Here is a 47,540-nt window from a genome sequence, read left to right on the forward strand (position 1 = left end):
GCTGTCAAGTGGTTATTTTCAGAAGTTTTCGAAGATTTCTTCAACAACTTCAACCACTTGCGCTTGCGATCTCTCGTAAGCGGGAGGCGAATTCTACAGGGATCGCCATGAACGTCAACCCCCTTATCTTGAAAAAAGCGAAACACTTACTTACCCCATAAAAACCAAAGTGCCTCACCGCCTCTTCTATATAGAAGGAGCGCACAGCCTAGGGGCGTGAATTATCCCCTACCCACACAAATGCACCTGGGTCGCAACCGAAATAAGCGCGGCTGAGACCTGCACAAGCGAGGAACGAGAATGACTGCTTGTTGAGACAGGCGAATACCAAGAGGGGAAAGCTTTACAGAGATGGTGTCCCAGGGCCGGTTCGAACGGCCAACCTTCCCCTTAGGAGGGTCAAAATAGAGCCAGCAAACAAAGGGCCGCACCTGTAAATAAAGGGCTTTTAGTTCCATTGAGTACAGCGGAACACAACGGTATAGTGTTTTTTGCTGTCACCCTGCTGTCACGGTCGAGCCCTTGAAAACCAAAATCACTCAAAAGCTGATCGGCAGCCTGGCCGCCGAGCCGAAAGCATACCGCGTGCATGACACCGTGCAACCGGGTTTCTTCATCCGCGTGCTGCCCAGCGGACACAAGTCGTACATGGTCACCTGGGGGCGCAATAAGAACGCAACCCTGGGGCGCGTTGGCGTCCTAACGCTTGATCAAGCCCGAACCGAGGCCGCCCAATATCTTGCCGACGCGCACGCCCACGGCGAGCCCCTGGCAGTCGCCCAGGGCCGAAAGGGCATCGCCCTACCGTCTCTGCGTGAATTCATCGACGACACCTATATGCCGTGGTTCAAGGCCCACCACAAAGGCCATGAAAAGACCTTGCACACGCTCGACAACAATTTCGAAGCGATCATGTCTCGGCGCCTGGGCGACATCACCGGTCGAGATCTGGAGCAGATCCGTACCGGATGGATGCAGGCCGGCAACAAGGCTTCAACGGTGAACCGCAAAATGGGCTCCATTAGCGGGGTATTCAGTCGCGCAGTAGAGTGGGATTACATCGCGGATCACCCCCTGGCCAAGCTGAAACAGCTCAAGGTCGACTCCAACGGGATTATCCGGTACCTAAGCACAGAAGAGGCTAAGCGCCTGCGGAAGGCGCTGGACGCCCGCCAGGATGAGGCGCGCACCGAGCGCGAGACGGCGAACAAGTGGCGCGCAGATCGAGGGAAAAAGCAGTTGGCAAGCCTGCTGCAGATTCCGTACACGGATCATTTGAAGCCAATGGTGCTGGTGTCCCTGAATACGGGCATGAGGCGCGGCGAGTTGTTTGATCTGAAATGGCCGGCCGTGAACTTCGAAACCAGGACGGTGACCGTCGCCGGCGACACCACCAAAACAGCCGACACGCGGCACATCCCGATGAACAAAGAGACGTTCGGAGTGCTGAACGACTGGAAAAAACAGAGTGGAGATTCCCAGTATGTGTTCCCCGGGCAGGACGGCGGCCGCTTTGAAGATGTGAAAAGCGCCTGGCTCAAGCTTCTGGCGCGGGCGAATATCGAGGCTTTCCGCTGGCAGGATATGCGGCACGACTTTGGTCACGCCTGGTAATGGCTGGAGTGCCCCTGAACACGGTGCGGGACCTGTTGGGACACGCCGATATCAAAATGACGCTGCGTTACGCGCACTTGGCGCCGGGCACCAAGGCCGCAGCAGTCGACCTTCTCTAGGCCTCAGGCCTGATCATGCGAAGCCAAACTTCGTAATCGACCATAATCGGCTTGTTCGCCTCGATGGACTTCGCATAAGCGACCAGGTCATCCCACTCCTCACGAACTCTCTCAAGATTGAGTGATGCCTTGTGGTAGACGTCCTGATAAGGGGCACGCCTGCGGACATCCTCGAAAATATCCACGTCCCCTTTGAATCTGTTGCTGGTTGTCTCGACATACACGAGGTAGGTCTCTTTATCTACCAGTTCAGGGCTCACATTCGCGAGCCTCAGCTTGAAAATTATTGGGTCTGGATCCCACAGCCAGCTAATGATTGTCGAAACAGGGACTTTGCTTCGATCACCAGAGAGGCTTCGAAGCGGAGACGGGATATTCACCTCCTCGAGCGCCCGCTCAATCAGCTCCTCTACCGCCTCGACAATTTTTATATTTTTGACCCGTGCATACAGTTCCAGGCCATCTTTTAGGTGAGGCGCAACCCTGGCAGACAGCACAACTTTTTTTGACCGATTTGACATTGACGGGCCTCGACTCGTCTACAAACTTTTTGCTTGCAGATCGTGTTACTTACAAATAGGATGCTTACGTTCCATTCAGTATCATACAGACCAACGGAACGATCAAGGGGAAACAAAATGAATGCAGCGCTACAGGTTGACCCGTCTCAAATCTCCCTCGGGGTTGATGAGGCGGCACGGATTACGGATTGCACTCGGACCGGCATCTATAAGGCTATCGCCGCCGGCGACCTGAAGGCTTTCAAGATCGGTCGTCGTCGTCTGATTCTGGTGTCGGAGCTGAAGGCTTTTGTTGAGCGCGCCGCGAAGGCTGGTGCTCGGTGAAGGCTCGGCCTGGGATGGCCTTAGAGGGGGTTGTCGAACCGGTGCTACCAACACCGGCCCGACGTATCACATCGGAATGCTTTGGGAAGCCACAGATGAGACTGATCAATTCTACTGCCAGCGCCGCCAATAGCGCCAGCGAGGCACACAACCTGGTCAGCGGCCGTCGCGCGCTGATCCTGACCCCGGAGCGCGCCAACCTGATTGGGCGGTCCGGTCTCCTACTACACGCCGACGGCGACCACTGGCTGATGGTGGTCGAGGGCAAGCGGTACCGTGTCCTCGCGCGCAGCCTCATGCAATTGCCTGATGACTTCACGCCGCCGCCCAAGGCCGCTGCGTTGTGGAGGGTCGCCAAATGCGCGTAGAACCAATCGAGCCCGCCCAGCCAGACCCGGACAGCCACTCAACAGAGGCGCAAGCCCTCAGGATGATTCAGGCCCTAAAGGCCGGGCCGGTGTCCTCCATCGACGCCGCACGTTCCCTGGATATCGTTCACCCGCCCTCCACGATCCGACACCTGAGGCGCAAAGGGTGGGCGATCATGACGGAGTGGTGCTACCAGACCGCCGCACCAGGCAGGCGACCGCACCGGGTCGGTCTGTACGTCCTTACCAAGGAAAGCCAGTAAACGAGCCGCGTAGACGCCCTCATTCCCGAGGGCGTCGGTGTGTGCCTGCCTGCGAGTTGCCGAATGGCCAGAAAGACTAAATACAAGGTCGACTTCGGCGGTGGTCGAGTACTGGCCTTGCCCTATCGACTGCTGATCAGTGACGCCTTCGACAATCTGTCGACAAAAGCCGTGACCGTGCTGATCAAGCTGGCCAGGAACTACAACGGCCGCAACAACGGCGACCTGTCGTGCACAGCCTCAATGATGGCCAAGGGTAAGCCCATGGACGCAAAGACGCTTTCCTCTGCCCTGGCCGAGCTGATGGACGCCGGGCTGATCATTCGCACCAGGGAGAACCGCAAAGGAGGCAGGGAGCAGGGAATGGCTCGTTGCGCGCTGTACGCGATCACCTGGGCAGCGATAGACGACTGCCCTGGAAAGGATCTGGAAATAGGGCCTGGCCCGCCACGCTTCAAGTTCGTGTAATTCGAGTTTTTCGGTGGGAATTTTTCCGTCGAGTAGTGGGAATTTTTCCCAGTCATCGACCTTTAGCTGTCCCGTTGCGTCCCGTTAGTTTTCTTGAGTGCCGGGGTACTGGGATTTTTTCCTACTACCTTTCAATAAAACCGGGGCCTCCAGCGGTGTAGCTGGAAGGAAAATATCCCACCCTTATTAAATTACCACCACCAGGGGTTAATAAGATGGGACCACAGACGTACCAACAGGCCCGATGCACCCATGGGTATGCAGGGAAATGTAAGCGTATCGGAGGCTTCACTTTCCTTGTTATCGACTGGTTGCCTTGGACAAAGATCGGAATGTGCAGACCGTGTGCCGAGGAAGTGAGGAAGGACCTTATCTACCTCGCTGAGAAGGCACCCACCGCCAACAAATGAAAAAGGGCACCACCCTGTGACGGGGTAGTGCCCTTGATACCACGAAAGTTTCGTTGTTTCAGGCTTGGTCCAGTGGAATTGCCCTGTAGGGTTGATCGCCGCCCAGGTCATCCGAACCGAAAATGGACCGATTGACAGCCTTCCGGCTCTCCAGCATCAGATCGTGTTCATCATGCGTGCCGATGCCCGCCGCTACCCACTCTGGCAGCTCCTTGCGGCGCCGCATCTCGTTCAAGTGCGTCCACCACCGGGTAGCGTGTGTGCGTTCGGCAGAAATCGCCTCGACCACTTCGTTACTGCGCTGATCCAGCAGGTAGTGGGACAACGGCGGCGCCTTTTGCGCCTCCGCGTTCGCATCATCCAGTTCGTTTTCCATGCACTCGCACCACTGATAAACCTTGGAATACCAGTCCTTTAGGGCGAGGGTGCCCAGTTGCGCGAGCGCGTGAGGCGTACTGTCTTCGGGGAAGGTCTCAAGCATCAGCGTGAATATTGCGCTCACGTTATCGAAGGCGCTGGTCACTTCGTACAGATCCTGGACGGCAGTCTCGGCGATTGCCTTGTGGGAGCGGCTCATTGATCACCCCCGGCGCCCAGCGCAGCACACCCGGACAGCGCGGCGGCGATTTGCTCGCGGTTACAGTCGGCGGTGTTGGCGCCGTCAGCAGCCAAGTTCCATGCGACGTCTACCAAGTTGCGGACGTGCTGACTGGTGCCCTTGTCTGCCAACGCAGCGTAGAGAACCGCCTCAACTTTGCGTAGGGCTATCTGGGCGCTTTCAAGGTCCTCAAGCGCGTCATGGGCGACCTCTTGAATGCTGCGCTGGACCCCGGCGGCGTGATTGTCTTGGCGTTTCAGTGGGCTACTGGTATTTTGGTATAGTTGCATGACGTGTACCTTCAAGTTTCGTCGTGTGATCGCCAGGCCGCTGTTAGCGCAGCGGCTTGGCACCTCTTCTGAGATGGCCCAAACCTGGACCATCGATTCGATCGGCTAAGGTTTCAGCCGATTAGCGCTTACCCTTCTCGCTGATCCAGCCTGCCGCCCAGCTCAAGGGGTCTTTCGACTCCATCGGCTTGAGTGGCTTCCCATCGCGTGCCGCCTGCTTACCTTCCTGCTCCGTCTCTGTGTGAATCCACACCGTGGTGTTCTTGTAGCCCCCTGCTTTCTGACGCTCCTTGAATGCTCGCTGGCGCAACGTGTTCGGGCTTTCGGGTTTGTCTGCCATCTGAATTCCTCATTACCGGTAACGTGAAATCATACTGTCACGGCATTACCGGTAACGCAATAGGGTGTGCAAAATAATTGCATCCCCCAAATCTGGGTTATCTGCACGGCCGAGATAACACGGGTTCGCGTGGCCTCTACTGAAATCCCGGTAGTTTTGCGAGGGAGTCGTAAAAGGGTTCCGCTCCCACAATCAACACCAGCTAGGAAATTCAGCGCTGTTGCTAATACACAGGAAGGCAAGCGAGTATCGATGCAGAAAAATCGCCAAGACGGAAAGGGAATTGAACATGACGAGGCTTTTGGAAAAACGGTTCGGCGAACTTGAGGTGCAACTCGAAGCTATCGAGGCGACCAAGAGGATGGAGCAAGGCGCTCTGAGCGGATCCCCATACCCGCACATTAACGCCGACCTAATTCTCAACTGGACTGTCAAAGCGAAGTCGCTTTTATCAAATGCGTGTGGCGAAAAATCGTATCATTTGTCCGCTTTCGTCGAAGCAGAGAAGCCGCGCCCCTACTCAAACAATTTCGAAACGCTTCAGCGCGTTAAGGCCGTCTTTCTGGCAGCCAAAGAAGATTATGAAGGTGGCTACCTCAACAGCGTTCGCAACCTGGTGCAGGCAGAAGTGTTCACCAGCGAACTGGAGCAAGCCGAGGAGCTGCTCAAATCTGGGTATGCAACAGCTGCAGCGGTCATTGCAGGAGTTGTGCTTGAGACGACCCTGCGCGATCTATGTACAGCGCACGGGATAGAGCACGGCAGCCTCAACAAAATGAATGACGATCTGGCTAGAGCGAACGCTTATAACGCCACTCAGAAAAAACGAATCACGGCCTTGGCAGGAACTCGCAACAGCGCGGCTCATGGCAAGCCGGAAGAATTTACGGCTGCAGAGGTGAAGGGGATGATTGACGACGTTGAGAGATTCTTGGCTATGGCCCTGCAATGAGCTCTCGGACGGCATGGGCGTTATAATCTCAGCTGCCTGATCACCTGGCGCGGATCGGCGCCGGCGGATATTGCCGAGATAGCGTCCTTGGTCAGTTGGTCCAGAGCCTGCTGTTCGAACGCCTCGGCCATAGATGCAGCCTTGCGCACGATCAGCAGCGCCAGTTCGGGCGGGAACGTGGTCTTGGATGGGTCGGGCAGATAATCGCAATCGATGACTGACATAGGGGCTCCGGAGATGTCCTGACTTCTCAGGGTATCTCGACGCCGTGCCAGGTGAAAACCCTACATACACGCGAAAAGGCAGTGAATTGTCGCGCTCTATGTAGTTCTGGTATAGCGACAGATTCAAGTAGAATCAAAAAAATTCAAACCAATTGGAAAATGGATTTCATGAAAAACTACATTGCCGGCTTCTTTATTAGGCCAGTTTACATAGGGGCTTTTTTTCTATGTCTTATGCCGATATTTGCGACACTATACTTTTTCATTGGAGGTAGTGAATTCAACAACAACCCTTCGGACTTCTGGACATTCTTGTACTTTAGCATTGTAACTATAACCACTTTAGGATTTGGCGACATCTACCCAGTAACACTACTTACAAAGCTTCTAGTAGCCTTTGAAGTGATAATGGGAGCGCTGTGTGCCGGACTATTCCTTAACGCCTGTTCCTACACTATTTCTGAACGATCAGCTCAAGCCGAACGAACAAAACAGAACTTTGAAGAAAAACTTAAACATTTCAAGACCAGCCAAGCACTTATGCTCAATCAGGATTCAATAGTCAGCTATCACCTGAAGCTTTACGTATTAAGAGTTTGGACGGTCTGCACTCCAATAACTGGTAGAGTCGACTACTCTTTTGATTCCATGCTGGGCCTTAACGGAGCTGAAAAATTTAAATTTTCGTTTAACGACATTCGCGACTTACACAAACCATCGCTCCTAAGGAAAGACTCATTCCAAACAAGCGCTGTCGTAGCATATTTTAAAGAGCTTCATCTTTTAATATCCGCAATTAAGGACATGATGAACTTTGCACCAATGAGAGAGTGGCCCTCACTACAGACAGCGTGCCTGGAGTTTATTTACACAAGCAACAGTCTTGACTGCTCAGAAATCATAATAAAGGGCGAATCCACCACTGCAGGAGATGTGACACTAGGGGCCTTTGCCGCAGAAATAATCTCTGAAAGTACTGAAGATCCAAAACTCGAAAACACAGGAAACATCGTCGATCCTTATATTAATCTCTATTTTTTACTAAAATACAGTCTCGACTTCTGCGCGCACTATCGTACAGAAATCGATAAAATCGTAAATGATACTGGACCGACTGAATAGACACATGATGGAGGTAAATATTTAATTGGAAAGACCTCAATAACTTGATTCACTCCAGACAGAGCGAATGGTCTTACTCGCATTAACTAATCTGCTTACGGCCTCCTAACCCTAACAGCAGACCAATTCAAGCATATAACCATGCAGCAACAGAACTGATATCAATTGTCGACAGGTGTGATAGCCCCGGCGAGTGAGCTGAACCTGTCTCATTGAGACGATTTGGTCTCACTGAGCGTGGCGGAAAAGCTACAGAGTGTGGAAAGCAACACGCAGTGTAGGAATCCACACATTGGAGAATCCCTCAGATCTGAGGGAATTCCCTGATGCCAGGCCGAACTATTCGCCAGGTAATTTCAATTATTGCGAGACAGACCATATGAGCCGAATCGGACCGTATGGCCTGACTGCGTGCGAGACGATCCTAAAATGGCGACTCCGCAAAAGTGTGGAGCCAGAAGTGTCGGATATCCCGGCAGATCCCCGGTAACGCTTCTAACGTTAGTTCGCCGTTACCTAACGTTAAACGAGGCTTGGTGCGCCTGCTGGGCATTGCCATTGCGCGCCGCCTGGGCAACCATGAGGATTCTTGACAGACCCTAGACAGATTCCAGCCCATGGCCGCGCTCAACAACGAAATCAAAGCCTTTATCGTCCAGTCCCTGGCGTGCTTCGACTCCCCCTCACAGGTCGCGACCGCCGTTAAGGATGGCTTCGGCGTGGTCGTGTCGCGCCAGCAGGTCGAGACCCACGACCCGACACGCAAGAGCAGCAAGGGCCTGGCCAAGCGCTGGGTGACGCTGTTCGAAGACACCAGGGACGGTTTCCGGTCTGAGGTGGTCAAGGAGCCGATCGCCAACCGATCCATGAGGCTGCGCGCGCTTGGGCGGATGCTTGAAGAGGCCGAGGCGAGCGGGCACATGGTGATGGCAATGAAGCTGATGGAGCAGGCGGCCAAGGAGTGCGGGGACATCTACATTAGCCGCAGGGCCAAGACTGACGCCGGCCAAGCCGAGCCCGCAGACCGCGTGGCGGTTGAATTCGTACTGGCGCCGCACAAGGACGCCTGACAGCAGGTCGGAGCAGGTATTCCCCCATTGGGGAAACACCCCATGAAAGCCCCCCATTGGGGGTTGGACATATCGACGAACATTCGACGACTGCTCGACGACCGCTCAGCGAATACCGAGATGCGTCCAAATCTGGACACATCAAATCCGCGCCACGTTTTCATATCTCGCAAAACGTGGCGCGGAAACCTGACATACCGAAATGGGATGTCAGCTCTCCCCGCTCCGGCCTCAATCTGAGGTCGGACTGAGCCGAAATTCCGGCCATGTATCACTTTGACTGCCATCGACTTAATGCAACAAAAACGCCCTCTCCAGTCGCGCCAAAACCAACTATTTCAGTCCCATTCAATCCCGTTCTGTGTAGCACCTGAGGTGCACCCTAAAAGCACTGGATATGCGGCCAGATACTGCCTAATGTGAGCAATGCAAGGCTTTCAACAGCTCACAGAGGATTGATCATGTCAGTCAGCGCCAGCTCTACCAAACCCCGCGGCCCACAAGCCAAACCGACCCGTGCCGAAATCAATGCCGCGTGGAGTCGTCTGCGTTCGGCAGCCGAACAAGGCAGCGTTCAGGCAAGCGCTCTGCTGATCGCGCTTGTTGAGAACCGCCCGCTTCACGTCGACGCCGCTTAACCGGCCCACACATCAAAGGTAACTCAATGAAAATCGGCAAACGCTCCGTCCTCAAGGTTGGCTTGGCCAACCTCCATTACTCCGAATACGAGCACTCCCAGGTAGAGGCCCGAACATTCAATATTCAGCGACCCGACGGCACGAAAGGCACCTGGCAGGCCGGCGGCTTACTGAAGTCAGTTCGCCATTTACAGGGCTTGGCGCTGGAGACTTTCAAGGACCTTGGAGAGGAAATTCTCTCGATTCGCGGAAACAAAGACCTCAACGCCGCGGCTATCGAGCGCAAGGGCAAGGAGCAGATTGACGGGATCGTTCCTGCCTTGATGCCGGCTATGGAAAAGGCGGCAAAGGATATGCTGACGCTGGCCCAAACAGTGGTCAACGGCTTTGCTCCGGTCACGCCTCGCGCTAGCTCGGACGTTGTTGGTTTCCTGGCTGATCAGGAGCTGCGAGCTATCGTGCGCGGCCTCAAGCCGGAGGAACGTCAACGGCTAGTAGCTGAAGCGCGCGCAGGTAGTCACCCCGACGTTGTAGAGGCGGTGCTCAGGGCAAACCCAATGCTCTCCGGATTATCGCCAGAGGCGGCTGACAGCCTTTCGCGCGCAGGCATTGCCGCGTCGCGCGCCGAAGACATTGAAGGGCTCAAGCAGATGCTAGCGATCTACGATGACGTGCTAGCCACAGCCTCCAATGCCGGTGTCGCACTGAGCGGCATGGTTGCTAATTCGAATGGGTACACCGGCCGATTTGAGAAGTGGCGATCGGGCTGTGAGGGCTCCGAAGCGCTTCGCGAATGGCTGGCAAAAATGCCCTCTCGCACCTCCGCAAAAGCGTCTCCTGATCAATCCGAAGCGGCCTAACTGTCGCACCCGTGCGCTACGCAAGTATTGGTGGCGCCGATCAACGGCAGACTCTGTGAGTGTGAAGACATGACCTTTCAAGAACGCTTTACTGAAGCGTGCAGCACGCAGAAGTTCAAACCCTACGAGCTGATACAAGGACCTGACGCCGGCTATCTGGTGTGGGAGGTTCAACAAGTCCGCAATGGTCAGCAAGTAACCATCGACGGCCCCTACTTCACTGAGGAAGAGGCCAGGGTGTCAGCCGACCTGATGCGCGGAACATTCCGCGGCGCCCGGGCCAGTGAGGCGATCTACAACCGGGTGTGGAACTACGACCCACGCCAAGAGCAACTGGCCATCGACCAGGCGCATATGTCGCGTGCAGTACTCGCCATTCGTCTTGGGCTGCCCGCCCCATCCACCAATCCATAGGAGGCCCCCATGGCCGCTACAGCAATCGAATACGCCCCACTCACCACAATTAAGCTATATGGCCAGCTCCGGCAGTTCGGAAAGGTATACCACCTGGCCGTTCGCTCGCCTGCCGAAGCCATCAAGGCACTGTGTGTACAGATTCCGGGCCTTGAGCGCTTTATCTCTAATGCTAAGTCGCGCGGTTTGGAGTTTGCCGTGTTTCGCGGCAAAAAAAATATTGGCGCAAAGGAGCTGGGATACCAGGGCACCGGCGACATCATCATCTCGCCTGTTATCGTCGGGAGTAAACGAGGTGGCGTTCTACAAACTATCGTCGGCGTTGTACTGCTCGCGGTCGGTGCAGTGCTTACTTACGCTTCTGGCGGCACGGCTACGCCGTTTACGTCAGGGATGATGATGATGGGCGCGTCTCTCGCTCTGGGGGGCGTAATCCAAATGCTCAGCCCTCAGGCCGGAGGACTCAAGACTAGCGCGGCGCCGGAGAACGTGGCCGGATATGCGTTCGGATCGGCGAAGAACACCACGGCTTCCGGCAACCCGGTCCCGCTGTGTTGCGGTCATCGACGGTGGGGTGGCGCGATCATCAGCGCAGCCATCTACGCCGAAGACCAGATGTAGGCCCCCTGTGGCGGTGCTAAAGTGGCCGCCTCATGGAAAGGAGCTCTCATGCTGAAAATTACCGTTGTTGCAGCTCTAGTTGCACTGTTGAGCGGATGTTCTACAACCCCCGTACCGTTCGACCAGGCCAGGCCAGTCCCTGGTGACAGGATTACGGCTTTCGGGAAGAAACCTGCAGATCCGTACTCGACCATTCAGATCGCGCGCGATACCGGCTTCGTCGGTGGCGGATGCTTCGTTGCTGTTCACATCGACGGACGTGCCGTCGCCAGGATCGATACAGGTGAAGTGGTCAGCCTTTACGTGACGCCAGGCGAACACCTGGTAGGCCTGGGAGCCGATGAGCGTGGATCGGGTACGTGTAGTTGGTCAGGAACGCTCAAGGAGCAAGCCACCATTTTAAAAGCCGGACAAACAAAGCGCTTCCGGATCGGTGGCGACACGAATGTCGGCCTGGATATCCGCCCCACCTCTCTTTGACCTGCAACCGTGTCGAAAACAACACAGTGTGTTGAAACCTACACACGTCGTTGTTTTCGATATTTGCGCAACTCAAGACTCGATGATTTTCTCTCGCTCGAGCACTTGGCGGATTTCTTCAAACCTAGATTTGATATCGCCTTTCGGAAAGCGGATTTGGCCAAGTCCCTGGATATTCGAAAACTCTTCGCAACCTTCCTCCAATAACACGATTGCCCTGGTAAACCCTAGGCGCCCCTGGAAAAGCCCTACCTCGTGTATCACGTTGGTCCGGGCCTCCATCTTACCGTCAACCTGCTCGTCTTCAGCTGTCATCACTATGAAGGCGACCGCAGCGGAATCTAGCATTTCTGATAATCGCGCTATGTTAGTAATGCCAGCTACGGGGACGCGATTGAATTCATCAAACGGCAATTTAAGCCTTTCCGTAACGAAATCTTTAAGGTCACGCCACACGTGCGACCGACCGTGCCCAATAAAAACGTTCGTTCCAACAAGGCTTGAACGTGAATCTTTTTTTGCGGACCGGATCATATAAGAATAAGCCTTTTTCAAAAAAGGGATGAGCCTTTCCATTGCTGCTGCGGGCTCAAGTAGCACGACCGCATCTATGAAAACTTTCACGTGGGGAGGCTTCTGCGTCCCTTGAGACATTGCCAAGCCATCTCCGACCAGGCGCGCCCCTTTCGGTCTCAGTGAGTCGACAAATGCGCGCTCACCGAACGGGGAGAGCTTTTCTAGCTCATCGAGCAAAGTTTGCCCGTAAGGATCTCCATTTTTGGAAAAAATCCTAATAACCAATTCGGCTTCCCGTTTGACCTCATCGAAAAGCTCATGCCCTTTTTTACTGAAGCTTTCGGCGGCACTCATGTCGGGATTTCCGGCAAGGCTTTTCAAAGTCTCTACAACGCCATCAAACGCGTACTCCCTCCACTCGCCAGAAGTCTTGTTGCTATAAGCATCTTGAAATCCCCACTGCGCATCAAAATGCTCCCCTGGTGGTGGAGTTTGAAAATCGAGGTAATAAATTCGAGAGTGATAGCCCATCCATGAGCCGCAGAACGACTTTGATGCATACTCTGCGGCTTCTTTAAGCTTCCGCGCTGCCTCCAGCTTTTTAATAGACTTTTCCCGATACTCCTCCAACCTATCGATACCGTCCAATATGTCTTGTATGCCGTCGGTCAAGTGCATTCCCCTTAGTAATTCAACAGTAGGGCAAATCCTCAAACTCACCCTTACGACGCCTAAGCTATATGGCAATGTACTGGCACCTTGAGCGAATCGCTAGGGTATGCCTATCCAGATACAGGCTTATTTTGCCTTTCTCGGGCTTTTCGCTTGATAAGTAACACCCAAAGTGCAACAGTATTAGTAGAACGCCCTAACTGATACAGGCACCCATCATGTTCATCCGCGCATACCTCCGAGCATCCACCGAAGAGCAAGACGCCGGCCGCGCCCGCGCGTCGCTCGAGCAGTTCGCCAGCGACCATAACAAGGGCATTGCGAGCGTGTACCTGGAGAACGCCAGCGGCGCCACCGCCGACCGGCCGGAGCTGCTGCGCCTGCTGAAAGACGCACGCAAGGGTGACGTGCTGCTGGTGGAGTCGATAGATCGGCTATCCCGTCTCCCGGTGGAGGACTGGCAAAAGCTCAAGGCAGCTATCGACTCCAAGGGCCTGCGCATCGTCGCGCTCGACCTGCCGACCAGCCACCAGGGAATGCAGGACACGAAGGGCGACGAGTTCACCGGGCGGATGCTGGGTGCCATCAACTCAATGCTGGTGGAAATGATGGCCGCGATCGCGCGCAAGGATTACGAGCAACGCCGCGACCGGCAGGCCCAGGGCATCGAGAAGGCCAAGGCCGCCGGCAAGTACCAGGGGCGCCCGGTGGACGCCGATCTGCACAAGCGCGTGGCCGAGCTGCTCGGCGCCGGCCTGGGGATTCGCGCGACGGCACGGCACGCCAACTGCTCGACCACCACCGTGCTGAGGATTAGGGACCTGGCATCAACCTGAGATTCTTTGCAACACTTCCTCGATGTGCACTGATCTGAGTCTATTGAAGGCTGAGCCATCAAAGTGCTAGCGTCAGATCGACTGCGTCGGAGTGATGACGCGGTAGGCGATGTCTAGGGCGGTTGATTGACTTCCGGCCTACACCTCAAGAGGGCAAGGTCTTGCCTGCGATGGATAACGAAGGAAAGTAATCATGGGTCTTGAGTACAGGGACATGGATGTGGATGTCCGCGCAAATATGGTCCAAGAAGTAGCATTCGATCTGGATAAAGGGACTATCTACACGAGCCCACGGCTGAACGAAGAAGGTAGCCGGCTATGGCCAGACACCCTCAAAGAAGCAGCGGGAAACCACTCCGATGTGTGGTTAGCAGGTCAAATCCGAGAGCAAAGATTGCTCAAAAGCCATGAAAATCGAGCTAAGCCGAGCGGCGGATTTACCCAAGCACAAATCCCAGTTACAGCTCCAGATACCCTTGCAGAAGGTGAGTTCAACCGATTCTATATTCGGGGGCTGTGCCTGAAGGCGCTGGCCGAAGACATCCCTTACCTCATTGCTTACCGAGCGCGCCCCTCTGCAAACCCCCGCGCAGAGTCTGAGGCGATAATCGGCAAAAAATTTGATCCGCAACAGTTACTGGACGATCTGCGTGCAACGACCGGTATCGACACCGTTTTGGGCCTGCCTCCCGGGCCGAACTCTGGACTATCAGTAACCATCCCTTAGTTACCGGTCACAAAAAAAGCCCCGATCAGGAACAACCGATCGGGGCTTTCTTTTGCCTGATGCTGCCACCCTGCTGTCACCAAAGTTCTGGTGGAACGCAATAAATGGCTACAGGCCTTGAATTATATGGTGTCCCAGGGCCGGTTCGAACGGCCAACCTTCCCCTTAGGAGGGGGATGCTCTATCCAATTGAGCTACTGGGACAAATGCCAAACGCTTATCCAGAAAGGCCAGCGACAGACGGCGTGCATCTTAACGGCCGAGGCCGGTTTTGTCATGTCGTCCGTTGGCATTTTGAATGTAGGCCGATCCTTGCGCACGCATTCAAAGCCTCCTTCAGCCACCAAGGCTTCTATGGCCATCGTGCAAATTGCACTGCCCCCATATGCCATCATTGCAAACTGCAACCCTACAACCCCAAAAAACAAAGCTAACTCTTTGTTTTTATTGATCAAATAGATTGGCACGACACCTGCAAAGTCATAAACACAAAACCAACCATTCCAGGCACCGTGGAGACCATGACTATGAACAGCGCCCTTCTATTAGCACTGAACGCTGTGGCACTGGCCGCGGTGGTGACGTTTCATTTTCAGCCGACCAATACTGAAGACGGCGCGCAAATCAGCCAAGCCATTCCCCACCATCTGCAACAGCGCCCTCAACTGGCACTGATGACTGCCAACCCCCAGCCCCCCATCCGCCTGACCCAAGATACTCAATCTGCCCCAGCGGCCGAGCATTGGGTTTTCTGAGAACATTATTCATGTCCAAATCTGCCTGGTTATTTCTGTGCCTGACCCTCATGTCCGTCGCACTAGGCCTGGGAGCCACCTCACAACAAGCCCAAACCCTAGCCTTCGTCGCAAGCGCCGTGCTGGGCAGCCTACTGATAATGGCACTCATCAAGGGTCGCCGAATCAAATTCGATCCACTCCTTCGCTAGCCCTCCTCCCTTCTTCCCTACCTTATGTCGCCTGACACTCCTAAATAGGCGAACAACTACTAACCTTAAGCTTGAAGGCAAAGGGCCATATCGCTATAGGACGGGCGCCCTCCAACCCAGATGCCGCGCAGGCTTTGGGCGGGGATTGACGAGCTTCGCCACAGTCCTGGGAAATTTTTCCAACCAGTCCGCAAAAACGCAAATCAGTACTGGCATAAAGCCTGTAGGCGGTTCAATATTTGTCACAGAATTGACGCCAATGAAATGTCAAATCTGAGGCATGATGCGGCCTCTTTGCAATTCGGGTTGAACTTTGGTCGTGAGCCTTGTCTTAACACTCATCTTGCGGCCAATTCCAGAAACCGCTCCCCTGAACTAACCGGTTAAATATATGCGCCCATTGAAACAGGCAATTTATTCCAGCCGTACGGCTGACAAATTCGTCGTACGTCTGCCAGACGGAATGCGGGAACGCATTGCCGAGGTGGCTCGCAATCATCACCGCAGCATGAACTCCGAAATCATCGCACGCCTGGAACAAAGCCTTATTCAGGAAGGTGCCTTGGGTGAAGAGTTGAGCATGCGCCTGGACAGCCCCGAGCTGTCACTGCACGAACGCGAACTGCTGCAGCGTTTTCGTCAGCTCTCCCACCGCCAGCAAAATGCTCTCGTCTCGCTTATCGCGCACGACGTGGAGGCGGCCGCAGAAGCCAATTGATTGACACCTGAAAGCCGAAGCCAGCCCTGTGCTGGCTTTTTTTTGCGTGGAGTTTGGGGAATAAGAAGCAAAGCGAGGGCAGGTTTGCCCCCGCTGGAAAGGTCAGAGCAGGAAGATCGTTGCCAGGCCCAGGAAGATAAAGAAACCACCACTGTCAGTCATGGCCGTGATCATCACACTGGCACCCATGGCAGGATCACGTCCCAGACGCGCCAAGGTCATGGGAATCAAGACCCCCATCAAGGCCGCCAGCAACAGGTTTAGGGTCATGGCTGCAGTCATTACCACGCCCAGGGACCAACTGCCGTAAAGCAAGTAGGCCACCACGCCAATCACGCCGCCCCACACCAATCCGTTTATGAGGCCAACAGCCAGCTCCTTGCGCAACAGCCGCGAGGAATTGGCGGTACTGACCTGGTCCAGCGCCATGGCGCGCACGATCATGGTGATGGTCTGGTTCCCGGAGTTCCCGCCAATGCCCGCCACAATCGGCATCAACGCCGCCAAGGCCACCAGCTTCTCGATGGAGCCTTCAAACAACCCGATCACGCGAGAAGCGATAAACGCGGTAATCAGATTAATAGCCAGCCAGGCCCAGCGGTTATGCAGTGAACGCCAGACCGACGCGAAAATATCTTCCTCTTCACGCAAACCCGCCATGTTGAGGACTTCGGTTTCACTTTCCTCACGGATCAAGTCGACGATTTCATCGATGGTCAGACGACCGATCAACTTGCCGTTCTTATCCACCACCGGAGCCGAGATTAAGTCGTAACGCTCGAATGCCTGGGCCGCGTCGTAGGCATCTTCGTCCGGATGGAAGCTCACGGTATCGCTGGCCATCAGGTCAGCAACTTTTTTCTCCGGATCATTGACCAGCAGGCGCTTGATCGGCAAAACGCCCTTGAGAATCCCCTCATAGTCGACCACAAACAATTTGTCGGTGTGGCCGGGCAATTCTTTGAGACGGCGTAGGTAACGCAACACCACTTCCAGGCTGACGTCTTCGCGGATGGTGACCATCTCGAAGTCCATCAGGGCGCCGACCTGATCCTCGTCGTACGACAGCGCGGAACGCACACGCTCACGCTGCTGCGTGTCGAGCGCCTCCATCAACTCATGGACAACATCACGGGGCAGCTCAGGGGCCAGGTCAGCAAGCTCGTCCGCATCCATCTCCTTGGCGGCAGCCAGGAGCTCGTGGTCATCCATGTCGGCGATGAGCGTTTCACGCACCGAGTCCGATACTTCCAGAAGGATGTCACCGTCACGATCAGCCTTGACCAGCTGCCACAGGGTCAGTCGGTCATCCAACGGCAAGGCTTCAAGAATATAGGCGACGTCGGCGGAGTGCAGGTCATCGAGCTTGCGTTGCAACTCGACGAGGTTTTGCCGGTGAACCAGGTTTTCGACGCGGTCGTGGTTCGGACCTTCCTGGCGGTGCGTGAGGTCTTCGACCACGCGCTGGCGCTGCAGCAGCTCGATAACTTGAGCCAGACGATCCTGCAGGCTTTCTTGTGTCTTCTTTACTTCTACTTCGGTCATAGGCGAACTCCACTCCCAGCAGCGGGGCACGCCGGAAGGATCAATCAGTCAATTCATGATTGGTAAAACGGGGTACTGAGTAACTACTGGGTAAGTCCATGGAGGTATTCCACAAGCCCCGGCGGGGCTGACGGGCGCATGATACACCGCCCGGACGTTTTAAACGTTAAAAAACTGGAAAGAACAAGCGCTTGCACGCCAAAGCTCAGTATTGGCTGCATCTATAAACTGCGACGACGCAGGCGCAGGGGAAAACACATGAGGAGGGAGAAAAAGGAGGACGCCGGATAAAACCTACACAAACCCCAGACGGCAAAAAGCCCGCACTAGGCGGGCTTTTTGTTTGTATGGTGCACTCGACAGGATTCGAACCTGTGACCGCTCGGTTCGTAGCCGAGTACTCTATCCAGCTGAGCTACGAGTGCAGATTGTGTTTTTAGACCAGATCACAACTGGTTGAAGCCAAGCTACCTGCATCGCTGCAACTAACTCTTAAATGGTGCACTCGACAGGATTCGAACCTGTGACCGCTCGGTTCGTAGCCGAGTACTCTATCCAGCTGAGCTACGAGTGCATTTGTTGCCGCGCATTATAGGCCGTTCAATCTCTATGTAAAGCTATTTTTTCGAGTATTTTCAACAACTTACCGAAAAAACCAGATTGCAACGTACTAAGCAAATAATGGCGGAGAACGGGGGATTCGAACCCCCGACACCCTTTTGAGGTGTACTCCCTTAGCAGGGGAGCGCCTTCGGCCACTCGGCCAGCTCTCCGCAACACGGGGCGTATATTAACCACGTTCCTCCCCGTTTGCAAACATAAAAAACGATAAAAATTAAAGGCTTGGTTCTTCGTCCTTCTCTTTCTTGATCCGCAGGTAGATTTCCTCGCGGTGGACCGCCACCTCTTTCGGAGCATTAACCCCAATACGTACTTGATTGCCTTTGACGCCGAGCACGGTCACGGTGATTTCGCCATCACCGATAATCAGGCTTTCTGCGCAACGACGAGTCAGAATCAGCATACCTTTCACCTCACGCATTTCAGTTCAGGAACAACAGTCTGCAAAAAAAAAGCATTCGACCTACAACCAAAAGGTCGTAGCCCTACTCGCTAAGTATTGTCGAGCCCATGCAAAAGACCATGTACCCCACAAAAAAATGAAAGGCGCGGTAAACCGCGCCTTCCTGGCAACGCATCACTCGCCCTGTCGGGCCGGAGCATCCAACTCAAAAGCGGTATGCAGCGCGCGTACAGCCAGTTCCAGGTACTTCTCTTCGAGCACTACCGAGACTTTGATTTCCGAGGTGGAAATCATCTGGATGTTGATACCCTCTTTGGCCAGGGCCCCGAACATACGGCTGGCAACGCCAGCATGGGAACGCATGCCCACCCCTACAATCGACACTTTGGCAATCTTGGTATCGCCAACCACTTCACGGGCGCCAATCTCGCTCGCAGTGTTCTGCAGGATTTTTAATGCCGCTTCGTATTCGTTGCGGTGCACGGTGAAGGTGAAATCGGTGGTGTTATCGTGCGAAACGTTCTGCACGATCATGTCGACTTCAACATTCGCATCGCTGACAGGACCCAGAATCTTGAAAGCCACGCCGGGGGTGTCTGGCACGCCACGGATCGTCAGCTTGGCTTCATCGCGATTGAAAGCGATGCCGGAAATGATCGGCTGTTCCATGGATTCCTCTTCATCAATAGTAATGAGGGTGCCCGGACCCTCCTTGAAGCTGTGCAATACGCGCAGCGGAACGTTGTACTTGCCGGCGAACTCCACCGCACGAATCTGCAACACCTTGGAACCAAGGCTGGCCATTTCCAGCATTTCTTCAAAGGTGATCTTGTCCAGCCGCTGGGCCACTGGCACGACGCGTGGGTCAGTGGTGTAGACGCCATCCACATCGGTATAGATCTGGCATTCGTCAGCCTTGAGCGCTGCCGCCAGGGCCACACCGGTGGTGTCCGAACCGCCACGACCCAGCGTGGTGATGTTGCCGTGCTCATCCACGCCTTGGAAACCCGCTACAACTACCACGCGCCCTGCTTTCAGATCAGTACGAATTTTCTGATCATCAATTTGCAGGATCCGCGCCTTGGTATGTGCGCTGTCTGTAAGAATGCGCACCTGGCTACCAGTGTAGGACACCGCTGGCACGCCACGCTTGTTCAGCGCCATGGCCAACAGCGCAATGGTCACCTGCTCGCCCGTGGAGACGATCACATCCAGCTCACGCGGCAGCGGCTGTTGATCACCGCTGATGGCCTTGGCCAGATCGATCAGGCGATTAGTCTCGCCACTCATGGCCGACAGCACCACTACCAGGTCATCACCGGCATCGCGGAACTTCTTAACCTTGTCGGCGACCTGCTCGATTCTTTCGACAGAACCGACCGAGGTGCCTCCAAATTTCTGTACGATCAAAGCCATTTCCAAGCCGCCTCAGCCCGTAAAGGGGCGCCTAATATCCAATCCACCTGCACTGAACAAGCCCGTGACTAGACCACGGGCCGATTAACAGTGCCTTAAATACCTGCCTCGACAAATGGCACGGTCAAGGCCAGCGCCGCGTCCAGCGCTGCGGCATCAACACCACCGCCTTGCGCCATGTCTGGACGACCACCGCCCTTGCCGCCCACTGTCGCAGCGGCTTGCTTCATCAAATCACCGGCTTTGAGTTGGCCAGTCAGGTCCTTGGTTACACCAGCCACCAGAACGACCTTATCCTCATGGACACTGCCGAGCAGGATCACTGCGCGGCCGAGCTTGTTCTTCAACTGATCGACCAAGGCCAACAGCGCCTTGCCATCCTGGCCGTCCAGGCGCGCCGCCAGGACTTTTACGTCCTTGACGTCCACCGCCGCGGCCGACAGGTCATCGCCCGCAGCGCTGGCCGCCTTGGCCTGCAACTGCTCAAGCTGTTTTTCCAGCGCACGGTTGCGCTCCAGCACGGCGGACAGCTTGTCGATCAGGTTGTCGCGGCTGCCCTTGACCAGGCCGGCCGCTTCCTTGAGTTGTTCTTCGGCTGCATTGAGGTAAGCCAGGGCCGCAGCACCGGTCACCGCCTCAATACGACGCACGCCTGAGGCCACACCGCCTTCGCTGATGATCTTCAGCAGGCCGATATCGCCGGTGCGGTTGGCGTGGATGCCACCACAGAGTTCTACCGAGAAGCTGCCGCCCATGCTCAGTACGCGGACTTCGTCGCCGTACTTCTCGCCAAACAGCGCCATGGCGCCTTTGTTCCTGGCGGTCTCGATATCGGTTTCTTCGGTTTCAACCGGGGTGTTCTTGCGAATCTCGGCGTTGACGATGTCTTCCAGGGCCTTGATCTGCTCAGGCTTGATCGCTTCAAAGTGGCTGAAGTCAAAACGCAGGCGCTGGCTGTCCACCAACGAACCTTTTTGCTGCACGTGCTCGCCCAGTACCTGGCGCAGCGCGGCGTGCAGCAAGTGAGTGGCCGAGTGGTTCAACGCCGTGGCATGCCGTACGTCAGCATCGACCTGGGTGTCTACCGGTGCGCCCACGGTCAAGTTGCCCAGCACCAGCACCCCGTGATGCAGGAAAGCCCCGCCGGTCTTGGTGGTGTCGCGCACATCAAAACGACCGGATGTCGAGCTCAGGAAGCCGCAATCGCCAATCTGGCCACCCGACTCGGCATAAAACGGCGTCTGGTCCAGCCCCACAACCGCCTCTTCACCTTCGCTCAACACGTCGACCGACTTGCCGTCTTTATAGATGGCGACGATCTTGGCCGAGCCCGCAGTCGCCTTGTAGCCGGTGAACTCGGTCGGTACGTCAACCTTGACCAGGGTGTTGTAGTCCAGGCCAAAGGAGCTGGCCGAACGTGCACGCACGCGCTGGGCTTCCATCTCACGCTCGAAACCGGCTTCGTCGACGGTCAACTCACGCTCGCGGGCGATGTCGGCAGTCAGGTCCATCGGGAAACCATAGGTGTCGTACAACTTGAACACCACATCACCCGGCACCACGGTGCCTTTGAGCTCAGCCAGGTCCTGCTCCAGGATTTTCAGGCCGTGCTCCAGGGTCTTGGAGAACTGCTCCTCTTCAGCCTTGAGCACACGCTCGATGTTGCCTTGCTGTTGCTTGAGTTCCGGGAAGGCATCGCCCATCTCGGCAACCAGCGCGGCCACGATCTTGTAGAAGAAGCTGCCGGTAGCGCCCAGCTTGTTACCGTGGCGGCACGCGCGACGGATGATGCGACGCAGCACGTAGCCACGGCCCTCGTTGGACGGCAGCACGCCGTCGGCGATCAGGAAGCCGCAGGAACGGATGTGGTCCGACACGACCTTGAGCGAAGACTGGCCTTCATTGGCGCAGCCAATGGCCGCCGCCGAGGCGCTCAGCAGGTTGGTGAACAGGTCGATCTCGTAGTTGGAGTGAACGTGCTGCATCACCGCACTGATCCGCTCCAGGCCCATGCCGGTATCCACCGACGGTGCCGGCAGCGGATGCAACACGCCATCGGCGGTGCGGTTGAACTGCATGAACACGTTGTTCCAGATCTCGATGTAACGGTCGCCGTCTTCTTCCGGCGAGCCTGGAGGGCCACCCCAGATATCGTCGCCGTGATCATAGAAAATTTCGGTGCACGGGCCGCACGGGCCGGTATCGCCCATGGTCCAGAAGTTATCGGACGCGTAGGGCGCGCCTTTGTTGTCACCGATACGGATCATGCGCTCGGCAGGTACACCGATTTCCTGGGTCCAGATGTCATACGCTTCATCGTCCGTCGCGTACACGGTGACCCAGAGTTTTTCCTTGGGCAGCTTCAACACGCCGGTGAGGAAGGTCCAGGCGAACGTGATCGCGTCTTTCTTGAAATAGTCGCCGAAGCTGAAGTTACCCAGCATCTCGAAAAAGGTGTGGTGACGGGCGGTGTAGCCGACGTTTTCCAGGTCGCTGTTCTTGCCGCCGGCGCGTACGCACTTCTGGCTGCTGGTGGCGCGGGTGTAGGCGCGCTTTTCCTGGCCCAGGAAGCAGTCCTTGAACTGGTTCATCCCCGCGTTAGTGAACAGCAGGGTTGGGTCATTGCCTGGGATCAAGGAGCTGGAGGCTACACGGGTGTGACCTTGCTCTTCGAAGAAGCGAAGGAAGGCTTCACGGATTTCTGCGCTTTTCATTAGGTTCTTCCACGGAGGCTGCGGCCAAAGGCCAGTGCGCAACATCATCAGACGGAGCGACGGCAAAGGGCCGCATTATATCGGCCCTTTGCCGGTGGTACAGCGTGTTTATGTGATAGAAACAGTCAATTAGACGGCCTGCACTGTCATTTCTGCGAAAACGCGACGAATGTCTGCAGCACTTGCTCGATCTGCGCCCGACTGACGTCCAGATGAGTGACCATGCGCAAGCGCGGCGCGGCGCTCAACTTGACCCCACGCTCGGCAGCAAAGGCCTTCAGCGCCTGTGCCTGATCGCCTACCTGCACATACACCATATTGGTCTGCACCGGTTCGACGCTGTAGCCAGCCTTGCGTAACTCATCACCCAGCCATTGCGCGTTGGCATGGTCGTCAGCCAGGCGCTGTACCTGGTGGTCCAGGGCATACAACCCCGCCGCCGCCAGGGAGCCGGCCTGGCGCATGCCGCCGCCGACCATCTTGCGCAAGCGCCGAGCCTTGGCGATCAGCGCCGCCGAACCACACAGCACCGAACCGACCGGCGCGCCGAGGCCCTTGGACAGGCACACCGACACCGAATCGAAGTGCTGGGCGATTTCTCGCGCATCCACCCCCAGCTTGACTGCCGCGTTGTAAAGGCGGGCGCCATCCAGGTGCAGGGCCAAGCCGTGTTCTTGGGTAAATGCCCGGGCCTTGGCCAGGTAATCCAGCGGCAGCACTTTGCCCTGCATGGTGTTTTCCAGCGCCAGCAGGCGTGTGCGGGCGAAGTGGAAGTCGTCGGGTTTGATGGCTGCAAGCACCTGATTCAGATCAAGGGAGCCATCAGCTTGAACTTCCAGGGGCTGCGGCTGGATCGACCCCAGCACCGCCGCCCCGCCGCCTTCGTATTTGTAGGTGTGGGCCTGCTGGCCGACGATATATTCCTCGCCGCGCTCACAGTGAGCCATCAACGCCAGCAGGTTGCTCATGGTGCCGGTGGGTACGAACAGCGCCGCGGCAAAGCCCAGGCGCTTGGCCAGCTCGGCCTCCAGGCGGTTGACGCTGGGGGCTTCGCCGGAAACATCATCGCCGCTGACGGCGCTGGCCATTGCGTCGAGCATGCCGGGGGTAGGTTGGGTCACGGTGTCGCTGCGCAGGTCGATCACGGTCATCAGGGGGCCTCTAACGGAGTGGATAAGTCCTTTTGTGTGTGATTACTGCGGGCAAAGCCACGGAATATCAAGCCCCTATTGCATTCATTCGAATACCAACCAATCAAACCGATATAAGTTATCGAGACGGCAGCCGTGCAGTTTTCGAAAAACCATGTTAAAAACTCTCCGCCGCCAGGGTTCTGGCGGTAACGTTCTCAGGGCGGGGTGCAATTCCCCACCGGCGGTAATTGCACGCAATGTGCATAGCCCGCGAGCGCTTGGCGCCTCGAACTGCTCAGGCAGGACGGCGACAAGGTCAGCAGACCCGGTGTGATCCCGGGGCCGACGGTCATAGTCCGGATGAAGAGAGAACGGGATTGGCACCTAAGGGCCGCGCGCCTGTTTGTTGCGCACGCGTACCCTTAAATCCCATTCGATTCATAACGCCCTGTTTTTTCTTAAACAGGAGTCAGAACATGCAACCCACCGCAATCGACAGCAAAAGCAAAAACCATCACGGCGAGCGCGTCGCGTTTATCCAGGCCTGCTGGCACAAGGATATTGTCGACCAATCGCGCAAAGGCTTCCTCGCCGAAATGATCGCCCAGGGTTATCAGGAATCGGACATCGACTTCTTCGAAGTCGGCGGCGCCTTTGAAATGCCCCTGCACGCCAAGCTGCTGGCCAAGACCGGCCGTTACGCCGGCATCGTCGCTGCCGCGCTGGTGGTGGACGGTGGCATCTACCGCCACGAATTCGTCGCGCAATCGGTGGTCAGCGGCCTGATGCAGGTGCAGTTGGAAACTGAAGTGCCTGTGTTCTCTGTATCCCTGACGCCGCACCACTTCCATGCCGGCAGCGAGCACACCACGTTCTTCTACGAGCACTTCGTGCACAAGGGCCAGGAAGCCGCGCGCACCTGCGCCGATACGCTGCACAAGGTACGCGCGATCCGTCGTAGCGAGCCGCGGGCTGTAGCGGTCTAAATCCAAGCATCACCGCAAACCAGTGTGGGAGCTGGCTTGCCTGCGATACAGACACCTGGGTGTCTCAGTGATACCCAGGTGATGCTATCGCAGGCAAGCCAGCTCCCAGATTTGATCGAGCCAGCCTCGGCTCTTAGGCCAGGCCTGCATCCGTGGTTGGCACGATCAATATCCCGGCGCGCAAGCCGTTCTTCACCTTAGGGTTGGGGAAGATGATGCGGGCGCCCTCTTCCTCGATCACCCAGCGGGTCTTGGCTACGTCTTCGGCCAGCAGGTAGCCTTTTTCCAACTCCGAAAAGTTTTCCACATCTGCGGGCAGGTGCATCAGGAAGGCGTCGCTGTGCTTGATCACTTCCCGCGCAACGGCGAAGAGTTGCAGGCCGTCGAGGTTGCCGGTCTCAGGCTCGTTACCCTCGATGATCTGCTTCAGACGCGCTTCCAGGCGCGACACGTTTACACCGTCGTTCTGCCCGAACGGGCGCGCCTTGCCCAACTCCAGGGTGAACGCCTCGGCGCCGAGTTGCTCGTAGGTAAACGCGGTGAAGGTAATCGAGGTTTTGTTCTGCAACAGCACCGCCTGCATGCCGGCCGCGTTCAAGCGCTCCAGCTCACGGCGCGAATGCTGTCGGTCTTGCTTCCACGGGTACAACGCGAACTGCTCGATTTTCGAACCACGAATCGCGGTATGCAGGTCGTAATGCAGGCGCGAGCGCCCAGGCTGGCTGAAAAAGCTGCGGGCCAATTGCTCAAGCTCAGCGGCGCGCATCGCTTCGGGGCCGATGTTTTGTTCATGACGGCCGTTGAACAGCCGGTTGACGTCCAGTTCGAGGTAACGCTCACCGCGGCGCATGGCCTCGGTATTACCGAACAGGAACAGAATACGGGTGCGGGGCTTGATCTCCCCGCGGGCGATGCCATGCAACAGGCGGTCGAGCAGTTCGATCGGCGCGGTTTCGTTGCCATGGATGCCGGACGACAGCAGCAAGTCGCTGCCGTTGTCCAAAGCTTCAGGAGGACGCACTTCAAGCGCGCCTTCGCTGAGCCAGCGCATCTGCACGCCGTCGACAGTCAGTTGAATTTTTTGCGCCGGTTCACGACCGGCGAGGGTCAGTTCAAGCAGTTTGCCGAGGGCGAGCATAAGCAGCTTCCTTAGTGGTTGCAGCCTGGGCCGTGGACGTGATCGTCGTCGTCACCTTCAACGTCGGCCGGTTCCATTTCCAGTTGCAGGCTCATCAGGTTGGTGGCCAATGGGCGCATCAGCAGGTTGGCGTACTCGGCGTCGCCTTCTTCTACGTCCACGCCAATCAGCAGTTGGCCGCGGCCATCGTGCTGGATCCAGATCTCCTTGCCCTGCCAGACCACGGCGACGCGGGTGCAGGAGGTTTCCAGCTGGGTGCCGTCGGTGTCTTCAAGGATGAGTTTCAGGGTGTCGGTCATAAATAAAATATCTCAGCCGTGTGGCATTAATTGATCTGGAAAGGATAAACCGAGCCCAGTTTAAGGATTTGCGTCAGTTCATCCAGTGCCGTCCGGCACTCAAGCAGTAACTGCGGGTCAGCTAGGTCGGTTTCGCGCAGGCTGTCGCGGTAGTGCTTGCTCACCCACTGGGTCAGGGTTTCGTACAACGGCGCGGTCATGATAACCCCTGGGTTCACGGCCGCCAGCTCGGTTTCGTTCAACGCCACACGCAGGCGCAGGCACGCCGGCCCGCCGCCGTTCTGCATGCTTTGCTTGAGGTCGAAGACCTTGACTTCGCGGATCAACCCGCCGGCAGCGGTCAAACCTTGCAGGTACTGCCACACACGCTCATTGGCGCGGCACTCTTCCGGCACGATCAGCAGCATCGAACCGTCAGGACGAGTCAGTAACTGGCTGTTGAACAGGTAGGAACGCACCGCGTCCTCGACACTGACCAACGCGCGGGGCACACACACCGATTGGAAGTTGCCGCCCAACTTGCCCAGCTTGCCGTGCAGTTCGGCGAGCATCTGTTCGGTGTTGAGGAACGCATCCTCGTGATAGAACAGCACTTCACCGTTGCCCACCGCGATCACATCGTTGTGGAACACACCCGCATCGATCACCGCCGGGTTCTGCTGGGCGTAGACCACACCGTCATCCTTCAAGCCATGCAGGCGCGCAACGGCCTGGGAGGCTTCGAGGGTCTGGCGCGCCGGGTACTTCTGCGGGGCCGGGTAACGAGGGTCGAAAGCACTACGGCCGAACACGAAAAACTCGACGCCCGCCTCGCCGTATTCACGGCAGAAACGCGTGTGGTTGGCCGCGCCTTCATCGCCAAACTGCGCCACGGCCGGCAAGGCGGCGTGGTGGGCGAAATGTTTGCCATCGGCGAACATCGCCCCCAGCACGCGGCTGGTGGTGGGGTGTTCGATGCTGCGGTGGTATTTGCAATTGAGGTTGGCGGCAGTGAAATGCACGCGACCGTCTGCGGTGTCGGCGCTTGGGCTGACGGTGGCGGCGTTGGCTACCCACATGCTGGAAGCCGAGCAGCTCGCTACCAGCAACGGCATGGCCTGCTTGGCCGCCTGCTCGATCACCTGGGCGTCGGTGCCGCTGAAACCCAAGCTGCGCAAGGCGGCCACATCCGGGCGTTCCTGGGGCGCCAATACACCTTGCACAAAACCCATGTCCATCAGGGCTTTCATTTTCTGCAGGCCCTGCAACGCCGCTTCCTTCGGGTTGGAAGACTGCTGGCTGTTGCTTTGGGACGCGACGTTGCCGAAGGACAAACCGCCGTAGTTATGGGTCGGCCCCACTAGACCGTCAAAATTGACTTCACAGGATTTCATCGGCGAGGCTCCACGAACATCTGTTTTTATAGGCATCAAATCACTTGAATACACCACAGATCCATTGTGGGGGCGGGCTTGCTCGCGAAACCGGTGGTTCAGTCACTTCAAATGTTGAATGAAACACCGCATTCGCGAGCAAGCCCGCTCCCACATTTAGATCAGCGTTATACCTGGCGTGAGCGTTGCCGGGACTATCAGGCTTGGCGTCTCCAGCGACGCCACCGGGTACGCGCAATAATCCGCCGCGTAATAGGCACTGGCGCGATGATTGCCCGACGCCCCCACACCACCGAATGGCGCGGTACTGGCAGCGCCGGTCAACTGCTTGTTCCAGTTGACGATACCGGCGCGGCTTTCCAGCCAGAATTGCTGGTAACGCGCTTCGGAGTCCGACAACAGGCCAGCAGCCAGGCCGTACTGGGTGTTGTTGGCCTCAGCGATGGCACCGGCAAAATCCGCGTAGCGGATCACCTGCAGCAGCGGGCCGAACAGCTCTTCGTCTTCACGTTCCGTCACGCCGGTTACGTCGATGATGCCAGGGGTCAGCAATGCGGCCTGCGTCTGAGGCTGGGTCATCTCCAGCAGCGCCACGGCGCCATTGGCCAACATCAGTTCCTGGGCTTGCATCAACGCTTTGGCCGCAGCAAGGGAGATCACCGAGCCCATGAACGGCGCCGGTTGCTGGTCGAAAGCGCCCACTTCAATGCTCGCACTCACCGCCACCAGGCGCGCCAGCAAGGCATCGCCCCAGGCACCCTGCGGCACCAGCAAGCGGCGGGCACAGGTGCAACGCTGACCTGCCGAGATAAACGCGGACTGGATGATGGTGTACACCGCCGCATCCACGTCGGCGACTTCGTCCACGACCAATGGGTTATTACCGCCCATTTCCAAGGCCAGGATCTTGTCCGGGCGCCCGGAGAACTGCTGGTGCAGGTGGTTGCCGGTGCGGCTGGAGCCGGTAAAGAACAGGCCGTCGATGCCTGGGTTGGCCGCCAGGGCGATGCCGGTTTCCCGCGCGCCTTGCAGCAGGTTCAGCACGCCCGCCGGCAAACCGGCTTCGATCCAGCACTGTACGGTCAGCTCGGCGACCTTGGGGGTCAGCTCGCTCGGTTTGAACAGCACGGTATTACCCGCCAGCAACGCCGGGACGATGTGCCCATTGGGCAAGTGCCCAGGGAAATTGTAAGGGCCGAACACCGCCACCACACCGTGGGGTTTATGGCGCAACACAGCGGTGGCGTCGCCCAGGGGGCCGCTCTTCTCGCCGGTACGCTCGCGGTAGCTTTGCACCGAGATCGCAATCTTGTTGGCCATGCTGGTGACTTCAGTGGCCGACTCCCACAGTGGCTTGCCGGTTTCTTCGCCAATGCAGCGGGCGATTTCATCGGCACGGCTTTTCAGGGTGGCTGCGAAAGTTTCCAGCACGCTGATGCGTTCTTCGAGCGGGCGCTTGGCCCATGCCGGGAATGCCTGGCGCGCAGCCTGCACGGCGGATTCGACCTGTTCAACGCTGGCGCCATTACCAGACCACAGCACTTGCTGGGTCACCGGGTTGCGCGATTCAAACAGCTCACCCTGGCCAGCCAGCCAGCTACCTGCGATATACAGCGAATTCATTATTTGGTCTCCCGAGCAGCAGACAACGCAACAGCACGCACTTGATCACCCACCACCAGTTGCAGGCGCTTGGCGGTCTGTGGATCGACCACCAGGGTACCTGCCGCCAGACGGGCCGGAGCGGCGGTGATACGGCATTCCTCGCGCTTGCGGTTATGGATCAGGAACGGCGTGGCGTCGTCCCCCGGCGTGCCGATGGCCAACACCAGTGACTGGCTGTCGCGCACCGCACGGATCTTGCTGGTTTCACATTCCACCGCCGGGCCGGCGTCGAAAATATCCACATAGCCCTGGTAGCTGAAGCCTTCGCTCTTGAGCATGCTCAGGGCCGGCTCGGTGTCCGGGTGGACCTTGCCGATCACATTGCGCGCGTCTTCGGAGAGAAAGCAGCTGTACAGCGGAAACTTGGGCATCAGCTCAGCGATAAACGCCTTGTTGCCCACGCCGGTGAGGTAGTCGGCCTGGCTGAACTCCATCTTGAAGAAGTGCCGGCCCAGGCTTTCCCAGAACGGCGAACGCCCGGCGTCGTTGGACACGCCGCGCATCTCGGCAATGATCTTGTTGCCGAACAGTTGCGGGAACTCGGCGATAAACAACATGCGCGCCTTGGCCAGCATGCGACCGTTGAGGCCGTTGCGGTAATCGGCGTGCAAAAACAACGAACACAATTCGGAATTACCGGTGAGGTCGTTAGCCAGGAACAGCGTCGGAATCTCACGGTAGATATTCAATTCCTGGGACGCGCTGACGGTCAGCCCCACCCGGAAGTTGTACCACGGCTCGCGCAGGCCAACGGCGCCAGCAATGGCGGAGATTCCCACCACGCGGCCTTCGTCGTTTTCCAGCACGAACAGGTAGTCGGCATCGCCGCGCCCGGCTTCGCCGCGAAAGGTTTTTTCCGCCCAGCCCACCCGGTGGGTCAGGCGCTCTTCGTTGGCCGGCAAGGTGGTGAGACCGGTGCCAGTGCTGCGCGCCAGGTCTATCAGGGCCGGTAAATCGCTGCTGCGTACGGGACGAACGATCATGCTATCTCCTCGAACGGGCCGCTGTTGTCAGCCACCCGCGAAACTCTCTTTTTAAACCGCAACCAGGCGCACACTGGCACCTTCGCCAACACCCAGCGCTTCGGCTGCCGCCAGGTCCAGGGTCACCGGTTTGCCGGGCGCGTAGTCCAGCTCCAGCATCACCGCCCGGTAATCCTGCAACTGCGCGTTGCTCACCAGGTACTGGCGGCCAACGCCCTTGACCATCTCACCGATCTTCACCGGCACCACGCGGCTCTGGGCGATCGAGCGAATGCCCGAGACGCGGGCGTGCAGCGTCGGGCCACCGTCGAAAATGTCGATGTAATGGTCAGTTTCGAAGCCTTCACGCATCAGGATGTCGAAGGTGATTTGCGCACGCGGGTGCACCTGGCCCATGGCCTCTTGGGCTTCATCGGGCAACAGCGGCACGTAGATCGGATAGTGCGGCATCAGCTCGGCAAGGAAGGTACGGCTTTTCAGCCCACACAGGCGCTCGGCGGCAGCATAGTTGAGGTCGAAAAAGTTGCGGCCAATGGCATCCCAGAACGGCGAGTCACCGTTCTCGTCGCTGTAGCCGACAATCTCGGTCACCACCGAATCGGCAAAGCGCTCGGGATGGCTGGCGACAAACAGCAGGCGGCCACGGGAATTGAGTTCCGACCACGGCGAACCGACCAGTTCAGGCACCACATAAAAGCTGGTGAGCAGGCTGTTGCCGGTAAGGTCGTGGCACTGGGAAAGCACGTGGATCTTGTTGTGGATCTTCAGCTCTCGGGAGGCGTGTACAAAGGTTTCGTTACGAAAGCTATAGAACGGCTCGGAGTAGCCGGCCGAGGCAACGATGGCCGAGCAGCCGGCGAGCTTGCCGGTCTCGGTGTCTTCCAGCACGAAGAAATAGCTCTCTTCACCGTTGAAACTCACCTCTGCCGCGAAGGAGGCTTCGCTGGCGGCGATCTTGTCGCTCAGGCGTTCCACATCATCCGGCAAGGAGGTGACACCAATCGGGCTGTCCGCAGCCAGACGCTGTACCTCGCCCAGGTCAGCCATTTGCGCGGGGCGCATCACCAGCATGGTGTCACTCCTTAACTCGAAAACTCACAGAGGAAAAAATGCCGGACACGGGCCCTGGATACACATCGGTCTCAATGTGTCAGCAGATCCATGTGGGAGCTGGCTTGCCTGCGATACAGGCAACTCGGTCTATCAACGGCACCGAGGTGATGCTATCGCAGGCAAGCCAGCTCCCACATTTGTTCAGGTCCGGCCAATAAAATGTGTCGCTATCAGGCTTGCGTCAACGTCTTCACAGCGCGCTCAAAACGATCCAGGCCTTCGTTGATGTCCGCCTCTTCCACCACCAGGCTCGGTGCAAAACGCACCACGTCGGGGCCGGCTTGCAGGATCATCAAGTTCTCTTTCTCGGCCGCGTTGAACACGTCCTTGGCCTTGCCTTTGAAGGCATCACTGAGTACGCAACCGATCAACAAGCCCATGCCGCGCACTTGGGTGAAGATGCCGTACTGCTTGCCGATCTGCTCCAGGCGCGCCTTGAACAGGTCGTGCTTGGCATTCACACCCGCCAGCACTTCTGGGGTGTTGATCACGTCGATCACCGCTTCCGCTACCGCGCACGCCAGCGGGTTGCCGCCGTAGGTGGTGCCGTGGGTGCCGACCACCAAGTGCTTGGCCAAGTCTTCACGGGTGAGCATCGCCGCAATCGGGAAGCCGCCGCCCAGGCTCTTGGCGCTGGTGAGGATATCTGGCGTCACGCCGTAATGCTGGTAGGCAAACAGGTGGCCGGTGCGGCCCATGCCGGTTTGCACTTCATCGAATACCAGCAGCGCGTCGTGGGCGTCGCACAGTTCGCGAGCGCCTTGCAGGTAAGCCAGTTCGGCCGGCAGTACACCGCCTTCGCCCTGGATCGGTTCCAGAACCACGGCGCAGGTCTTATCGGTCACTGCCGCTTTCAGTGCAGCCAGGTCGTTATAAGGAACGTGGGTGATGCCGGTGATTTTAGGCCCGAACCCATCGGAGTACTTCGACTGGCCACCGACGTTGACGGTAAACAGGGTACGACCGTGGAAGCTATTCAGCGCGGCGATGATCTCGTACTTCTCGCTGCCAAAACGGTCGAACGCCACGCGACGGGCCAGCTTGAACGCGGCCTCGTTGGCTTCGGCGCCGGAGTTGCAGAAAAACACGCGCTCGGCAAAGGTGGCGTCGATCAGCTTGTGGGCCAGGCGCAAGGCTGGCTCATTGGTGAACACGTTCGAGACATGCCACAGCGTGTTGGCCTGTTCGGTCAGTGCACCGACCAGCGCCGGGTGCGCATGGCCCAATACGTTGACCGCGATGCCGCCGGCAAAGTCGATCAGCTCGCGACCGGCCTGGTCCCACACGCGCGAACCTGCGCCACGTACGGGGATAAAGGCAGCAGGTGCGTAGTTGGGCACCATCACTTGGTCGAAATCGGCACGTTGCACCGGGGCTTGCTCAACGGACATCGGAGTCTCCTGAAGAGGAACGCCTGCCTGGAACTGGCGGGCGATGCAGGGATTGTAAGGACAGTTTTCAGCGCCACCTTGTCGCCAAGCGACAACTTCTTATAGCGCCAACCCCGGTTTTACGCGGGTTTACGGCAATGCGACATATTGCGTCGCAATGGCGCAGTGTAAACGCTGCGCTACGTGAGAGGCAGAGGCACCGCCTGCTGATTTTCGCCAACCCCCTTAACTATCTGCCACCTGTGGACCAACCGGACTTGCTGTGATGAGCGTGACTCACCCCACTGAAGGATCAGCCACGTGCCCACGCCCGCCCCCGCAACGATTATCCAACGCCTCACACTCGCCGCCTCCCTGGTGCCCGCCGGGATTCATACGCGCCTGCCGCCCTGGCTAGGAAGCCTGTCCGAGGGTAAACGCCAGGCCTTGAAAGATGCGCCACTTGAGTTCGCCAGCGGGCAGGTCGACGTCAGCCGCCTTCAGCAAGCCCCCCTCAAACAGGCCGTAGAGCAGAGCTGGGCTGCGCAGAACCAAGTAGACACGGCGCTGGCCGACCTCAAGGCACCGCAGGCCTTCGCCGCGCCACTGCTGCAACAGGCGCTCAAGACGCGATGGGGCGTGGACATCGACGTCAGCACCACCCATCTGCGCCTGTATGCCCCGCTGACGACTCTACTATTCCCCATCGAGACCGGCGTCAAAGTCTGGACCGTGTCATTGGTAGACGCGGCGCTGCACAACTTCGACGCAGCAGAAAGCGAAAAAGGCGCCTACACCGCAGACTCCAGTTTCATCACCCAACCTTCCTCCACCGGCCAGTTCGACACCCTGCCCTCCGTGAACAGCAAAATCAGCATTGGGGCATTCATCGGGCTATGTCGTGAACTGGACATTGGTGCGCAATACCAGAGCTACCTCAAAACGTTTTTCGGCTTCAAAGACGCCAAACGCAAAGCCTCGCTGCGCACTACCGTCATAGAAAGCCTCAAAGCCGAGGCACAAGCTGCCGTGCACCTGGCACGCCTGCAAAAGGACGGTAGCGAAAGGGCATTACGCACACTCCAGTCCCAGCTCAAAGGGGTCAATGGCCTGACGCTCGAAGGCAAGATCCTGTTCAACCACGACCTGAGCCTGATGGACGCGCCGCTGGCCGGCATCGTGCTGTTCGCCGCCGACTTGGAGCTGCACAGCAGCGCCGTGCCCATGGTGGTGTACATTCCCGGCGACCCAAAGGCCCCCCTCAAGTATTACCGCGACGGCATCGCGTTTATTCAGGACTTGACCCGCAAATTGCGCGACGCCGACTATCAGGCGTTTTTCAGCCGCTTTATCAGCCACGAACACCGCGCCTACTTCTTTTCCGATCTCAATCACCGTTTGTCTCAGATAACCTGGCATCAGCCAGTTCCCGGCGATCCCAGGCCGACGTGGCGCACAGAACCTGTTGCCAACCCCAATCTGCAGTTGCACGCAACGAAAATCAGCGGCGACCTGTACGAACATCTTTATGAAAGCAAACTCAACAGGCTGCTCAATGACGCGCGAAGCATCGCCGTGTCCACCGCCGACGCCGACAGCAAGGCGCGCTGGCAACGTTGGGACATCGTGGAAAAAATCGGCAAAACCCTGCTCGAAATCGTAGCCTTCATCGCTACCCCGTTCATCCCCCCGCTAGGTTTGCTGATGCTCGGCTACACCGCGTATCAACTGCTGGACGAGGTGTTCGAAGGCATCCTCGATTGGGCCGAGGGCCTCAAGCGCCAAGCGCTCGCGCACCTGATATCGATCACGGAGCAAATGGTGCAATTGGGCATGTTCGCGGTCGGCGCGCCGATTGCCGAGGGGCTGCTGCGACAGGTGCTGCCTCAGGAGGTGTGGGATTTCTTTGACCGCCTCCACCCGGTCGCCTCCGGTGACGGTAAAACCCGCTTGTGGAATCCGGACCTGGCCCCCTACGCCCATGACATTCAGTTGGCCACCGAGTCACGCCCCAAACACGATGGATTGCACGCCTACGGCGACAAACACATCCTGGCGCTGGAGGGGCAGCACTTTGCCGTCAAGCAACAGGCAGGCAACGCCGTGTTGGAGCACCCCAGCCACGCACACGCCTACCAACCGCCGGTCATCGGCAATAGCAAAGGCGCCTGGCTGACCCCACTGGATCACCCGCTGACGTGGGATCGCACCACCTTGCTGCGCAGACTCGGCCCGCCCGCCGACGCTCTTGACGAAACCGCCCTGGAACAGGCGCAACGCATCAGCGGCACCGACGACGGTGCCCTACGCAAACTGTATATGGACCGCCAGCCGCCTGCGCCCTTGCTGGCCGACACCCTCAAGCGCATCAACATCGACCGTCAGTTGCAAGACTTCATCGATCAGATGAACAGTGACGACCCGCTGGTTTACTCAAAAGCCGACCCGCAGACCCAACTCTGGCTGCTGAGCCAAACCGGCCTGTGGCCCGAATCCAAGACCCTGCGCTTTCTCAACGCCAAGGGTGACACCGTATGGGAGCACCCAGGCCTGGAAAACGCTGCGGTGGTACAGATCCATGAAGCGCAGATGAACAGCGGCAACCTGCTCAAGACGCTGCTGGAAACCCTAGACGAATCAGAACGCAAAACCCTGCTCGAAGAAGACTTCGGCACCCCAACCACCCAGTTGCATGTGCGTGCGGCGAAACTGCGCAGACAACTGGCAGGCCGAGCCGAGGAAAAACGCGCCTCGATGTTCGATTCGCGCTATCGAGGCGTGGAAACTACCGCTGCCCCCCGTCTGCAGAAGATCATAGACAACACGCCCGGCCTACCCGTCAGTGCCGCCGAAGAAGTGCTGCGCTCCGCCACCGGCCAAGACCTGCTGGACCTCGACCAGGGCAGCCTACCCTCGCTCCTGGCCGAACGCGCACGCTGGATGGCCCATCAGGTCCGAATCAGCCGGGCCTATGAGGGTTTGTACATGGGCACGCTGGAAACCGGCGACACCCACCGACTCGCCCTGCACTCCCTGGAAAAACTGCCGGGCTGGTCGCCGCAGGTGCATCTGCAAGTGCGCGACTTCAATCGCACGGGTCGTATAAGGGACGCCATCGGCCCGGCCCAGGCACCGATCCAGCGCCTGCTCGTGCGCACGATCGAAGGCGATTACATCCCCGAAGACAGCAAGGGCACCTTGCTCGGCGAAACCGACTTCTACACCGCTGTGCTCCAGGCACTCCCCGATGCACAGCGCGACGCACTGGGCATGCAAATCGGCCAAGGCCCGCACTTGAAAGAAACCCTGCGCGAACACGCGCTGACACGTGATGAACTTGACCCACTGCTGGCTGAGGTCCCCGTGCTCAAGCCGTCCTACGACCCGAGGCTGATGCGCCTGCCAGGCGGAATGGAGGGTTACGACGCCATACCCGACTACCCAGCCAACAATCAGGCGGCGCCACTGCTGCACGAGCTCTACCCCAGCCTGAACCCAGGCCAAGTGAATGCCATATTGGCTTTTTTGCAAACCCGCCCTGGCTCTGCCCTGCAAACACTTCAAACCATGCGGGCCGAGTTCCAGCAGCTGGAAACTGACCTGTCGGCCTGGCGCGCCCAGGCTTCCCAAGTTGTCATCGATAACCAAATGCCATCCTCGACCGCGGCACTTGGCGACGAGAGCCTGCACCGCTGGATCTGGACAAACGAACTGATCCGCGCCTGGCGCTATGAAAGCCCGAAAGACCCCCTCTTTGCCGGCGGCAGCCAATTGCACCTTGACTACCCCCTGCACGGTGAGCTGCCCACACTCAGCGCCACCTTCGATCACATCTCCCGCCTGAGATTCAAAGGGTACCGTAGCACCCAAGGCACACTCGGCTTCTTGCCCCGTTTTCCCAACCTGCGAACCCTGGAAATCAGCGATATCGCCCTGAACACCGTGCCAGCCGAAATCATTGCACTGCCCCATCTCGACAGGCTGGCGCTACCCAATTGCAACATCCACCTGACGAGGCGAGGCCGAGCAGACCTTGGCATGTTGACCCAACTAAAAAGCCTGGACCTGTCCCACAACCCTCAACTATCACTGTCTCCCAACCTTGGAAACATGCCAGCGTTGCAGACGTTGAACGTGAGCCACAGCGGGATATCGCTGTTTCCCGAGAACCTGCTCAATCGCCCGCAACTGACCAGTGCCGATCTCAGCGGCAACTACTTGAGCAAGCTGCCCGAGGCGCTCTTCAAGCTACCTGGCGAAAAAGCCAAGGCCTTCAACTTGTCCGGCAACCCGCTCTCACGCGCCACGCTGCAAAAGATCAAAAACTATTGCGGTAAAACCGGCGAACACTTCGGTGCAGAGGCCAACCCAGCCGAGCGCCTCTTGGCCCAGGCGTTCTTTCCCACCTACACCGCCGAACAAGCCAACAACTTTATCTTCAAGCTGCCCGGTAGCCTGGATAACGCCATGCCAATACTCATGCGCCTGACAGCCGATAAAGCCGATTACGCACGCCTGCAAGCGGATCTGGAAGACTGGGTGACGACGGTTCCCGAGCACTACCCCTTCATCGACACCCCCATGGACCCAGGTATACAAGCCCAACAGCAAATCCTGCGGCAACAATGCAAGACACTGCTGGAGGCGGCTTGGCGCGGGGAAACCAACCTGGACGCAACCAATGGAGGCGCGTCCAGCACCCACGAAATGGGGCTGACCGTGCCGCTGCTGGGGGACTTGCCGCCCCTGAATATTGACTTCAGGCATGTTTCAAAACTGGAGTTGAGAGCCGAGGGAACCACATCGATCCCCGAGGGTTGGCTGGTGCGCTTCCCCAACCTCAAAAGCCTGCACGTCCATCGTTATGCCCTGCGAGACATCCCTGGCGACGTATTCAAGCTGGCAAAACTCGAGTCGCTCATACTTTCCCATAACCACATCCGGTTGACGGCAACGAGCGCCGAGGCCCTGAGCGACCTGGCCAACCTTAAATACCTGGACCTGGGTGGCAACCCCTTGGGGATCACACCCGATGTCAGCAGGATGCAGGGCTTGAACGGACTGCTAATCGAAAACGCGGGGCTGACCACCTTGCCCAATGGGGTATTGAGCTTGCAATCACTGACTCAACTGGATTTGAGAAACAATCTGCTTACTGAACTCCCCAACGACCTACTTGAAGTGCCCGCGGACCGTGCCGATGGTTTCGTTCTGACTGGCAACCCCTTTTCGCCCGAAACGATCACCCGGCTGGTCTCAATTTATGAGCGTACCGCTGTGGATTTTGGTGTCCCTGAAGTCCGCGAGCGCGCGCAGCTATCCCCGACCCGCTCAACCGACGTGTCGGAGCAGGAAGATGAATAACAACAGCCCACTCAACCGCGCTCGGACGGCACCGACGACAATTCGAACGGGCTACTGCTGCGCCGCTGGTTGCGATCTTCACGGGGCGTGGCGCCGAAGAAATTGCGGTAGGCGCTGGAGAAGTGCGGCCCCGAGGAGAAGCCGCACGACAGGCCGATCTGGATGATCGACTTGCTGGTTTGCATCAACATCTGGCGCGCCTTGTTCAGGCGCAGTTCCAGGTAATACTGGCTGGGGACGCGGTTGAGGTATTGCTTGAAGATGCGTTCAAGTTGTCGTCGTGAAACGCACACGTGCTGGGCGATTTCGTCGGTGGTCAGCGGCTCTTCGATATTGGCCTCCATCAACAAAACCGCCTGAGTCAGCTTCGGGTGGCTGGAACCCAGGCGGTTTTGCAGCGGGATACGCTGGCGCTCGCCGCCTTCGCGGATGCGCTCCACCACCAGTTCTTCGGACACCGCACCGGCCAGCTCGGCACCGTGGTCACGGGCCAGCACCGCCAGCAGCAGGTCGAGTACCGACATGCCACCGCAGGCGGTCAGGCGATCACGGTCCCAGTCAAACAGATGGCTGGTGGCGATGACCTTGGGGAAGCGTTCGGCGAAATCATCCTGCCAGCGCCAATGCACGGCGGCGCGGTAGCCATCCAACAGGCCAAGCTGGGCCAGCGGGTACACACCGGCAGACAAACCGCCGATCACACACCCTGCACGGACAAGCTGCTTAAGGGCGGTACTGAGCTGGGAAGCGATCGCAGTGGGCGGCTCATCCGCCAGCAGGAACAGCTTCTGGAAACCTTCGAGCTTGCCGGCCCACGGCTCGCCGGGCAGTTGCCAAGCGCCTGGGGTTGCCGGCTCGGCGAGCAAAAATGACAGCTCGTAGACCACGTCCGGATGCACCCGCTGGGCAACGCGCAAGGCCTCCTCAGCCAGCGCAAGCGTGAGTGCTTTAGTGCTGGGCCAAATCAGGAAACCAATTTTGTGGGCGGTCATGGAGTGCTATCCGAAGCGAGTAACGGTAATGAAGACAAGGGCCAATGCTAGCCCGGAAACCAACACAAATCTCAAAAACAATGAAGACCTGCTCTCCTGTAGGAGCGAGCTTGCTCGCGAAAAACCTGAGAACGCCACGGGGTGTCAGGCTTCCCGCGTTATCGTTGACGATCTTCGCGAGCAAGCTCGCTCCTACAGGGGATGGGTGGCAGCCTTGATTATTTCAAGCTACCGGACAAGAACTGCTGAAGTCGCTCGGACTGCGGGTTAACCAGCACTTCCCGTGGGTTGCCACGCTCTTCAACCACGCCTTTGTGCAAGAACACCAACTGGTTCGACACTTCACGAGCAAAGCCCATTTCGTGAGTCACCACCACCATGGTGCGGCCTTCCTGGGCTAGGTCCTGCATCACCTTGAGTACTTCGCCTACCAGCTCCGGGTCGAGCGCTGAGGTCGGTTCGTCAAACAGCATCACCTCTGGCTCCATCGCCAAGGCGCGAGCGATCGCTACGCGCTGCTGCTCACCGCCGGACATATGGCCCGGGAACGCATCCTTACGATGGCCCACGCCGACCTTGGCCAGGTAGTGCTCGGCCTTTTCACGGGCTTCTTTCTTCGATACGCCCAGCACGTGCACTGGAGCTTCCATCACGTTTTCAAGCGCGGTCATGTGCGACCACAGGTTGAAATGCTGGAACACCATGGACAGGCGCGAACGCATGCGCTGCAACTGCTTGGGGTCGGCGGCCTTCATGGCGCCGTCTTTGTTGGCGACCAGTTTGAGCTCTTCGTTATTGAGCAGAATCTTGCCGGCGTGGGGTTGCTCGAGCAGGTTGATGCAGCGCAAAAAGGTACTTTTGCCCGAACCACTGGAGCCGATGATGCTGATCACATCGCCGGCTGCGGCGGCCAGGGACACGCCTTTGAGCACTTCATGACTGCCATAGCGTTTATGCAGGTCTTGGACTTCAAGCTTGTACATGCGGTCGGTTCTCACAAAAACAGGTGGTCAGTCGTTGAGCAAGCGCCCGCAGCGCAGCGCTTCGCGCCCCGCCACCTTGGCCAGCCAGAAACCCGCTTGGGCATAACGTAGCCGTTCAACGGCAAACAACACCCCCGAGGTGCCCGCGCAAATAGTGCTTACGCGATCGGTCAGGGGGTCAATCACTTCAAAAATCTCGTCGCCGGTTTCTACCCAGTCGCCCGCTTTACGCAGGTAACTGATCACCCCGGCATGGGGCGCGAACAGCAGTTCGGTGCCCTCGAAAGGCACGCCTTCGCAAGGTTGGTGTTGCGGCGCGGGCCACCCGCCCTTGATCAAGCCTTGTTCGGCGAGGAACGCAAGGATGCCTTCGGCGTGGAAGATGGCTTCATCACGGCCGGTGTCGGCCTGGCCGCCCAACTCCAACGTCGTCGCCAGACAGGCCAGGGGGATCTGCGCCTCGGGGAACAGGCGCGACAAACGCAGCCACGGCAACGAGCACGCCTCGTCAAATGAACTGCCGCCGGAATCTTCCGCGAGCAGGCCGACCTTTACATTCAAATGCGCCGACAGCGACCGCCACTGCGGCCAGTGCTGGGGCAGCGCGTACATGTGCAGCGCGGCTTCGGCGTCGCAATGCAGGTCGAGCACCACATCGGCCGTGCAGGCGTGGCTCAGCAGGATGCGCTGCATGCCTTGCAACTGGCTGCTCGGCTCGGGCAAGGCGTTGAGCGTATCGCTCATGGCCTGGCGGATCATGCGCACATTGGCGTGGGGATCATCGCCGAGCTTGCCATCGAGCAAAGCCGCAACCGGCTCGCTCAACTCGACAAAGTCACGGTTGAAATTCTTGCCGCTGCCCACCTCGAAACGACCCTGGTGGCTGCCTTGCAACAACTGGCCGAGGCCCATCGGGTTGGCCACGGGCACCAACTCAATCACGCCGTTAAGGGCGCCCTGCTGCTCCAACTCGGTGAGGCGCTTTTTCAGCTCCCACGCGGCACGCATGCCAGGCAACTCATCGGCGTGCAGGCTGGCCTGGATATAGGCCTTGCGCTCGCCCTTGCCGAAACGGAACACGCTCAGTTGGCGTTCGCAGCCCAGGTGCCCCCAGGGCAACAGATGATCGATACGTTCCATATCAGTGCTTCCGTGGAGCCAGGTAGCTCAGCCAGCGGCGCTCGGCCAACTTGAACAGGCGCACCAGGATGAAGGTCAGGCACAGGTAGAACACGCCGGCGGTGATGTAGGCTTCGAACGGCAGGTAATACTGGGCGTTCACCGTGCGCGCGGCACCGGTGATGTCGATCAAGGTGACGATGGACGCCAGGCTGGTGGTCTGCAGCATCATGATCACTTCGTTGCTGTACTGCGGCAGCGCACGGCGCAGGGCCGACGGCAACAGGATGCGGCGGTACAGTTTGTAGCGCGACATGCCCATGGCCTTGGCCGCTTCGATCTCACCGTTAGGCGTGGCCTTGAGGCTGCCGGCGATAATTTCGGCGGTGTAGGCGCTGGTGTTGATCGCAAACGCCAGGCACGCACAGAACGTCGCGCTGGACAGCAGCGGCCACAGGAAGCTTTCGCGGACCACTTCGAACTGCGCCAGGCCGTAGTAGATCAAAAACAGCTGCACCAGCATCGGCGTGCCGCGGATCACGTAGGTGTAAAGCCAAGCCACGCCATTGACGATCGGCTGCTTGGACACGCGCATCAAGCCCAGGGGCAAGGCCGCGAGCAGGCCGAAAAACAGCGAGATAGCGAGCAGTTTCAGGGTGGTCAGCAAGCCGCCAAGGTACAGCGGCATGGCCTCCCAGATGACGTTGTAGTCGAAGATCATAGATCAGCCGCCCTTACGCCTACCGAGTAGCGCTTCTCAAGGTAACGCAAGGCCAGCAACGACACGCTGGTGATCACCAGGTACATCGCCGCCACTGCGAGGAAGAAGGTAAAAGGCTCGCGGGTGGCGTCTGCCGCCTGCTTGGCCTTGAACATCATGTCTTGCAGACCCACCACCGAAATCAGCGCGGTGGCCTTGGTCAATACCAGCCAGTTGTTGGTAAAACCAGGGATCGCCAGCCGAATCATCTGCGGCACCATCACCCGGAAAAACACCTGAAAACTGCTCATGCCATACGCCAGGCCGGCTTCAGCCTGCCCCTTGGGAATGGCCATGAAGGCGCCACGGAAGGTTTCCGAGAGGTAAGCGCCAAAGATGAAACCCAGGGTGCCGATACCGGCGGCCAGGGGGTTCAAGTCGATATAGTCGTCAAAGCCCAGCAACGGCGCGACGCGGTTTAGCAAGTCCTGACCGCCGTAGAAAATCAGCAGGATCAGCACCAGGTCGGGGATCCCGCGGATCACCGTGGAGTACAGGTCGCCCAGCCAAGCCAGCCAGCGTACCGGCGACAGGCGTAGCGCGACCCCGATCAGACCCAGAACAATGGCCAAGGCCATGGACGACAAGGCGAGCTGAAGCGTCAACCATGCGCCATCGAGGATGACGGCCCCGTAGCCTTTCAACATGATTCAGGTCCTCGAAAAGGGGGATGAAAAAATGGCGCAAACTTCAGGATGACTGTTGCTTGCGCCATTTCGGACAGACAGCTGCGATGAGTTACTTGGCGTCAGCGCCGTAAATATCGAAGTCGAAGTACTTGTCCTGGATTTTCTTGTATTCGCCGTTGGCACGGATTGCAGCGATGGCCGCATTGATGCGCTCAAGGTTTTCTTTGTCGCCTTTGCGCACTGCGATGCCGATACCGTCGCCGAAGTATTTGGCTTCGGTGAAGGATGGGCCTACAAACGCGTAGCCTTTGCCGGCGTCGGTTTTCAGGAAACCGTCTTGCAGCAGGGTGGCATCAGCCACGGTACCGTCGAGACGACCGGCGGCCACATCCAGGTAGATTTCGTTCTGGGTGCTGTAGCCCTTGATATTCGCACCTTTTGGCGCCAGGACTTCACGGGCGAAACGGTCGTGGATCGAACCGCGCTGCACACCGATCGTCTTGCCTTTGAGCTCATCCAGGCCGTCGCTGACGGTGGTGCCTTCCTTCATCACCAGGCGCGCTGGGGACAGGTAGTAGCGGGTGGTGAAGTCCACGGATTTCTTGCGGTCGTCAGTGATGGACATGGACGACAGGATCGCGTCGATCTTACGCACTTTGAGTGCCGGGATCAGACCATCGAATTCCTGCTCGACCCAAGTGCACTTGACGTCCATCTGCTTGCACAGCGCATTGCCGATGTCGTAGTCAAAACCGACGATGCTGCCATCCGGCGCCTTCGAGGCAAACGGAGGGTAAGCCGCTTCGATACCAATTTTCAGCGGCTTGCCTTCGGCGAAAGCCTGCATGGACAGCACGGACAGCGCCAGGGCGCCCAACAGCACGAGTTTCTTCATCTTGGGACTCCATCGGTATAGGGCAAAAACAGCAGTATGAGCCATGGCCCACGATGCGGCGAAGGTGTAACCGAATAGCGGTGCTGCGTCCTGCGCGGGCGACACCTGCGACGACGAGCGAGTGATCGGCATTCTAACGACAGGCCGGAAGCCGATATTTCCTCAATGCGACAACAATTTACAGAAGCACTGAGAAAGCGGTTCCAGCACATTGACAGCCTCTGAGTTTTATGCAGAGACAAAAGATATTAAACCTGATGATGCTGCAAATTGCGGGCCTATTATTCGCAAACCCTTCTAGCACGGCAAGTCTAGCGTTTAATCTAATTTCCTGGGGTGTCTAAAACGCGGTTTTTCGGGGCGTCGGCGTGGTCCATTGCCTCATGTTTGGGCGAGGGGTTACACATTTGCACCTGCCGGTAACATTCAGAAACGTCCTACCGTGGAAACCGATATTTATTGGGCTGGTTGTGATGCAGCTCTGTCAGACCGCTCCAACACACCCTTGTGAAATGCGATATGAACTGTGGGAGCTCCTGAGCCTCACAAAAAAGCCCCACCCGGCTTGCACCGAATGGGGCTCTGTCCCACCTACCCCGCTTACGCGACGTTCATGGTCTTGTGCGTTTCAATCAAATGCGCCACCACGCTTGGATCTGCCAGCGTGGAGATATCCCCCAGCCCATCGTATTCAGCGGTAGCGATCTTGCGCAGGATGCGGCGCATGATTTTCCCCGAGCGTGTTTTCGGCAACCCAGGCGCCCACTGGATCACATCCGGCGAGGCAATCGGGCCGATTTCCTTGCGCACCCAGTTCTTCAGTTCCAGGCGCAGCGCTTCATTGGGCTCTTCACCATTCTTCAGGGTGACGTACACATAGATGCCCTGCCCCTTGATGTCGTGGGGCACGCCCACCACCGCCGCCTCGGCGACTTTGGGGTGAGCAACCATGGCGCTCTCGATCTCGGCGGTGCCCATGCGGTGGCCGGACACGTTCAACACGTCATCCACACGGCCAGTGATCCACCAATAACCGTCCTCATCGCGACGCGCGCCGTCACCGGTGAAGTACATGCCGCGGAAGGTCTTGAAGTAGGTGTCGACAAAACGGTCATGGTCGCCGTACAGGGTACGCGCCTGGCCTGGCCAGGAATCGAGAATCACCAGGTTGCCTTCGGCGGCGCCTTCGATAATGTTGCCCAGGTTGTCCACCAGCGCCGGCACCACACCGAAGAACGGCCGTGCGGCCGAACCCGGCTTGAGCGCGTGGGCGCCTGGCAGCGGGCTCATCAGCGTGGCGCCGGTTTCGGTTTGCCACCAGGTGTCGACGATCGGGCAACGGGATTGGCCGACGTTCTTGTAGTACCAGTCCCAGGCTTCCGGGTTGATCGGCTCGCCCACCGAACCGAGCAGGCGCAGGCTGCTGCCATCGGCGCCTTCGCAGGCGGCGGTGCCGGAAGCCATCATGGCGCGGATCGCGGTCGGTGCGGTGTAGAGGATGTTGACCTTGTGTTTGTCGACGATCTTCGCCACCCGGGTGATGTCCGGGTAGTTCGGCACGCCTTCGAACAGCAGCGTGGTCGCGCCATTGGCCAGCGGGCCGTAGACGATGTAGGTGTGGCCGGTGACCCAGCCAACGTCGGCGGTGCACCAGTAGATTTCGCCCGGGCGATAGTCGAAGACGCGCTCATGGGTCAGGGCGGCGTAGAGCAAGTAGCCACCGGTGGTGTGCTGCACGCCTTTAGGCTTGCCGGTGGAGCCGGAGGTATAGAGGATGAACAGCGCTTCTTCGGCGCCCATCTCTTTTGGCGCGCAGACGGTACCCGCCACTTTCATCAAGTCTTCGTACCAGATGTCGCGATGCTGGTTCCACTTGATCGCGCCATTGGTGCGCTTGCACACGATCACCTTCTGGATGCTGCTGGTTTCCGGATTGGTCAGCGCGTCGTCAACGTTAGCCTTCAGCGGAATCTTCTTACCGGCGCGGATGCCTTCGTCAGCGGTAATCACCACTTTCGACTTACAGTCGATGATGCGACCGGCCAGGGCTTCCGGGGAAAAACCGCCAAACACCACCGAATGGATCGCGCCGATGCGGGTACAGGCCAGCATGGCGACCACGGCTTCGGGGATCATCGGCATATAGATAGTCACCACGTCGCCGCGGTGCACATCCTGGCCACGCAGGGCGTTGGCGAACTTGCAGACTTCTTCATGCAGCTCGCGGTAGGTGATGTTGCGGCTCTCGGCAGGGTCATCGCCCTCCCAGATGATTGCAATCTGGTCGCCACGCTCGGCGAGGTGACGGTCCAGGCAATTGTAGGAAACGTTCAGGGTGCCATCGGCGAACCATTTGATGTCGACATGGTGGTCGTCGAAAGAGGTCTGCTTGACCGCGGTGAAAGGCTTGACCCAGTCAAGGCGCTTGGCTTGCTCGCGCCAGAAGCCGTCGGGGTTGACCACCGACTGCTGGTACATGGCCTTGTAGGTCGCCTCGTCGGTGAGCGTGTTGGCTGCTACTTCGGGGCGAACGGGGTACAGGGAAGCCGCACTCATCTTTCTTACCTCGGTGACATAGTTGTTGTTGTATGGCCCCTGTTGTAGCCGGGGTGGGCCTATAGAACCATTCGACGATGGTAGTAACAAGACCCTACAAATTGCCCTGCTATGCCGTTTCGCCGCTCTGGCCCGCGTGCTGCGGAGCCTGGAAGGTTTCTGAAAAAATCTTAATCGAGGGATTGTTACAAAAACCGCCAAAAGTGTTTATCAAAAGCACGGGTATATGAATATAACGCGCAAGCCTAGAATCAACTCCGCCAACAAGGCACCGAGATTAACAACGCAACAGCCCCCACGAAGGCACCGTTAATCCGAACTTCCCAACTTTTAAGTGACACACGCGGCCTCACAAGGGCCCCGTGCCCCCTTTCGCCCTGAAGAAGGTAATGAAGAAATGAAAGCGTTATTAGTGATGGCCCTGAGCAGCTTGTGCGCCACCGCCGTCCTGGCTGACGAAGCCCCGACTGAACTGGCCGGCCAGAACGCCCCGATTGTCGAGGACTACACCTATAGCACGCACTTGGATGTGGCCAAAGTCTTGTCCATGAGCAGCATTCCAGAAGTCTGCGAAGTTGTACCGGTGAAGATGGAATATGAAGATTCGCAAGGCCAGCGGCATATTCTTAACTATCAAGTGATGGGCAATGGTTGCTCTAACGGCTAACAACTTCTGAAGTTGGATTCTTAATTGCCGCAAGAAATCGTTCTTGCGGCCAAGAACCCGCCATTGAATACACCACACATCAACTGTGGAAGCTGGCTTGCCTGCGATGGCGATTACGGCCACGATCACTCTTCCTACGTCCTCTTCCCCAGCCCCAAAAAAAACATCCCCCGCCCGTCAAAAATCCCCACGCCCAGCAAAGCCTTGCAAACACTCGCTTTGGCCGAAAACCACGTCATTTTGGCGCTCCCAAGTGACCATCCGCCGCAACACAAACCTGAATTTTTCCCTATAATGCGCGGGTAAATCGGGCCTGCAATATCCCTTTACACAGGGATAAAGAGCCAGACCTTGAGCCTGCGCTGCAGCAAGCACGCATCGCTGCGCCCCTCAAGCCTCATGCAGCACCCGTAACCTGATTCCGTTTATTTGCCTGCGCGAGCTGTTGCAACAAACGATTCCTTAAGATCCACCGCGGCCCTAGGGTCGTGTGAACACCCAACCATCCGGTTTCACACGGGCACCTTTGAGCCCTCACGCAGGAGACGACACGTCATGCTGAGCTGGGACGAATTCGACAAAGAAGAAGAAGGCGAAGTAGCCGCTAAAGGCGCCAACGCCGGCCACGCCACCGAAGCCAACATGGACCGCCTCGACGGTGCCGGCGCCGCTGCCGCCGTGGAAGCCCGCGCCGTCACTGCCAAC

At 58.0% G+C, this 47,540-nt stretch carries 46 protein-coding genes, 4 tRNA genes, 3 pseudogenes and 1 riboswitch; of the genes and pseudogenes, 23 read left to right on the forward strand and 30 right to left on the reverse strand.

What is annotated here, in order from left to right:
* Nucleotides 1–522 precede the first annotated feature (522 nt).
* Nucleotides 523–1,733, forward strand: a pseudogene (locus tag CER19_RS24260) (tyrosine-type recombinase/integrase).
* Here CER19_RS24260 and CER19_RS24265 read toward each other — a convergent pair.
* Entirely contained in the window at nt 1,730–2,254 is a 525-nt protein-coding gene (locus CER19_RS24265) for a hypothetical protein (protein ID WP_116668272.1), read from the reverse strand. The pseudogene CER19_RS24260 and the gene CER19_RS24265 sit on opposite strands and share 4 nt — an antisense overlap.
* A 117-nt stretch (nt 2,255–2,371) precedes the next feature.
* Between CER19_RS24265 and CER19_RS24270 the strand changes: the two genes are divergently transcribed.
* The 4 genes from CER19_RS24270 (at nt 2,372) to CER19_RS24285 (ending at nt 3,677) form a co-directional block, all read left to right on the forward strand.
* Nucleotides 2,372–2,578, forward strand: a complete 207-nt coding sequence (locus CER19_RS24270; RefSeq protein WP_065895888.1) for a helix-turn-helix domain-containing protein — start codon at nt 2,372–2,374, stop codon at nt 2,576–2,578.
* Between the two features lie 95 nt (nt 2,579–2,673).
* Nucleotides 2,674–2,946: a hypothetical protein gene (locus tag CER19_RS24275; protein WP_116668273.1), complete on the forward strand. Its 273-nt coding sequence runs from the start codon at nt 2,674–2,676 to the stop codon at nt 2,944–2,946.
* Nucleotides 2,937–3,209, forward strand: coding sequence for a helix-turn-helix domain-containing protein (locus CER19_RS24280; RefSeq protein ID WP_083203141.1), 273 nt, complete (start codon nt 2,937–2,939; stop codon nt 3,207–3,209). The genes CER19_RS24275 and CER19_RS24280 overlap by 10 nt, the downstream gene beginning before the upstream one ends.
* Before the next feature lie 63 nt (nt 3,210–3,272).
* Nucleotides 3,273–3,677, forward strand: coding sequence for a hypothetical protein (locus CER19_RS24285; protein ID WP_106118701.1), 405 nt, complete (start codon nt 3,273–3,275; stop codon nt 3,675–3,677).
* Between the two features lie 468 nt (nt 3,678–4,145).
* On the opposite strand, the gene CER19_RS24290 is transcribed toward CER19_RS24285, so the two are convergent.
* The 3 genes from CER19_RS24290 to CER19_RS24300 form a co-directional block, all read right to left on the reverse strand.
* Nucleotides 4,146–4,664: a hypothetical protein gene (locus CER19_RS24290; protein WP_065895885.1), complete on the reverse strand. Its 519-nt coding sequence runs from the start codon at nt 4,662–4,664 to the stop codon at nt 4,146–4,148.
* Nucleotides 4,661–4,975 (reverse strand): hypothetical protein, encoded by a 315-nt coding sequence (locus CER19_RS24295; protein ID WP_116668274.1) that lies wholly within the window; start codon nt 4,973–4,975, stop codon nt 4,661–4,663. Before CER19_RS24295 ends, CER19_RS24290 begins: the two co-directional genes overlap by 4 nt.
* Before the next feature lie 121 nt (nt 4,976–5,096).
* Nucleotides 5,097–5,315: a hypothetical protein gene (locus CER19_RS24300; RefSeq protein ID WP_116668275.1), complete on the reverse strand. Its 219-nt coding sequence runs from the start codon at nt 5,313–5,315 to the stop codon at nt 5,097–5,099.
* A 289-nt stretch (nt 5,316–5,604) separates the two neighbouring features.
* On the opposite strand from CER19_RS24300, the gene CER19_RS24305 reads away from it, so the two are divergent.
* Nucleotides 5,605–6,267: a DUF4145 domain-containing protein gene (locus CER19_RS24305; RefSeq protein WP_043050367.1), complete on the forward strand. Its 663-nt coding sequence runs from the start codon at nt 5,605–5,607 to the stop codon at nt 6,265–6,267.
* A 20-nt stretch (nt 6,268–6,287) separates the two neighbouring features.
* On the opposite strand, the gene CER19_RS24310 is transcribed toward CER19_RS24305, so the two are convergent.
* Complete coding sequence (locus tag CER19_RS24310; RefSeq protein ID WP_116668276.1) at nt 6,288–6,491, reverse strand: hypothetical protein; 204 nt, start codon at nt 6,489–6,491, stop codon at nt 6,288–6,290.
* A 168-nt stretch (nt 6,492–6,659) separates the two neighbouring features.
* On the opposite strand from CER19_RS24310, the gene CER19_RS24315 reads away from it, so the two are divergent.
* The 7 genes from CER19_RS24315 (at nt 6,660) to CER19_RS24340 (ending at nt 11,696) form a co-directional block, all read left to right on the forward strand.
* Nucleotides 6,660–7,613 (forward strand): potassium channel family protein, encoded by a 954-nt coding sequence (locus CER19_RS24315; RefSeq protein ID WP_165861669.1) that lies wholly within the window; start codon nt 6,660–6,662, stop codon nt 7,611–7,613.
* Nucleotides 7,614–8,230: 617 nt separating this feature from the next.
* Complete coding sequence (locus tag CER19_RS24320; RefSeq protein ID WP_116668278.1) at nt 8,231–8,683, forward strand: DUF2280 domain-containing protein; 453 nt, start codon at nt 8,231–8,233, stop codon at nt 8,681–8,683.
* A 461-nt stretch (nt 8,684–9,144) separates the two neighbouring features.
* Nucleotides 9,145–9,321: a hypothetical protein gene (locus CER19_RS28860; protein WP_165861670.1), complete on the forward strand. Its 177-nt coding sequence runs from the start codon at nt 9,145–9,147 to the stop codon at nt 9,319–9,321.
* Nucleotides 9,322–9,347: 26 nt separating this feature from the next.
* On the forward strand, nt 9,348–10,181 hold the full coding sequence (locus CER19_RS24325; RefSeq protein WP_116668279.1) for a hypothetical protein: 834 nt from the start codon (nt 9,348–9,350) through the stop codon (nt 10,179–10,181).
* A 69-nt stretch (nt 10,182–10,250) separates the two neighbouring features.
* Nucleotides 10,251–10,595: a hypothetical protein gene (locus tag CER19_RS24330; protein WP_116668280.1), complete on the forward strand. Its 345-nt coding sequence runs from the start codon at nt 10,251–10,253 to the stop codon at nt 10,593–10,595.
* A 9-nt stretch (nt 10,596–10,604) separates the two neighbouring features.
* Nucleotides 10,605–11,216 carry a tail assembly protein gene (locus tag CER19_RS24335; protein WP_017529434.1) on the forward strand — a complete coding sequence of 204 codons (612 nt, stop codon included), beginning with the start codon at nt 10,605–10,607 and terminating at the stop codon, nt 11,214–11,216.
* A 48-nt stretch (nt 11,217–11,264) separates the two neighbouring features.
* Nucleotides 11,265–11,696, forward strand: a complete 432-nt coding sequence (locus CER19_RS24340; protein ID WP_116668281.1) for a hypothetical protein — start codon at nt 11,265–11,267, stop codon at nt 11,694–11,696.
* Between the two features lie 72 nt (nt 11,697–11,768).
* On the opposite strand, the gene CER19_RS24345 is transcribed toward CER19_RS24340, so the two are convergent.
* Nucleotides 11,769–12,884, reverse strand: coding sequence for a TIR domain-containing protein (locus tag CER19_RS24345; RefSeq protein ID WP_256660530.1), 1,116 nt, complete (start codon nt 12,882–12,884; stop codon nt 11,769–11,771).
* A 218-nt stretch (nt 12,885–13,102) separates the two neighbouring features.
* Between CER19_RS24345 and CER19_RS24350 the strand changes: the two genes are divergently transcribed.
* Together CER19_RS24350 and CER19_RS24355 are read left to right on the forward strand one after the other, a co-directional pair.
* Nucleotides 13,103–13,720: a recombinase family protein gene (locus CER19_RS24350; protein WP_116668283.1), complete on the forward strand. Its 618-nt coding sequence runs from the start codon at nt 13,103–13,105 to the stop codon at nt 13,718–13,720.
* Nucleotides 13,721–13,913: 193 nt separating this feature from the next.
* A complete protein-coding gene (locus tag CER19_RS24355) occupies nt 13,914–14,447 on the forward strand; it encodes a hypothetical protein (RefSeq protein WP_099548190.1) in 534 nt (177 codons plus the stop codon).
* A gap of 127 nt (nt 14,448–14,574) precedes the next feature.
* Here CER19_RS24355 and CER19_RS24360 read toward each other — a convergent pair.
* A tRNA-Arg gene (locus CER19_RS24360) sits at nt 14,575–14,651 on the reverse strand.
* 323 nt (nt 14,652–14,974) lie between these two features.
* Here CER19_RS24360 and CER19_RS24370 point away from each other — a divergent pair.
* The 3 genes from CER19_RS24370 (at nt 14,975) to CER19_RS24385 (ending at nt 16,111) form a co-directional block, all read left to right on the forward strand.
* Nucleotides 14,975–15,202, forward strand: a complete 228-nt coding sequence (locus tag CER19_RS24370) for a hypothetical protein (RefSeq protein WP_116668285.1) — start codon at nt 14,975–14,977, stop codon at nt 15,200–15,202.
* Nucleotides 15,203–15,213: 11 nt separating this feature from the next.
* Nucleotides 15,214–15,393, forward strand: coding sequence for a PA3371 family protein (locus tag CER19_RS29225; protein WP_116668286.1), 180 nt, complete (start codon nt 15,214–15,216; stop codon nt 15,391–15,393).
* Nucleotides 15,394–15,784: 391 nt separating this feature from the next.
* Nucleotides 15,785–16,111, forward strand: a complete 327-nt coding sequence (locus tag CER19_RS24385; RefSeq protein WP_003193592.1) for an Arc family DNA-binding protein — start codon at nt 15,785–15,787, stop codon at nt 16,109–16,111.
* Between the two features lie 102 nt (nt 16,112–16,213).
* On the opposite strand, the gene mgtE is transcribed toward CER19_RS24385, so the two are convergent.
* From mgtE to ltaE, 8 genes are all read right to left on the reverse strand, one after another.
* Nucleotides 16,214–17,656 carry a magnesium transporter gene (gene mgtE, locus CER19_RS24390; protein WP_003193593.1) on the reverse strand — a complete coding sequence of 481 codons (1,443 nt, stop codon included), beginning with the start codon at nt 17,654–17,656 and terminating at the stop codon, nt 16,214–16,216.
* A 348-nt stretch (nt 17,657–18,004) separates the two neighbouring features.
* A tRNA-Arg gene (locus CER19_RS24395) sits at nt 18,005–18,081 on the reverse strand.
* Between the two features lie 72 nt (nt 18,082–18,153).
* Nucleotides 18,154–18,230 (reverse strand) — tRNA-Arg (locus CER19_RS24400).
* A 108-nt stretch (nt 18,231–18,338) separates the two neighbouring features.
* Nucleotides 18,339–18,429: transfer RNA gene (locus CER19_RS24405), tRNA-Ser, on the reverse strand.
* A gap of 62 nt (nt 18,430–18,491) precedes the next feature.
* Nucleotides 18,492–18,680 (reverse strand): carbon storage regulator CsrA, encoded by a 189-nt coding sequence (gene csrA / locus CER19_RS24410; protein ID WP_003175645.1) that lies wholly within the window; start codon nt 18,678–18,680, stop codon nt 18,492–18,494.
* A 174-nt stretch (nt 18,681–18,854) separates the two neighbouring features.
* On the reverse strand, nt 18,855–20,096 hold the full coding sequence (locus CER19_RS24415) for an aspartate kinase (RefSeq protein WP_116668287.1): 1,242 nt from the start codon (nt 20,094–20,096) through the stop codon (nt 18,855–18,857).
* Between the two features lie 95 nt (nt 20,097–20,191).
* Nucleotides 20,192–22,810, reverse strand: coding sequence for an alanine--tRNA ligase (gene alaS, locus CER19_RS24420; RefSeq protein ID WP_116668288.1), 2,619 nt, complete (start codon nt 22,808–22,810; stop codon nt 20,192–20,194).
* Nucleotides 22,811–22,956: 146 nt separating this feature from the next.
* Nucleotides 22,957–23,961 (reverse strand): low-specificity L-threonine aldolase, encoded by a 1,005-nt coding sequence (ltaE, locus tag CER19_RS24425; protein WP_116668289.1) that lies wholly within the window; start codon nt 23,959–23,961, stop codon nt 22,957–22,959.
* Between the two features lie 189 nt (nt 23,962–24,150).
* Nucleotides 24,151–24,320, forward strand: a riboswitch (FMN riboswitch).
* A gap of 99 nt (nt 24,321–24,419) precedes the next feature.
* Here ltaE and CER19_RS24430 point away from each other — a divergent pair.
* The gene (locus tag CER19_RS24430; protein WP_003193604.1) at nt 24,420–24,929 is read left to right on the forward strand and encodes a 6,7-dimethyl-8-ribityllumazine synthase; all 510 of its coding nucleotides are present in this window, start codon (nt 24,420–24,422) and stop codon (nt 24,927–24,929) included.
* A 133-nt stretch (nt 24,930–25,062) separates the two neighbouring features.
* Here CER19_RS24430 and astE read toward each other — a convergent pair whose 3' ends face one another.
* The 7 genes from astE to CER19_RS24470 form a co-directional block, all read right to left on the reverse strand.
* A complete protein-coding gene (gene astE, locus CER19_RS24435; protein WP_116668290.1) occupies nt 25,063–26,067 on the reverse strand; it encodes a succinylglutamate desuccinylase in 1,005 nt (334 codons plus the stop codon).
* An 11-nt stretch (nt 26,068–26,078) separates the two neighbouring features.
* A complete protein-coding gene (locus tag CER19_RS24440) occupies nt 26,079–26,366 on the reverse strand; it encodes a hypothetical protein (protein WP_003175651.1) in 288 nt (95 codons plus the stop codon).
* A gap of 26 nt (nt 26,367–26,392) precedes the next feature.
* A complete protein-coding gene (gene astB, locus CER19_RS24445; RefSeq protein ID WP_116668291.1) occupies nt 26,393–27,739 on the reverse strand; it encodes an N-succinylarginine dihydrolase in 1,347 nt (448 codons plus the stop codon).
* A 156-nt stretch (nt 27,740–27,895) separates the two neighbouring features.
* Nucleotides 27,896–29,365: a succinylglutamate-semialdehyde dehydrogenase gene (astD, locus tag CER19_RS24450; protein ID WP_165861671.1), complete on the reverse strand. Its 1,470-nt coding sequence runs from the start codon at nt 29,363–29,365 to the stop codon at nt 27,896–27,898.
* On the reverse strand, nt 29,362–30,387 hold the full coding sequence (gene astA, locus CER19_RS24455) for an arginine N-succinyltransferase (RefSeq protein WP_116668293.1): 1,026 nt from the start codon (nt 30,385–30,387) through the stop codon (nt 29,362–29,364). The genes astD and astA overlap by 4 nt, the downstream gene beginning before the upstream one ends.
* 51 nt (nt 30,388–30,438) lie before the next feature.
* Nucleotides 30,439–31,458, reverse strand: a complete 1,020-nt coding sequence (aruF, locus tag CER19_RS24460) for an arginine/ornithine succinyltransferase subunit alpha (protein ID WP_003175655.1) — start codon at nt 31,456–31,458, stop codon at nt 30,439–30,441.
* Nucleotides 31,459–31,670: 212 nt separating this feature from the next.
* Nucleotides 31,671–32,891, reverse strand: coding sequence for an aspartate aminotransferase family protein (locus CER19_RS24470; protein WP_003193615.1), 1,221 nt, complete (start codon nt 32,889–32,891; stop codon nt 31,671–31,673).
* Nucleotides 32,892–33,191: 300 nt separating this feature from the next.
* Between CER19_RS24470 and CER19_RS24475 the strand changes: the two genes are divergently transcribed.
* Nucleotides 33,192–38,234, forward strand: coding sequence for a leucine-rich repeat domain-containing protein (locus CER19_RS24475; protein WP_116668295.1), 5,043 nt, complete (start codon nt 33,192–33,194; stop codon nt 38,232–38,234).
* Nucleotides 38,235–38,245: 11 nt separating this feature from the next.
* Here CER19_RS24475 and argR read toward each other — a convergent pair whose 3' ends face one another.
* The 8 genes and pseudogenes from argR to acs all read right to left on the reverse strand — a co-directional run bounded on the left by argR (nt 38,246) and on the right by acs (nt 46,168).
* A complete protein-coding gene (argR, locus tag CER19_RS24480) occupies nt 38,246–39,226 on the reverse strand; it encodes a transcriptional regulator ArgR (RefSeq protein WP_034119442.1) in 981 nt (326 codons plus the stop codon).
* 97 nt (nt 39,227–39,323) lie between these two features.
* A pseudogene (locus tag CER19_RS29230) lies at nt 39,324–39,410 on the reverse strand (outer membrane lipoprotein carrier protein LolA); the annotation flags it as partial.
* A 34-nt stretch (nt 39,411–39,444) separates the two neighbouring features.
* Nucleotides 39,445–40,209 carry an ABC transporter ATP-binding protein gene (locus tag CER19_RS24490; protein WP_003193620.1) on the reverse strand — a complete coding sequence of 255 codons (765 nt, stop codon included), beginning with the start codon at nt 40,207–40,209 and terminating at the stop codon, nt 39,445–39,447.
* Nucleotides 40,210–40,236: 27 nt separating this feature from the next.
* On the reverse strand, nt 40,237–41,349 hold the full coding sequence (locus tag CER19_RS24495; protein ID WP_116668296.1) for a succinylglutamate desuccinylase/aspartoacylase family protein: 1,113 nt from the start codon (nt 41,347–41,349) through the stop codon (nt 40,237–40,239).
* A gap of 1 nt (nt 41,350) precedes the next feature.
* Nucleotides 41,351–42,049 (reverse strand): ABC transporter permease, encoded by a 699-nt coding sequence (locus CER19_RS24500; protein ID WP_003193625.1) that lies wholly within the window; start codon nt 42,047–42,049, stop codon nt 41,351–41,353.
* Complete coding sequence (locus CER19_RS24505; protein ID WP_003193627.1) at nt 42,046–42,735, reverse strand: ABC transporter permease; 690 nt, start codon at nt 42,733–42,735, stop codon at nt 42,046–42,048. Before CER19_RS24505 ends, CER19_RS24500 begins: the two co-directional genes overlap by 4 nt.
* 91 nt (nt 42,736–42,826) lie before the next feature.
* Nucleotides 42,827–43,612, reverse strand: coding sequence for an ABC transporter substrate-binding protein (locus CER19_RS24510; protein WP_047711612.1), 786 nt, complete (start codon nt 43,610–43,612; stop codon nt 42,827–42,829).
* A 600-nt stretch (nt 43,613–44,212) separates the two neighbouring features.
* Entirely contained in the window at nt 44,213–46,168 is a 1,956-nt protein-coding gene (gene acs, locus CER19_RS24515) for an acetate--CoA ligase (protein WP_005790645.1), read from the reverse strand.
* A 397-nt stretch (nt 46,169–46,565) separates the two neighbouring features.
* Between acs and CER19_RS24520 the strand changes: the two genes are divergently transcribed.
* From CER19_RS24520 to CER19_RS24525, 3 genes and pseudogenes are all read left to right on the forward strand, one after another.
* The gene (locus CER19_RS24520) at nt 46,566–46,835 is read left to right on the forward strand and encodes a DUF2790 domain-containing protein (protein ID WP_116668297.1); all 270 of its coding nucleotides are present in this window, start codon (nt 46,566–46,568) and stop codon (nt 46,833–46,835) included.
* 24 nt (nt 46,836–46,859) lie between these two features.
* Nucleotides 46,860–47,141, forward strand: coding sequence for a hypothetical protein (locus tag CER19_RS28670; RefSeq protein WP_133298361.1), 282 nt, complete (start codon nt 46,860–46,862; stop codon nt 47,139–47,141).
* 249 nt (nt 47,142–47,390) lie between these two features.
* A pseudogene (locus CER19_RS24525) lies at nt 47,391–47,540 on the forward strand (ribonucleotide-diphosphate reductase subunit beta); the annotation flags it as partial.

It is taken from the genome of Pseudomonas sp. GL93 (assembly GCF_003408955.1).
Classification (GTDB): Bacteria; Pseudomonadota; Gammaproteobacteria; order Pseudomonadales; family Pseudomonadaceae; genus Aquipseudomonas; species Aquipseudomonas paracarnis.

Excerpts from the sequence above, each read along its gene's own strand:
- acs (WP_005790645.1), bottom strand. The coding sequence starts at position 46,168 with ATGAGTGCGGCTTCCCTGTACCCCGTTCGCCCCGAAGTAGCAGCCAAC.
- ltaE (WP_116668289.1), bottom strand. The coding sequence starts at position 23,961 with ATGACCGTGATCGACCTGCGCAGCGACACCGTGACCCAACCTACCCCC.
- mgtE (WP_003193593.1), bottom strand. The coding sequence starts at position 17,656 with ATGACCGAAGTAGAAGTAAAGAAGACACAAGAAAGCCTGCAGGATCGT.
- argR (WP_034119442.1), bottom strand. The coding sequence starts at position 39,226 with ATGACCGCCCACAAAATTGGTTTCCTGATTTGGCCCAGCACTAAAGCA.
- CER19_RS24270 (WP_065895888.1), top strand. The coding sequence starts at position 2,372 with ATGAATGCAGCGCTACAGGTTGACCCGTCTCAAATCTCCCTCGGGGTT.
- CER19_RS24350 (WP_116668283.1), top strand. The coding sequence starts at position 13,103 with ATGTTCATCCGCGCATACCTCCGAGCATCCACCGAAGAGCAAGACGCC.
- CER19_RS24495 (WP_116668296.1), bottom strand. The coding sequence starts at position 41,349 with ATGGAACGTATCGATCATCTGTTGCCCTGGGGGCACCTGGGCTGCGAA.
- CER19_RS24335 (WP_017529434.1), top strand. The coding sequence starts at position 10,605 with ATGGCCGCTACAGCAATCGAATACGCCCCACTCACCACAATTAAGCTA.
- astA (WP_116668293.1), bottom strand. The coding sequence starts at position 30,387 with ATGATCGTTCGTCCCGTACGCAGCAGCGATTTACCGGCCCTGATAGAC.
- CER19_RS24500 (WP_003193625.1), bottom strand. The coding sequence starts at position 42,049 with ATGATCTTCGACTACAACGTCATCTGGGAGGCCATGCCGCTGTACCTT.
- CER19_RS24430 (WP_003193604.1), top strand. The coding sequence starts at position 24,420 with ATGCAACCCACCGCAATCGACAGCAAAAGCAAAAACCATCACGGCGAG.
- CER19_RS24490 (WP_003193620.1), bottom strand. The coding sequence starts at position 40,209 with ATGTACAAGCTTGAAGTCCAAGACCTGCATAAACGCTATGGCAGTCAT.
- CER19_RS24275 (WP_116668273.1), top strand. The coding sequence starts at position 2,674 with ATGAGACTGATCAATTCTACTGCCAGCGCCGCCAATAGCGCCAGCGAG.
- CER19_RS24295 (WP_116668274.1), bottom strand. The coding sequence starts at position 4,975 with ATGCAACTATACCAAAATACCAGTAGCCCACTGAAACGCCAAGACAAT.
- CER19_RS24505 (WP_003193627.1), bottom strand. The coding sequence starts at position 42,735 with ATGTTGAAAGGCTACGGGGCCGTCATCCTCGATGGCGCATGGTTGACG.
- CER19_RS24305 (WP_043050367.1), top strand. The coding sequence starts at position 5,605 with ATGACGAGGCTTTTGGAAAAACGGTTCGGCGAACTTGAGGTGCAACTC.
- aruF (WP_003175655.1), bottom strand. The coding sequence starts at position 31,458 with ATGCTGGTGATGCGCCCCGCGCAAATGGCTGACCTGGGCGAGGTACAG.
- CER19_RS24265 (WP_116668272.1), bottom strand. The coding sequence starts at position 2,254 with ATGTCAAATCGGTCAAAAAAAGTTGTGCTGTCTGCCAGGGTTGCGCCT.
- CER19_RS24300 (WP_116668275.1), bottom strand. The coding sequence starts at position 5,315 with ATGGCAGACAAACCCGAAAGCCCGAACACGTTGCGCCAGCGAGCATTC.
- CER19_RS24370 (WP_116668285.1), top strand. The coding sequence starts at position 14,975 with ATGAACAGCGCCCTTCTATTAGCACTGAACGCTGTGGCACTGGCCGCG.
- astB (WP_116668291.1), bottom strand. The coding sequence starts at position 27,739 with ATGAAATCCTGTGAAGTCAATTTTGACGGTCTAGTGGGGCCGACCCAT.
- CER19_RS24340 (WP_116668281.1), top strand. The coding sequence starts at position 11,265 with ATGCTGAAAATTACCGTTGTTGCAGCTCTAGTTGCACTGTTGAGCGGA.
- CER19_RS24315 (WP_165861669.1), top strand. The coding sequence starts at position 6,660 with ATGAAAAACTACATTGCCGGCTTCTTTATTAGGCCAGTTTACATAGGG.
- csrA (WP_003175645.1), bottom strand. The coding sequence starts at position 18,680 with ATGCTGATTCTGACTCGTCGTTGCGCAGAAAGCCTGATTATCGGTGAT.
- astE (WP_116668290.1), bottom strand. The coding sequence starts at position 26,067 with ATGCTCGCCCTCGGCAAACTGCTTGAACTGACCCTCGCCGGTCGTGAA.
- CER19_RS24520 (WP_116668297.1), top strand. The coding sequence starts at position 46,566 with ATGAAAGCGTTATTAGTGATGGCCCTGAGCAGCTTGTGCGCCACCGCC.
- CER19_RS24385 (WP_003193592.1), top strand. The coding sequence starts at position 15,785 with ATGCGCCCATTGAAACAGGCAATTTATTCCAGCCGTACGGCTGACAAA.
- CER19_RS24320 (WP_116668278.1), top strand. The coding sequence starts at position 8,231 with ATGGCCGCGCTCAACAACGAAATCAAAGCCTTTATCGTCCAGTCCCTG.
- CER19_RS24310 (WP_116668276.1), bottom strand. The coding sequence starts at position 6,491 with ATGTCAGTCATCGATTGCGATTATCTGCCCGACCCATCCAAGACCACG.
- CER19_RS24330 (WP_116668280.1), top strand. The coding sequence starts at position 10,251 with ATGACCTTTCAAGAACGCTTTACTGAAGCGTGCAGCACGCAGAAGTTC.
- CER19_RS24470 (WP_003193615.1), bottom strand. The coding sequence starts at position 32,891 with ATGTCCGTTGAGCAAGCCCCGGTGCAACGTGCCGATTTCGACCAAGTG.
- CER19_RS24285 (WP_106118701.1), top strand. The coding sequence starts at position 3,273 with ATGGCCAGAAAGACTAAATACAAGGTCGACTTCGGCGGTGGTCGAGTA.
- CER19_RS24280 (WP_083203141.1), top strand. The coding sequence starts at position 2,937 with ATGCGCGTAGAACCAATCGAGCCCGCCCAGCCAGACCCGGACAGCCAC.
- CER19_RS24440 (WP_003175651.1), bottom strand. The coding sequence starts at position 26,366 with ATGACCGACACCCTGAAACTCATCCTTGAAGACACCGACGGCACCCAG.
- CER19_RS24325 (WP_116668279.1), top strand. The coding sequence starts at position 9,348 with ATGAAAATCGGCAAACGCTCCGTCCTCAAGGTTGGCTTGGCCAACCTC.
- CER19_RS24290 (WP_065895885.1), bottom strand. The coding sequence starts at position 4,664 with ATGAGCCGCTCCCACAAGGCAATCGCCGAGACTGCCGTCCAGGATCTG.
- CER19_RS24415 (WP_116668287.1), bottom strand. The coding sequence starts at position 20,096 with ATGGCTTTGATCGTACAGAAATTTGGAGGCACCTCGGTCGGTTCTGTC.
- CER19_RS24510 (WP_047711612.1), bottom strand. The coding sequence starts at position 43,612 with ATGAAGAAACTCGTGCTGTTGGGCGCCCTGGCGCTGTCCGTGCTGTCC.
- CER19_RS24355 (WP_099548190.1), top strand. The coding sequence starts at position 13,914 with ATGGGTCTTGAGTACAGGGACATGGATGTGGATGTCCGCGCAAATATG.
- alaS (WP_116668288.1), bottom strand. The coding sequence starts at position 22,810 with ATGAAAAGCGCAGAAATCCGTGAAGCCTTCCTTCGCTTCTTCGAAGAG.
- CER19_RS28860 (WP_165861670.1), top strand. The coding sequence starts at position 9,145 with ATGTCAGTCAGCGCCAGCTCTACCAAACCCCGCGGCCCACAAGCCAAA.
- CER19_RS29225 (WP_116668286.1), top strand. The coding sequence starts at position 15,214 with ATGTCCAAATCTGCCTGGTTATTTCTGTGCCTGACCCTCATGTCCGTC.